Below are 57671 nucleotides of genomic sequence, written 5' to 3'. Positions count from 1 at the left end.
AACTGCTGAAAATCGATCGGGGCAGATTCGTTGGCATTGTCAGAAATGGTCCGGAATATTATAAAAGGTATTTTATTTTCATAACAGACCTGCGCTACAGCCGCTCCTTCCATTTCTACGCAAAGAACCGCCGGCAGGGTGTTGTTTAGGGTCGTTCTATCGGCTTCGGTCGAAATGAACTTATCTCCACTGGCTATAAATCCTGCATACAGCCTGGGTTGAGAGATATTGAATGCTGCCATATGCGTATTTCCAAGTAGCCTCTCCAGATAGGAAGCGTCCAATAAATTTTGAACGGCTGAGGTAGCTTGATCTATTTTTTCTTCTGGACTCTCGATATAAGAAATGTTCAATAAGGGCAATTCAAATTGTTTGATAAATGGGCGCGCATCCATATCGTGTTGAATAAAATGAGTGCCCAATACGATATCTCCTATATTAAGTTTGTTTTGTATAGCACCTGCTACCCCAGTAAAAATGAGTTCCGTGATCCCAAATTTTAGAAATAACGTAGTTGCTGTGGTCGCCGCCGCTACTTTTCCCCAGCGCGAAAAAACCATCACCATCTTAATACCGTTGATCTCCCCTTCGTAATAGGTTCTCATGCCTATTACTGTCTTCTTCTTATTTAGTATGAGCGACTCTAATCCTTCTAGTTCTTCTGGCATAGCACTCATTATGCCAATTATTTTATTTTGCATTTACTTAATTCTGTTGAGGAATGGTTTGCATATTATTGCGTATCGGGCAATAAAGGTAACTTTTTGTACAATGAAAATATAATGATTCGGACTATATCATGGAATAAGTACTGGTTTCCAAGGATGTGTTTCTAGTTTTATATAAGCTGTAATTAGTAAAATACATTATATCGCAAGTTACTTATATTTACTTATTTTATATGCGGAAGGAGGTTCTTTTTTGAGGGTTATTAGAGGTTGGAATCCGCTTATTCGAAAGAATCCTTTTAGAATGAATGGGTTATGAGTGGTTAGGCCGTCGTTTTATTTGAGAACTAGGCTCAAAAAAATAAGAGTAACCACCCGATTACTCTTATTCGTTATTATTCGATGCTAAAGATCAGAGCGTCGACTTTGGTTTTCGTCCTACCTTGGGTCTCTGCCGAATTTTTTCTGGTCTTGGTCGTATTTCTTTGTCTTGAAAATACAACTTTAGTGACTCAAGTATTATATCTTTTTGTGTGAGACCTTCCCAATACCCATAGTCCTTCATTTGCTCCATCAAAGCGTATTCGCATTCAAATGTGACTTTAGTGGGGGGACCGTCTACTGGTACGACAGGTTCATTGGTTTCGGACGCTTCTTCTTCCGCATCAACAATAAGGGGAAGTGGTGCAAAATCAAATTTCCTTTCTTTAGCCATAGTGTCAGTTGTTAATTCGTTCTAAAATCTCTTTCGTTAATTTATAATAATCCTCGGCTCCATTACTATTAGGGGCATAGTCGAAGATGGTTTGTCCACTGGCCTGCGCTTCCGACAAGGCGATATTATCGCGAATATAGGACTCCATAAAGACCTCACCGAGTTGTTCGCGGGTGGCAGCAATGAGTTCGTGGCTTATTTTCTTTCTTATTTTGGGGTTATATCTCGTGGCGAATACACCCCCAAGATTGGTGCCAGGGCTTATTTTCTTTATTTCTGCCGAATAGACCAGGAAATTTCTCAAACCCTCGTAGCTCAAAAATTCGGCTTGCAAGGGCACGTAATACTGGTGACACGAAACCAATGCCAATCGGGTATTGCCGTAGAGGGCGGGGGGGCAGTCGATCACCACAAAATCGTATTGATCCTTTACCTTTTCTAGGGCGATCTTTAAGTTAAATGGGAAGATAGGGGCTGACTTTATAGTGTCTTCCCTATGGATCATTTCGGCCGATCCTGGAAGTATATCTATACTGCCTACCCTTTGAACGATCTCATCGAACTCATGCTCCCCAGTTATAAATGAGCCGCTATCTTTTTTTAGTCCGGCATGCGTTATACCGAAACTTTTGGTCATACTAGCCTGGGCATCCAAGTCGATCACCAGTACCCTGGCGTTGGCGAATTTTGACAAACCAGCGGCAATACTTTGGGCAGAAGTGGTCTTGCCTACTCCTCCTTTGTTGTTAACAATACTCAGGATCTTCATTTAAAAGTATTATATGTATAAAATGGTCTATGATTACTACCTTAATAAAATGTAAATAAACATAAAATATTAATACAACTATTCTATTTAAATAAAAAGCCGTAAAAGTTTTAAACCGCCATAAAAGTAATAAACTTTTAATTAATAATAAAAGTATTGATGTCTATTTTTGGATTGTTCAGGTTATCTATCAGGTATTCAGCTTTTTATGGTTTAAGCCCTAGGGGGTGACACCTGACAGATCAACCTGCGGATTTTATCCTTGTTCTAAAAGGCCGTGTTTGAGCAGTCTTTTATGGATGATGTGCATCAGCCAAATAGTGGCCACTACCGCCACTACCACCACAATCCCTAGAGTTGGGTAATGTTCTATTTTACCCTCTGGGCTTTCCGAGACGATCATACCGGCTGCCAAGGAAGCAATTCCTCCCGATATTTGTTGGACCGACGAATTGATGCCCATAAACCCGCCCCGATCTTGGGCCGACGGTACGGCGGTCATCAGTGCCGATGCCGATATCATGCGCCCAGAAATACCCACAAAGAGTAAGACATTTAGAATGATAATGATCCAGAAGGGGGTTTCGGAAAGGTTGCAATAGATTAGGGTCATGATACTGGTAATAATGGAGCCAATGACAAACATCCTAAATTTCCCCGTTTTGTCGCTGAGTGTGCCAATCAACGGACTGAAAATGAGCATACAGACTCCCGTAATCATATACAATAGAGGGAGTTTGGTTAAAGGAATGCCAAGGTTATGAACACCATATGCACTCCCAAACGGCATCAGCATAAAGCCCCCGGTGGCCAGGAGCGTAGTGGCAGCGAAGCCTCTCAAATAAAAACCATTGGATAGTATTCCTTTAAGATGTTGCCAAGCATTTCCTTCTTTTGGATTTTTCAAATGCTCATCGATAGCCTTCAATTTCAGATAGATTATAAGTCCGACTACTACACTGATAGCCGCGATCATCTGAAAAGGGGTGTGCCAATTCCACTTAGTGGCTAGATATAACCCCACAGGGATACCCAATACTTGACTTAATGCGAAGGCCATTTGTACGAATCCCATCACCCTGCCTCGTTTTTCTAGTGGAAAAAGGTCGGTGACGATAGCGAAGCTGATGGAGCCAATGACGCCCCCAAAGAGTCCGGTGACGATGCGGGCGAAAAGTAGAAATGAATAATCAGGTGCTAACGCACAAAGTACAGTGCCTGCGACGAAACCCGTATAAAAGAATAATAATATTCGTTTCCGGTCAAATTTGTCGGCAAATCCCGCGGAGAGAAGGCCAGAAGCCCCGGCGCTGAAGGCATAAGCCGACACCACCAAGCCAAATTCGGCAGTAGAGATGGAGAGTTCGGACAATAAAATGGCCCCCAATGGCGAAAGTACCATGAAGTCGAGCACGATCGTAAATTGTAAAAATGCCAGTATTGCGATAACGAATATCTGGTATCGGCTAAAAGAATTGCTGCTGCTTGATTTCATAAATGGTTTTATGGATTATAATAAGTCTGGATTGCTGATGATAAAATCTTCCAGAATTCGTTTAGAATACCCCCTGTAGCCCCCTTGGTATTTAGGAGCTCTTAGATCGATATACTCCTGCATCCTTGCTGAGTTCAGTTCTTTTAGTAGCGCATCGTAGGGTCTACTGCTCTTAATAAAATAGCCAGAATAAAGGGTGCACTCGGGACGGTGATGCAAGATGAAATTAGGGCGGATATTGAGTGGTGCAAATATGATTTTTTTTCCAAAAGAGGTATTTAAAGCCTGTGAGCGCCCGAAAGCATACCAGGCTACCTTATTGGTTTTGCCATTGTCCCGGCTTATCAGGGTGCTACGGTTGTTGCAAAAGTAATTGTAAGTAAATGGGAGCTCACTTTTCAATTTCCATTCCGGTATTATCCGCTGTTTGCCTGACGGGTCGGCCTCATAGGGGAAAATGATGGATTCAGCTATAGGGTCTCGATCAGTTTTAAGCTGTGAGGCCTTGATGATAGGCCTAATGAGCCGTTTTTCTATGGCAATTCTTTGCCCCAGACCATTCTCTACCATAGCCAGATGACCCGCTATATCCAGGACCTTTACAATGTAAAGTTCATTTGAAAGGGTCGTAATCCCTGCCGAAATGGTACATATTTCTCCAAGGCGTATTCCCTTTGGGGCCGCTGGAAGGGGTGCCGAGTCGAGGCTCCATGGTTTTAATGGATCTAAGCTGGCGAAGTTGATCGATTTGGTCGCTATCTGAAAGGGGGTCTTGAGATATTCATAAGTAAAATTCCTTTGGGCCTGTCTTCCAAATGTGGTGATGGCCGTAAACACGTTGGCGTTCTTAAATAATTTGATAGATCCATAATCGGTAATTTTAGACAGGCATTTGGTCTGGACAAAATAATTGCGCAATTTTTTTCCCGAATCGTTCTTGAAATAAGCATTTGGGGTAATATAAGTACAAGTCCCCGATTCAGTAAGTAGGCGCATGGCTAACTCAAAGAAGGCTATATAAAGATCAGTGGATCCAGATTGGCATAAGGAAAAGCTCCGAATAGTCTTTTTTTGACTGGCCGATAGGTTTTGTACCCGAACATACGGCGGGTTTCCGATAATATAATCGAATCGAAGGCCTTTATCGGGAGCTTCTAATGCATCGCCAACGCTAAGATTCCAATCGACGGCTAGGTGATAAGGTTCAATTAATTTATCCAGATTCAGCCTGCAAGAGGCAATGGCATCCGGGTCAATATCCCAGCCATGAATACTTTGGAGCAGGAGGGGTATTGTTTTTGGGGGTGAGGTTAATAGTAAATTTTTAACAATAGGGATCAAGAAACGACCATCCCCACAGGCTGGGTCCAGGATAAGTTTATGGGAGTCGGCCCAAAAAACACCGCTGTCCGTCAAGATTTTGTCTACTATATGGTCGGGAGTATAAAATTGGCCTAATTTCTTACAAGTTGATTTTTGGGAAGTCATGTCAGCCCGAGGCCACAAGGCAAAAAGTAGTATAAAGCTATAAAGAAGCGCAATATAATAACAAATGGCCGAAATTTCGCTTTTCCTATGGTATGCCCTTAGAGGTGGGCGGCTGCTAAGTCAAGCCATATCAATTCAGGTAGGTGAGGAGCCTTCTAGAATTGACGGATATAGGTCTTTTTTCTTTGGAAATATAGGTTTAAATTGAACATTATTAAGAGAGGGCCAATGGTCTTAGAATTTGAAACGGTATAAAATAGACTTCAGAAAATGTTACAATTAGGATTTAATAGTGCCATACTTGCCGATTTTGGTTTAGAACACATACTCCAGTTTGCCAATAATCATGGGTTTTCTTGTGTTGAGGTAATGTGTTGGCCCGTCGACAATGCCGATCAGCGGCGCTATGCTGGCGTGTCGCACATAGATGTTACCGATTTGTCGAAAAAGAAGATGGCCGAGATTCGTTTCACTTTGGAGGAGACCAAAGTCTTTATTTCGGCCCTCGGTTACTATCCCAATCCCTTAGACCCCGACCCATTAAAGTCAGAATTTTATGTTGAACACCTCAAAACGGTCATACGGGCGGCTGCCAAGTTGAATATACCTACTGTAACAACCTTTATTGGAAGGGATCCGTCTCGGGGAATACAGGAAAATTTGCGGGTATTTGCCGATGTATGGCCTGGGGTGGTAAAGGTCGCTGAGGAGTGCAATGTAAAATTGGCCATTGAGAATTGTCCCATGTTTTTTACAGATGATGAATGGCCTGGAGGTAAAAATCTGGCTATTAGTCCTGCAGTATGGGACAGGATGTTCGAAATTATTCCCAGTCCGATCTTTGGGTTAAATTACGACCCATCGCATATGATTTGGCAAATGATGGACGAAGTCAAGCCTATCTATGCCTACAAGGAAAGGTTGCACCATATTCATTTAAAAGACGCCAAGGTGTATAAGGAAAAGCTCGACAGGGTAGGGATAATGGCTAATCCACTGGAGTACCATTCTCCTAAGCTACCTGGTTTGGGGGATGTGAATTGGCGTTCATTCTTTGCGGCCTTGACCGATGTCCGGTATCGCGGCCCTGTTGTGATAGAGGTTGAGGATAAGGCCTATGAGAGTAATTTGGAAGATGTAAGAACGGCGATTCTAACGAGTAGGAATTATGTGCGACAATTTTTAGGGGATTCGGATTGCTAGGTTCATCGCCTCCTTTAGGCGATGAGTTTGGACTTGCTGGCCAGTAGGGATGCACAGGAAGCTAGGATGGCAACGATTAGAAAAGACCAACTTAAGCTAGAGTACTGTGCGACTATTCCAATAAGGGGTGGGCCTATTAAGAAACCAACAAAGCTAATGGAGGATACGGCAGCGAGGGCCATACCGGCTGATAGACTTTTCGATCGGCCGGTAGCTCCGTATACTAGAGGAACTACAGAAGATACCCCTAGCCCTACGAGTAAAAACCCGAAGGTGGCCGTTTCGATATAAGGAAAAATGATGGCTATGATCAGTCCAGATCCCATTAGTAAACCGCTGATTTTAATGATCTTGGTTCTTCCTAGTCTATTAGCAAGCCAATCGCCAGCGAATCGTCCGCCCGTCATGGTGGCCATAAAGGCTACATAACCTAAGGTAGTAAGGTCGGTAGGGGCTTCCACCACCTCTTGGAAATACACCCCGCTCCAGTCGAACATAGCGCCTTCACATACCATGGCGCAAAAACCTATTAATCCAAGGATGAGGAGCTCCTTGTCGGGTTTCACCCATAAGGATGGTTGTTTTGCTCCACTCTTCTTGCTTCCTTGATCGGGGAAGCTATGCCGGTTGGCGATCAGGATAATTGCTATGGCCGCAATCGCAATAAATATAAAATGGACGGAGGGGGGGATTTGCCATGATATAAAGGCCGAACCGATACTGGCACTAATAAAGCCGGCCAGGCTCCATAGGCCATGGAAGGATGCCATAATTGACTTTCCAAGGGATTGCTCTACCTCCACGGCTTGGGTGTTAACGGCAATATTGGTCAAGTTGCCCCAAAGCCCAAAGATGAATAAGGTGACCACCAGCTGTAACGTTGACGATACAAGACCTATACAGGTCAAGGTAATAGCATAAAATAGGGCCCCAATAAAGACCATTCTTTGGCTACCGTAGCGGGTAACCATCCAGCCCGAAATCGGTAGGCTTGCCAGTAGGCCCAGAGGTAGGGCCAGCAAAACGGTTCCTAGACCACCTTCAGACAGGTGAAGCATATTTTTGATGTCGGGTATACGGCTCGCCCAAGCGGCAAAGCTTAACCCTTGAACAAAAAAGAAGGCTGCTACCGCCCATTTTAAAGAACGTTTGAAATGGGTGGTATTGTTTATTGAAATATTCATATATCCTTCTTGTACTTTATGAGTTCTATAATTGTATTTTATATATATTCTTCAACTGGGCCAAGTACCTGTTTTTATAATAGGTATTCTGTTTTCAGTCTTTTATTGCTGCAAATATAACTATAATTTGCAGTATTTAATTTCCAATGTTTGTACTTTATTAATATTGGGAATATTTTAAAAGAAATCTTGCATATTAATAAAGTTATTGTATTAAAGCGTGAATGGAGTGCCTCAGGTATCCCTACCAATTATTGAAATGTATCACTATAGTGGATAGGTAGCATGGGTAAGGGGCATATATAGTTTATTTCTTTGGGCAATAAAGCTTAACTTGTAGTTTGGGGAGAAACGTGTTGCTGGAATAATATTTATGTAGGATAGGGTGGGTTGTTCGTTTTGTTCTAGGATGGGGAGAACTGTCATCTAGATTAAATAATAGAAGTATATGCGAGTATTAATTAAAGCTTTTTTATTGCTTGGATTATTGGAAGTTCAAACTGTTGAAGGCTATGCGCAAGAAAGATTCTTTACCGTGCAGGTGGGTGGTAAAAACGTAGGGCAATTGACCGTCTTTCCGATGGACACCAACCTAAACCGAAGGTTTCAGCGTGTAGAATCGGAATTCAAATTTTTGTTTCAGGAAGGAAAGTATTCAAATAGGAGTGCCTATGCCAATGGTCTGTTGCTGCATTCTACCTCTATTCATAGTTTGAATGGGGAGATGAAGGAAAAAACGGTTACAAAGTATACCATTAATAAAACTTATGATATACTTTTTTTTAATGCGGATGGCTCCAAAAAGGATACCCGGCAAATCGTAAAGCCTATTTATAATACCATTACTAATTTGTACTACCAGGAGCCGGTAGGTTTAAAGCAGGTGTATTCTGAGCGTTTTGCCGAATTTTGTTCCATTGTTCCCTTAAGTAAACAGCAATACGCCGTTACTATGCCGGATGGTAAATTAAATATTTTCTCGTACCGCTCCGGGCAGTTTATTGAAATGGAAACTGAAATGATTGGCTTTCAGCTGAAGGTGGTGCCTTCCCAGGGCAAAAAGCAGATGTAACGCCAGCTATGCCCATAACCAAAAGAGGCTCCGAATCACCGGAGCCTCTTTTATTTGGTTGCAATTTCTACTTTAATCGACATTCGGATAGCTATGAGCCGCATCATTACTGTCGGCTATGCTGGTGTCATTCGATTTTTGATTAGAAATTTGAGTTTTATAATGCCCATCCGATTGCAAGGGATTGAGCAACAACTTGGTTGGTTCGTAGGATCTTAATACCACGAGAGCCTTTGGTTGAGGAGCATATTTTGGTGTCGAGGAGACTGCCGATTTATTGGCTCCGGCCTTTCCATAACGTTCTATGGTTTTAAAGGTGGCCACATTCACCGTGGTCGCCTGATTCACTTTAGCCTTAGCGGCTTTATTTGGATGTTTATAATTATGCGTGGAAATGCCTGAGTCTACTTGACTCTGAGCCATTGCAATGTTGGCTAATAATATACCAGTTCCAAGAACCAGGGCTGCTAAATACGTCTGTTTTTTCATTTCGTTTATTCGTTTGATTCGTTACTGATTAAATCAACTTGTACTGCAATAAACGAAAAAAAATAATGCCATTTGGGTCTGCTACACTTGACTAAAAAACTGCGATTTTAGGTGATTCAGGGTCGATTTTAAAGGTGTTTTTGCCTGAAAATTGAATTTTAAAGATTTATATGGTTACAAATAGGCCTGTATATGTTAAAAAAGCAAAAAAGTGACCAAAACAGCCTTTAGGGTACATCTGAAAAAATATTTAAAAAAAGTCTATTTAATGTCAATTTTTATCAATTCCTCGGCCGCTGCAAGGGTTCCTTTGCAGATTCTGTCGATGGGAAGGTCGTTGGAGTCCTCGCCAAAGGGGTCCTCTATTTCTTCGGCTATCACTTCTAAGCTGGCCAGAATATAAAAGATAAACATCACAAAAGGGATTATCCACCAATGAAGGCTAAAGACATATCCGATGGGAAGGGTGACACAATAGATAAAAATAAACTTTTTAATAAAAGAACTATAGGAAAGCGGGATAGGGGTATTCTTAATCCTTTCGCAGGCCCCACATATATTAGTAAACGATTCTAATTCGGTATTTAACAACAGGAGGTGTTCTGGTATCAGAATCCCTTTTTTTTGAAGGCTGTAAACCCGTTGGATCATGGCACTGGCAATCTGATTAGGGATATGATGCTGCTGTTGAAGGTCTTTTACAGTGAAATCGGGGGTGTCTTTAAATTCTTGAGGGTTAAACCGAGACCTTAAATGGTTTTTTAGCGCATGAGTATAATTAGGAATCATGGCCTTAAAAAACTGCCGATCGGCGATAGCGTCCTGGGGTAGAAGGGCGTTGAATTTTATGGCCAAATTCCTCGAAATATTCATCATACTACCCCATTGCTTCCGGCCTTCCCACCAGCGATCATAGGCTGTGTTGGTTCTGAAGACCAATAACATAGAAATTACAAACCCCAAAAGGCTGTGCATTAAAGATATGTTTTTTAGGTCGTTATTGTCTCCTAAGGCAAGGTATTCGAGAATAAAATAGGCAATGGCTGCCGAATACAGACCTATCGTTAGGATAAGTGGCGTTAGAATGCGGACGGTATCCGCTTTTTGGAAGTAGAAGATATACTTAAACCAGTCCTTTGGGTTATAATCAATCATTTAGTTTGAGGCGGTCGATAAGTTTGAAAAAGGCCTTGAAACAAAGTGCTGTAAGTTGCGCATCTTCTAGGGCATTATGTTGATCGCCCTCTCGTTCGAATCCAAAATAAGCAGCTACTGAGGCGAGACTCAGGGACCGAGGAACGGTCTGACCATTCTTTTGAAGGACCTGAAAAAACATGTAGGACACAGTATGGAGGTCTATCAGCTTGTTAGAGAAGGGCCAACGCATTTTTTCGTGGCTATAGGCATGGCGCAAAAAGTTGATGTCGTTAATTACACTTTGCCCACAAATGATGATACTCGACAAATTGGGTCGATTTCCATTATGTTTTTTGATCCAGTTTTCGAATTCCGGAATCACTTCATAGATCATCGGAGCCTCCTCAAGGTCCTCCATCGATAGGCCATGGATTTGCTCTGAACGGCTGGAAAATGATTCTTCGTTCTCGGGGTAGACATTTGTCAGGTAAGTACTTAACGAGTTCCATTGATCATCGAATAGTTCGGCTCCCAATTGAATGATTTCATTCCAGCCAGGTTCTGGACCCGTCATTTCTATGTCTAATACGAGAAAGGGCATAACGTTGGTATTTAAAAGGATTTATATATAAAGTGTAGACAATTGGCACGGTCTATGCTTATTTTTGTCGACAAAAATAGAAAACTATCTTTTTGGAAACATTTTTAATTTCGATTATCCAATATTTATATGTCCATAGATTATAAAAATATACCCTCTCCATGTTTTGTGCTCCAGGAGGAGCTATTAAGGAAGAATCTATCATTGATCGACAGTGTTCAAAAACAGGCGGGTTGCAAGATTATTCTGGCCTTAAAGGGCTTTTCGATGTACAAGGCTTTTCCGATTGTCAATGAATATTTGGATGGGGCCACTGCGAGCTCTTTGAATGAGATCAAGCTGATTAACGAATACATGCAACGCCCCGCGCATACGTACATGCCCGCTTATTTGGAGCAGGAGTTTGGGGAGGTCTTGTTAAGGAGCAGTCATATTACTTTCAATTCGTTGAGCCAGTACCAAATATTTGAAGGGGCTATCGCCACATTTAAAAAACATAATCCCGACCAGCCACTTTCTTTTGGCATCCGGATCAACCCACAATACTCGGAGGTATCCACGGATATGTACAATCCTTGCGTGCCAGGTTCTAGGCTAGGGGTTACCCGCGACAAGCTACCCGATACACTTCCTGAGGGTATCGAAGGGCTGCATTTCCATACTTTATGCGAGAATGGTGCCGATACCCTGGAAAGGACCTTAGTGGCTGTTGAAGAAAAATTTGGCGATTTGTTGCATCAGGCCAAATGGCTGAATATGGGAGGTGGGCATTTGATGACCCGTGAAGGATATGATACCCAGAAACTGATCGACTTGGTAAAAGGGATACGGGAAAAGTATAATCTAGAGGTGATCCTGGAACCTGGGTCGGCGATTGCTTGGCGTACGGGCGATTTGGTAACTACGGTTCTCGATACCATGGACAGCCAAGGGGTAGAAGTAGCCATCTTAGATACATCGTTTGCCGCTCATATGCCAGATACCCTCGAGATGCCCTATAAGCCAGTTATAAAGGGGGCTTATCAGGAGCCCGTTGCTGGCAAGCCTACCTATCGAATGGGTGGGATGACCTGCCTGGCTGGTGATTTTATTGGTGACTACTCCTTCGATAAACCGTTAGAACCGGGCCAGATCGTCGTCTTCGAGGATATGATGCATTATACCATGGTGAAAACCACCACCTTCAATGGGGTTAATTTGCCTTCGATCGGTGTAGTCAAATCCGATGGGGAATTTGAGGTGCTCAGAAGTTTTGGTTACGAGTCCTTCAAGGATCGTCTGTCATAATCGGTATTAGTCGGAGCTAAGCTGACTTGGGAAGTGGATTTCCGTTTCTCAAGTCAGCATTTCCATTCATTATAGGATGTGTCACAGCACCTCCTATCCCATACGAAGGGAGGGTTGCTGCGTATTGTTGTCGAGAACACCGACTTCTATCGTGCCAGAAGGTTCCGATGGGATTGATTTATTAAATGCATTAATTGCATATTATTAAGGTGATACCTGGGTGTCCAATTTTTGCTTAAGATTATCTAGTTTTTGACAATTACTGCTTTTTTGTCTGGTTATAGGCTATTAGTCTAACAGATAATTTTGCGCTTACGATTTCAGTTGAAACTATATTCTGTTTCGGTTAAAAATTTGTAAAGTTTGAGGTGGATACTGGACTTTTTTATTTTTTGAGCTAATCGGCAAGATTAGCAAGCTGTTAACTTTGGGGTTAAAATAATTGTTTGACAAGATTGAAATAGGCATGGATTAATCTGTAACTTTGTATCCCGTAATCATAGAAAAAAAGCAACGTCTCATGGCTTCCAAAGCATTAAAGACCGCTAAGTACATTTTCGTTACGGGCGGTGTTACATCTTCATTAGGTAAAGGTATCATTGCATCCTCTCTGGCAAAACTTCTTCAGGCTAGAGGCCTTTCAGTAACCATTCAAAAATTTGATCCCTACCTCAATATAGATCCGGGAACCATGAATCCATATGAGCACGGTGAGTGCTATGTGACAGACGATGGTGCCGAGACGGATCTGGACTTGGGTCATTATGAAAGATTTTTGAACGTAAGTACCTCCCAATCCAATAATGTTACTACCGGTAGAATCTACCATAATGTCATTACTGCCGAGCGCAGAGGTGATTTTTTAGGTAAAACAGTACAAGTTGTCCCACATATTACCGACGAGTTGAAGCGGAATATGCTGCTGTTAGGACAATCGGGTAAATACGACATCGTCATTACCGAAATAGGTGGCTGTGTAGGGGATATCGAATCTTTGCCTTTCCTGGAAGCGGTAAGGCAGATAAAGTTCGAAATGGAAGAGAAGGACACCTTGATCATCCATTTGACCCTGATACCTTACCTGAAGTCGGCAGGTGAGTTGAAAACAAAGCCTACCCAGCACTCGGTTCGGATGTTACAAGAGTCAGGTATTCAGCCCGATATACTCGTTTGTCGTTCCGAACACCCCATCCCTCTCGACATACGTCGCAAAATTGCCTTGTTCTGTAATGTCCAAGTCAACTCAGTGATAGAATCTATAGATGCCGATACCATATATGCCGTTCCGTTGTTGATGCTTTCCGAGCGTTTGGATCAGCGTGTATTATATATGATGAATATCTATAATGATAAGGATGTCGATTTGACCTCTTGGAAACAGTTTTTGAAGCGCCTGAAAAACCCTACAAGCACGATCAAAATTGGTTTGGTTGGTAAATATGTAGAGTTACACGACGCTTATAAGTCTATTATTGAATCTTTTATTCATGCCGGTGCGGCCAATGAATGTAAAGTGGAGCTCGAATGGATTCATTCGGAAAGCTTAACACCTGAAAATGCCATCGATAAATTGGTCGATTTAGACGGTGTATTGGTCGCTCCAGGTTTTGGCGAGCGTGGTACCGAAGGAAAAATCACGGCCATTCGGTTCGTTCGGGAAAACAATATTCCGTTCTTGGGGATTTGTTTGGGAATGCAAATGGCCGTTATCGAATATGCGCGAAACGTGTTGGGATGGACCGACGCTCATTCCATAGAAATGGATCGGAATACCGAATTCCCTGTCATCCATTTGATGGAAGATCAGAAGGACATATCCAATAAAGGAGGTACCATGCGCCTTGGAGCTTATCCTTGTAAGTTGAAAAAGGATAGTTTGGCGCATAAGATATATGGGAAAATTAACATTAGCGAGCGCCATCGCCATCGCTATGAATTCAATAACAAGTACATCAAAGACTTTGAAAGCAAAGGGTTATTGGCCTCAGGTATCAACCCGGAGAATCAATTGGTTGAAATTGTAGAATTGGTGTCGCATCCGTTCTATATGGGCGTTCAATTCCACCCAGAGTTGAAGAGTACCGTCATGAACCCGCATCCACTTTTTGTTAAATTTGTGAAGGCAGCTCTTGAGTTTTCTCTGAATAAGACCTTACAAAAGGCTTAAATGCCTTACCGATTATCATGTTTAAAAAGCCCTTTCGGGAAAAACTTACTACCTTTGGTATCCCAAAAAAGGGTTTTATTATTATAATTAAAGTTTAGAATGGATAAAAATTTTGTAATCGGTATGATGTTGATCATGCTGATGTTGCTGGGTTATCAAATGCTTGTGCCAGCTCCGGAAGAACCCGCTATCATCGAATCGGCCCAGGTAGATACCCCCTCTACAGCCTCCAAAGCGACACTTAAATTAGACAGTACGGCTCAGATGTCTATGAATAATGATACCAATGCGGTAGTCATTGAAGAAAAAGAAATTACTTTTGAGACCAAAACCTCCCATATTGTTTTAACTAACAAAGGCGGACAGTTAGCCGAGGTTAAGCTTAAGGATTTTGAAACTTATGATGGCAAGCCGCTATATCTAATAGCTAAAGACCATAATCAGTTTCGCTTAGACTTGCCTACCCCGACTGGTACGGTGGATATGTCTCAGCTGTTTTTTACTTCCGATGCCCAAGGTGGCACTGTAGCCGAAGGAGATTCGGTAGTGGTTCGGTACCGTGCCGATCTAGGTGGCAACCAATATGTAGAGCAGACCTACGTAATACATGGCGATGGATATCTGATCGATTATGGTATATCATCCAATGTAAGTGGGGTGGATAAGAAGAGCCTGAAGTTTAATTGGGAGAATGATCTGCTTCAGCTTGAAAACGATATGACCAAAAACAGGGAGGTGGTTACCCTAAACTATTATACCGACGACATCAACAGCCTAGCCACAAGTGCAACCTCCAACGAGGAGGGGCAGGCCGAAGAACCAGTTCAGTGGTTCACCATGAAGCACAAGTATTTCTTGTCGGGATTGATCTCCAAAGCAACCCCTTTACAAAATATGTCGATGCGGGCCGATGTCAATACCAACGATTCGATCGTGGTTAAGACCATGTCAGCCTCTGCCGATATCCCAATGAGCTCGGTGTTGGAGGGCAAAGCTTCTTATAAATTTTACTTGGGTCCCAACGATTATCAGATTGTAGGAAAGGTAGATGCTGTTAACTTCGACGAAAATGTATATTTGGGTTATGCTTTCTTAAAGCCCGTCAATAAATATTTTCTGGTACCATTATTTTTCTTCCTCGAAAAATTCATAGAAAACTATGGCCTGTTAATTATCTGTCTGGTATTGATTGTTAAGTTGTTACTTTCGCCGCTAACATACAAGTCATATATTAGCATGGCTAAAATGAAACTTTTAGCCCCAGAGTTAGAGGAAATCAGGGAGAAAACTGGAGATGACCCTGCGAAGCAACAACAAGAGCAAATGAAGCTTTACCAACAGGTAGGGGTGAGCCCACTGAGTGGATGCGTGCCTGTACTGGCTACCATGCCAATTTTGTTCTCGCTATTCTTTTTGTTTCCCAATCTTATAGAGCTGAGGCAAGAGTCGTTTTTATGGGCTACTGATTTATCGACCTACGATTCCTTTATCAAACTTCCCATGAAGTTGCCGTTTTATGGTGACCATGTCAGTTTGTTTACCATCATGATGACGCTGTCGAGTATCGGTTACGCATACTATAACAATCAGATGACGCCGACCCAGCCTGGTCCTGTCAATATGAAGGCCTTAGGATATGTGATGCCTGTCATGTTTATGTTTGTCTTGAATTCATTCCCAGCTGGTCTTACTTTTTATTACTTCGTGTCCAACGTAGTGACCATTATTCAGCAATTAATCATTAAGCGCTTTGTGAATGAAGAAAAGATCAAGGCTATTTTGGATGAGAATCGTATAAAAAATGCCAGTGGTCAAAGGAAACAAACCAAGTTTCAAAAATATCTAGAAAAATCGTTGCAGGCTGCGGATGAAGCTAAGAAGAAGCAAGCGGAACTAGAGAAACGATCGAAGAAAAAATAATATCTAGGTCGCTATAGTAGCAACATCCTCTGATTTGTTCTTACTGTTCAGACTAAGTTAGTTAGATTTGGGCAATGTTTCCATCCGAAACATTGCCCATTTATTTGTAAGCATATTTCGTTAATTTTGGCTTTGTTGGAGGGAGAATATCCTAGGCAAATTAGAAAATCGAGATGCTCCATTCGGGCTAAGCTCGTGGCCAGCGGATATGAAATTGTTTATATATTATTCAAACTATAGTTATCGCACATGAAATTTTTGTTATCCTTATTTTTCTACATCATTGGTAGTTATCAAGTATCGGCTCAGCTTTTCAAACAAAAGGATGATGTTTCTAAGGGATACACCGAAGCGGTTCGGGATATTAAGAATGGCAAATATCAGTCGGCCATGCAAAAGTTGGCCCCTTTGACATCGGCCAATCAGCCGACTATTTATTCGGAATATGCCCATTACCATTATGGGGTGGCGGCTTACAAAAACAAACAGTACCAAGCCAGTAAGCAAATGTTACTTCAGCTGCTCAACCGTTATCCTAACTGGAACAGGACTTCCGAGGTATATTACCTGATTGGTGCCAATAATTTGGGACTACGAAACTGGAAAGAGGGGAATTTGTATTTTGATAAAATAAAGGATTCGTCTTTCCAAGAAGACATCCAATCATTGAAACAACAGTATCTTCAACAGTACGTAGATTTTGATAGCCTAGTAGAAATGCAGAAACAATTCCCACAGGACAGGGAAATTGCCTTAGAGCTGGTTTCTAGAATCGATAAAAAATCGTCCCATACCAAATCGGAAGTTACTATGGCGACCCAGTTACAAAAGCGCTTTAATATTGAACTCAAACCGAAGGAAGACTCGCCAAAAAGCAAGACTACGGAGAGTGAAAGGCTATGGGGTAAGGGGTATTATGATGTAGCGGTATTGCTTCCGTTTCGTTTGGATGCCTTCACCGTTTCAAGACGCATGTCCAATCAATTTGCATACGACTATTACTTAGGATTATTGCAGGCCCAAAAAAAATTGGAGAGCGAAGGGATTTCTGTGGTATTGAGTGCCTATGATGTGAGCACCGACGAGCAACAAATGAAAGGGATCATTGAGAACCCAAGTTTTCAAAATTCAAATTTGGTGATTGGACCCTTATATACGAGTACCTTTGACGTCACCATGAAATATCTGGCAAAGTCTCCAATGCTACTCGTGAATCCATTATCTACCGATGCTAACCTATTGGGGTCGGCTAAAAACTTATTTTTGGCGCATCCTACCATTCAAACACAGGTTGAAAAGGGGGCCAGCTTTATGAAAAAAACTGCAAAAGGGGCTAAGGCCGTTATTTATTACGGAAATAGTAGCAAGGATTCTACGATGGCATTTGCTTATAGGGAAGAACTTAAAAAACTAGGAGGGCAGATTTTGGATATGCAGAAGTTGCCAGCCGAACGTGAGAGCATGGAAACTTTGATTCCAACGTTTGAGCAAGAGAGACCCGATCACGTGGCCGTCTTTGGAACGTCATCCAGATTTGGTCAACCTCTTCTAGCTACTTTGGATAACCGAAATTTAGGAAAGACTCCTATTTTGGCAACTGCTTCTAGTTTTAATATGCGTCAGGTTTCTCTGGCATCTGCTGGTAAGAGTCTTTACTTGTTGGAGTCCGACTATGTGGACAAGGACAAGGAGGAAATGAGAAAATTCCAAAAAGATTACTGGGAAGTGAACAGTACTTTCCCCTCGGTCTATTCCTATCAAGGCTACGACCATTTATTGTTTTTCGGAAGGATGATGGGAAAATATAATGCTAAGTTCGATCAAGGCCTTACACTTCGTCGGTATGAGTCGGATCAGGACGGGTATTTGCTGGGAGGCTTCGATTATCGGCATTCTCACGAAAACCAGGTTCCATTTATCTTAAAATACAATGGCACAAAATGGGTGACCATCCATTAAAGTCTGTTTGAAATTGAATACTGGAATTATTTCTCGGAAATTTTTCAGGCGGAGCCTAAGTGAATGTCGGTTGACCGTCATCAGAAATGTAAAATAACGGCCGACACGTGGTCGTAGTCCTAAAATAGTGTAAACAATCTATTGGTTAATTTTAAAACCGACTGTTTGTCTCAGTGAAAAATAAAATTTAATAATTGTTATAGTCATATCATGGATTTTTCTTCGAGTAAAAGTCTTTTCGCAAAGGCACAGCAATATATCCCAGGAGGGGTTAATTCTCCAGTAAGAGCCTTTAAGGCCGTGGGAGGTTCTCCTATATTTATAAAATCGGCAAAGGGGGCCTTGGTCTTCGATGAAGACGGGAACGAATATATAGAACTTATCAATTCATGGGGGCCCATGATATTGGGTCATGGCAATGAGCTGATCCTGAAGGCCGTATCGGACGCAATTCAGCATTCTTTCTCGTTTGGTGCTCCCACGAGGCGCGAAGTAGAAATGGCCGAACTCCTAGTAAATATGGTCCCTTCAGTAGAGAAGGTCCGGATGGTTAACTCAGGCACTGAGGCTACCATGTCGGCTATTCGAGTGGCCCGTGGATTTACGGGGCGCGATAAAATTATAAAATTTGAAGGGTGCTACCATGGGCATGGCGATAGCTTTTTGATTGCTGCGGGCAGTGGTGCCGTTACTTTTGGGACACCAGATAGCCCTGGAGTGACCAAAGGGGTGGCCAACGATACCCTCACTGCGCCCTATAATGACCTAGCGGCTGTTCAGAATTTGGTAGAAGCCAATAAAGGGCAGGTAGCCGCCCTGATATTGGAGCCGGTAGTAGGTAATATGGGGTGTGTCCTTCCTGCACCTGGATTTCTGGAAGGCCTACGCAAGCTATGTGACCAGGAAGGCATCGTATTTATTTTTGATGAAGTGATGACTGGCTTCCGACTTGCCAAGGGTGGGGCTCAAGAACGTTTCGGTGTAACTCCTGACCTGACCACAATGGGTAAAATTATTGGGGGTGGAATGCCCGTTGGTGCTTATGGGGGGAAGGCCGAGATTATGAACTGTGTATCCCCAGCAGGGCCGGTGTATCAGGCTGGCACCCTATCAGGAAATCCCATTGCTATGGCGGCAGGCCTGGCCATGCTGACCTACCTGAACGAAAACCCAGAAGTATACCAGCAGCTAGAAGCGACTGGTAACCAATTGGTTTCTGGATTCCAGGCTACGAATGCCAAGTTAGGGCTACCTTATACGATCAATCATGTGGGGTCTATGTACACGCAGTTTTTTACAGATCAGGTCGTAACAGACTTCCCTTCAGCGAAGTCCTCTAACTTAGCCATGTTCGGAAAATACTTTCATGCCATGCTTCAACGAGGGATCTATTTGGGGCCTTCGCAATTTGAAAGCATGTTTATTTCGACGGCCATAGACCAAACCATGGTCAACAGAATCATTGAGGCCAATGAAGATGCTTTAAAAGAAATACATGCCTAGTTCACTTGTTATGGCTGACAAACCCGTACCTGCTTACTCGATTATTATTCCCGTCTACAACCGGCCCGATGAATTAAGGGAATTGTTGACTTGCCTAACCGTGCAGACCTTTCACGATTTTGAAATAGTAGTCGTGGAAGATGGTTCTGCCATAAATGCAGACCAGGTGGTCGAGTCGTTTAGCGACAGGTTAAATATCTCCTATTATTACAAGGAGAACGGGGGGCAGGGTTTTGCCAGAAATCATGGTTTCGAGCGGGCCAAGGGCCATTTTTTTATTTTATTCGATTCCGATGCTCTGGTAGAGCCAACCTATATGGCCATAGTCGATCGACGTATTAAAAATGAAGGGATTGATATGTACGGAGGTCCCGATACAGATCACCCTTCATTTTCGGCCATTCAGAAGGCCATCAGTTATTCGATGACTTCCTTGTATACTACGGGAGGAATTCGTGGTAAAAAAAATAATATGGGCGGGGTCTTCCATCCCCGTAGTTTTAATATGGGGCTTTCGAGGGAAGTTTGGTTAAAAACCGGTGGATTTCAAACCAGCAGAATGGGGGAGGACATCATCTTTAGTATTAGGGCTTTGGCTATGGGCTTTAAGTCGACGCTCATTCCAGAAGCTTTTATATACCATAAACGCCGTACGCAATTCAAAGCTTTTTTTAGGCAGCTGCATTTTTTTGGTCGCGCGCGTATCAATATAGGTCGCTATTATCCTCAAGAGCTGAAGTTGGTACATACCTTTCCTATGATTTTCACCCTAGGATTGGGGAGTCTTCCATTTTTGTTATGGTTTTCCAGCTCTTTATTTCTCCTTGGGTTGGTCGGTTATGCTGCTTACTTTTTACTCGTTTTTACGGATGCGCTTCGTAGGAGCGGGTCATGGAAGGTCGCTAGGCTTGGTGTAGTGGCCGCCGTAGTACAGCTTACGGGATATGGCTTAGGGTTTATGTCGGAAGGCTGGACTCGGCTTTGGGAGAATAAGGCCCACCGCGAAACTGGAGCTACCGTAGAATATCCTTCTTAACTGTACGAAGAAGGATATTTAACGCTGTTATTTTTTTTGACAAAAGTAGACGATCTCCTCACCTGGTAAAGCAAAACGCTGAACTTCTTGTTTAGAAAGTTCTTTTTGAACAAAATGGTCTTCAGTGACGGCAAACCCTGCTTTTTGAAGTTCTTCTCCGTAATTTTGCCCAAACAGTCGTAAATGGTCATTCTGAAGGAAGACCCTTTCTCTTTCTTTAGGATCGGTGATGGTCGGGTCTTCGAAAGTAACGGTATATTTCATGTCCTGGGGAGATTGTATTAAGGCAAACCCGCCAGGCTTAAGCACCCGGTACAATTCACTCATAGCCCTATGATAGTCTTCTACGTGTTCCATGACATGATTACAAAATGCCACATCGAAACTATTGTCTGGAAAGGGAATATCATGGATGTCCATTTTAACCTTCGCTAATGGGGATTCAATATCAGCAGTGATATATTCCAAATTGGTCATCGTGTCGAAGCGATCGATAAAGCAATATTCTGGAGCTACATGCAACACCTTATGTGGAGCCGTGTAAAAGTTAGTTTTACGACGCAGGTAAAGGGCCATCAGACGATGCCGCTCTAGAGACAAGCAGTTGGGGCACAGGGCATTTTCGCGACTGGAGGTATTACGGCCGTAGGGCAAAAACTTTTTGTAAGTATGGTTGCATACGGGACATTCTACCTTGTTTCCTATGTAAAAAATGCTTAATATTCGTGCGGCCCAGTGGCCAACAAGCTGTAAATATGGTCTGGGTATATAACGTAAAACAAAACTAAATATAGCCTTCATGCAGCCAATTAATTAAATTATTTATTAAATTTAGTATACAAATTTTTTTACATGATTCCAGCAATAGATCCAAAACCACCAGGGAAAAAATTGATAAAGCGTATGTCCGCAAAAACCAAATCTATAATCCTGACCCCCATTGGCTTGTTCCTATTGAGTATAGGATTGGCGGTGCTGACTGAGGCGGCCAATCAGCGACGTATCGGGGTCGACTTTCAAGTTTGGTTCCTCCTTGGTATTTATAGCATGGCCCTGATCAACATAGGTCTTATCGGGTTAGGCATGGCACTACGCTTTCGCATTTTGTCGGATGTCCGTCGAGAAACCCGGAGAAGCATTCGTCAGTCAGAGTTAAAGCTGAATGCGAGAAAGCCACAGAATCCTCGAAAATCAAAGGGCGGACACAAAGCAAAAAGCCCTACCAAAACTGATTGACAGGGACTTCTTTCCGATAAAATATCGTGTTGCGATGGTTATTTTTTGTTTGCTTCGAATTGCGCCTTAATAGCTTCAACATCTACATTTCTAACCTCAGGTTTACGCAAAAGGTTTTTGATTGTTGCAGTACGATTATTTGCCACTGCTTTATTTCTACGTCCTTTACGTTTTAATTCCGTAACTGCCATTTTTATTAATTGTTTTGTGAAAGAGCCGCAAAATTAAGAAATTCTTCATAAATAAAGTAGTTGTAGGGTATAATTATTACCGAAGCAGCCCTAACTTTGCGGTTTGAGCCCATTTTGGGCCCTGTTTTTGTGTACCAATTTATGGCTGACAATGACACCGTTTTTTGTAAAGGTTTGTTTTATAGGTCTTTGTGATTAGAAACGATTTGATTGGCCAGAAATCAATTATTATAACAATGAGTAAACCATCTCTAGCAAGAGGTACCCGCGACTTTGGCCCAGAACAAATGGTCAGGCGTAATTTTATTTTTGACACCATCCGGCGTTCTTTTCAGCGTTATGGTTTTCTGCCCTTAGAGACGCCAGCGTTCGAAAACCTGTCGGTCCTCATGGGGAAATACGGAGAAGAGGGGGACCAGTTGCTCTTTAAAATACTTAATTCTGGTGACTTTAAATCCAAAACCAATGAGCAAGATTGGCTTGGGCCTTATAAGCCTTTAACTCAAAAGATCTCCGAAAAGGGGTTACGTTACGATCTGACGGTCCCTTTCGCCAGGTATGTGGTCATGAATAGGGGGACCTTGGTGATGCCCTTTAAGCGGTATCAGATTCAGCCCGTGTGGCGGGCCGATCGCCCCCAAAGAGGCCGATATAGAGAGTTCTATCAGTGCGATGCCGATGTGGTGGGTACCGACTCGCTTTTGTGCGAGGCTGAAATAGTAGGCCTATTACATGCTATTTTGCCAGAATTAGGGATTCAAGATTTTACTGTAAAAATCAATAACCGAAAGGTACTCACCGGGATAGCCACCATGATAGGTGCTAGTGGCCAGGAGGGGCCTTTATGTGTGGCTATCGATAAGTTAGATAAAATAGGCAAAGAAAAGGTGAAAGAGGAGCTTCTCCAGAAAGGCTTTCACCAAGATAGCCTGACGCTTCTTGAACCGATATTCGAACTGGCACATTCACAAAATCCGTTTGCCGATCTAAAATCCTGGTTAAGCTCCTCGGAGGTGGCCATGCAAGGAATAGCAGAACTGGAAGAGGTATGGAAATTGGTGAACATCGCCGGTATCCCTAATCCCAAAATACAGTTCGATGTAACGTTGGCGCGAGGGCTGTCCTACTATACCGGAGCTATTTTTGAAGTGAAAGCCAATGGAGTTCAAATCGGTAGTATTTCTGGCGGAGGGCGCTATGATAATCTGACGGGTACTTTCGGAGTCCCGGGAATCTCTGGAGTGGGTATTTCTTTGGGGGTTGATCGCATCTATGACGTGATGGAAGAGCTAGGCTTGTTTCCCGATAGTGCGCAGGCTACCACGCAGTTAATGCTGACCAATTTTGATCGTCAGGCATTTGAATATGGCGTAGGCCTACTCGCAAAATTGAGGAATGCTGGGATTAACACTGAAATCTATCCGGACTCGGTAAAGCTAAAAAAGCAGCTAGACTATGCAGATAGAAAACAAATTCCATATGTTGTTCTCATTGGATCGGAAGAAATCCAATCTGGCTTGTTAACTTTGAAGCATATGCAGACGGGCGATCAACAGAAGTTGGACATAGCGGGCATTATTGCCGCTTTGGCCCACTAGAATGGTCCCTTAAAACATGGTATTTTGCTGATATTATAATTCAAACTGCTTGTAATTTCTTAGGAAAACAGGCCCATTACAAATGATTGATACAATAAGAATTGCGATTCAGAAATCGGGTAGACTGAGCGAAGACTCCTTAAAGCTCATCAAAGAATGTGGTATCCGTTTTGATAACGGAGGCGGGAAGCTTAAGACGGCGGCCACCAATTTCCCTGCCGAAATATTATTCCTAAGAGACGACGATATCCCTGGATATGTGGAAGATGGTGTGGCGCATCTAGGTATTGTAGGTCAAAACGTTTCTGAAGAAACGAATAAAAATGTTAATACCGTTCATAAGCTCGGTTTTTCTAAATGCCGCTTATCTATAGGCATATTGCGGGAGCAGAACTATGAGGGCGTGCAGGATTTGGATGGCAAGAGTATCGCTACGACCTATCCACGGTTGTTAGGCGAATATTTGAAAGCCCACCAGGTCCAAGCCAATATTCACGAAATAAGTGGTTCGGTAGAGATCGCTCCGAGTATAGGGTTGGCCGATGCCGTTTGCGATATTGTAAGTTCAGGAAGCACGCTATTGAGCAACGGGCTGAAAGAGGTGGAAACCATCTTTAGGTCTGAGGCCGTTATGATTGCTAATAAAAACCTTCCTGCTCCGCAACAGGCTTTGCTCGATCAGCTGCTGTTTAGAATTCAATCGGTACAAGAAGCGAAAAACAACAAATATATCTTGCTGAATTGTCCTAACGAGTCCGTCGATAATATTATAAAATTCCTTCCTGGAATGCGGTCTCCAACGGTACTGCCCTTGGCGCAAGCCGGTTGGTCTTCCCTGCATTCAGTAATCAATGAAAATGACTTTTGGGAAAATATTGAAAAAATAAGACAAGCAGGAGCTGAAGGTATTTTGGTAATACCCATCGAGAAAATGATTTTATAGTTCGGTATCTGAAGACTACAAGATAGTAGTTCAAATCATATGAAGATAATAAAATACCCCAAAAGAGAAGACTGGCCGGGATTACTTACCCGACCCGTACTAAATTTTAAGGAAATTGAAGCGAGTGTAAGCCCAATCTTAGAGGAGGTACAGAAGCATGGTGATGAAGGGATAAGGCGATTGGCCGAGCGGTTCGATGGGGTTACTTTGGGCGATTTGGCGTTTTCGAACAAGGAAATCGACGATGCCGAAGGGCAATTGGACGAGGCCCTAAAAGAAGCCATAGGCCAGGCCTATCGGAATATTTATCTATTTCATCAACAGCAGCTTACAGCTCCCGAAAAGGTGGAAACCATGCCGGGGGTTACCTGTTGGCGACGCAGCGTGGGAATAGAGAAAGTAGGTATATACATTCCAGGAGGTACCGCTCCTTTATTTAGTACGGTTCTGATGCTGGGAATTCCAGCACAAATAGCGGGTAGTAAGGAAATCGTCTTGTGCACGCCATCTGCTCATCCTGCTATTTTATATGCTGCCAAATTGGTAGGCGTCACCCGTGCCTATCGCATAGGTGGGGCTCAAGCCATAGCCGCCATGGCCTACGGTACGGAGTCGGTGCCGCAGGTATATAAAATATTTGGCCCTGGCAACCAGTATGTGATGGCTGCCAAAATGCTTGTTAGCAAGGAAGGAATGGCCATAGACATGCCGGCTGGGCCGTCAGAAGTGGCAGTTTATGCCGACGAAACGGCCGTTCCCGATTTCGTAGCATCCGATTTGCTTTCACAAGCTGAACATGGAAAAGATAGTCAGGTACTCCTGGTTTCGACTAGCGTATCGTTCGTCGAAGCGGTGAATAGGTGCCTCATGGAGCAATTGGAAGCCCTACCCAGAAAAGACATGGCTTCTATTTCTATTGATAATAGTACAGCGGTTGTAGTTGCCCATGCCGACGAGGCTATAGCCATGTTGAATGAATACGCAGCAGAACATTTGATTCTGTGCGTTGAAAACGCGGAGGAGGTATCTGAGCGTATCGTCAATGCCGGATCTATTTTCCTGGGGAATTATACTCCCGAATCCTGTGGCGACTATGCCTCTGGGACCAATCATACCTTGCCTACCAATGGGTATGCTAGGGCGTATAGCGGAGTGTCGGTCGATAGCTTCGTTAAAAAAATTACGGTCCAGCATATTTCACAACAAGGCTTGTTGAACCTAGGCCCTTTGGTGGAAGTAATGGCCGAGGCTGAATCTTTGCAGGCACATAAACGTGCTGTTAGTGTACGGTTAAAGCAAATGAATGAGTACAATGAAAAATAATTTTGATTTAACCTCCCTTTTAAGGCCTCATATTTTGAAATTGGCCCCATACTCTTCGGCTCGAGACGAATATACAGGAAGCGAAGGAATATTTTTGGACGCGAACGAGAATCCTATCGGATCGGTTACGGATCAGAATTATAACCGCTATCCCGATCCGTACCAATCGGCCATTAAGTCGATCATTGGTCCTATGAAAGGGGTAACCAACGACCGTATCTTTTTGGGCAATGGCAGCGACGAGCCGATCGATTTACTGATAAGGGCTACTTGCCAACCTGGAAAAGATAGGGTGCTGATCATGCCCCCCACCTATGGGATGTATGAAGTAAGTGCGTCCATACACGACGTCAGTGTAGACAAGGCGCCCTTAACTGCCGATTTCCAAATGAACCTGGAAGCGGTATTCAGTGAAATACAAACGGAAACCAAAATTGTATGGGTTTGTACACCGAATAACCCAACAGGAAATTCTATTTCTACTCAGGCCATTGAAGGGCTATTAAATAGGTTTTCGGGGCTTGTCGTAGTTGATGAAGCTTACATCGACTTTTCTACCGAAGAGAGTTGGATCAGTCGTTTGGATGAATTCCCTAATTTAGTAGTTTTACAAACTTTCTCTAAGGCTTGGGGCCTAGCCGGCTTACGGGTGGGGATGTGTTATGCAAGTACCGAGCTGATCACGATCCTCAATAAAATTAAGCCCCCCTATAATATCAGTTTGCCAGCCCAGAAAGCCTTGCTCTCGGGACTTTCGACCATGGAACGCAAGGAGGCTATGGTTTTGGAAATTCTAAAAGAAAGGGAGGAATTGCGCAAGATGTTGGAAAAACTGTCGTTTGTTTTAGAAGTGTTTCCTTCCGATGCTAATTTTCTGTTGGTACGTTTTGAGGATGCCAAGGCGGTGATGACTTATTTGCTAGAAAACACCATCATCGTTCGCGATCGTTCTAAAGTATATCTTTGTGAAGGATGTTTGCGTATCTCGGTGGGTACGGCAGAAGAAAATGTAGCTTTGTTAAAAGCCCTTGAGTCATTTTCATAATATGGCGTATTGGAGAATTTGAATACACGAAAACTGAAAACTATATCACAACGAAAATCATGATGAAAAAAATCGTATGCTCATTACTCTTCGTATTGGGATTTACTGCCGCCTTTGCGCAGAATGATAACTGGGCTGTGGGCTTCAAAGCTGGAGAACCTACAGGTATTAATATCCGTAAATATTTTAATAACATCCATGCGATAGATGTTACTATAGGGACCTATGGTGGGGTTCTGTCCAAAAATAGGAAATACCGGGGCGATGATGGGATCTATCAAAACACCGGACTTTCTATTCAGGCACATTATCTGTGGAACACTCCCTTGTTTAATTCTGAAGCCGTACATATTTATTATGGCTTAGGTGGGCAGGTCAACAGCCGTCGCTCGTATCCGAAGCGCTTGAATGGGGAATACGAGAAAAATATAAGCTTGGGTGGTTCGGCCCTAGGAGGTGTAGAATATTTCATCCCTAATAATCGGATTTCGGTATTTTTAGAAGGGGGCACGTATCTGGAATTGCTGCCACGACCTTTTTACCTTAGCCCAAACATCTCAGCAGGGATACGATTTAATTTATAAATCATCATTTTTATTGAATGAGATACAGAAAATGCAGGCTCTGCCTGCATTTTCTGTATCTTCATGGCTCATTTATATTCCGTACCAAATACTCAAACGGTGTTAAAAGTATACAGTTCTTCGGCCGGATCGGGTAAGACTTATACCCTTACGAAGGAGTACCTCAAGCTGGCGCTCCATACGAATTCGGATACCTATTACAAACATATCCTGGCCATTACCTTTACCAATGCGGCGGCCAATGAAATGAAGGATAGAATCTTGAGCATGCTAAGGATCTTTTCCGAAACAGAGTTTCCCTTACAGGATCCTCATAGTATGCTTGTTGACGTAGTAACCGAGCTCTATCCTCAAACCTTAGAAGAAAAGAGCCTCTTTGAAGATGGCTGTAAGCTTATCTGCGCACGGGCACAAGCCGTTTTTTTTAAAATCCTACATCGTTATTCCGATTTTGCGGTAATGACCATCGATAAGTTTACCAAAAGTTTGGTAAGTAGCTTTACCGATGAACTGGGTCTTCCATTCGTTTTTGAAACCCAGTTGGATTCAGAAATGCTCAAGGAAGCGGTGGATCGGCTTTTGGCGCGTATCGGTGCTCCTGGTGAAGATGTGTTAACCGAAATAGTTGAGAATTATTACCGGGAAAGGGCCGAAGAGGGTGGAAGCTGGGGAGCCTTGCCCCAGACTATCCAGAGCACTGCGGGTACCTTACTTCAGGAAGAGGCCTATTTGAAGATGCAAAAAATTGCCAATCTCGAAATGGGAGATTGGGCGCACATCAGAAAATCGATTAGAGCCTTTGTAAAGAAACAAAATGAAGATATCGTCCTGTCGGCCGAGAAAGCCAAATCGGCAATGGAGCAGGCGGGGCTGGTGGACAAGGACTTTTTTCAGGGAAGCCGAGGAGTTAAGGGCTACTTCGACCAGCGGGCCGAAGGACTTAAACTGTGGGATGCACCCAACAGCTTTGTGATCAAAGCCATAGATGATGATATTTGGTATGGAGCAAAGACACCCCAACCCATCAAAGACCAGATCGATGGGCTTAAAGGTTTGTTTTTTGACTGCTATAATGCAATTGAGTCGATTCGGAACCAAGCGCAGCCCAAAGTACTCTTATACCAGGCATTAGACAAACACCTTTATGGCCTATCCTTATTGGGAGAAATTAGAAGGGAGTTCGATACCGTATTACGACAGAATAATCAGGTCCATATCTCTGATTTTAATCGGAGGATTGCCGAAATAGTCTCCAACGAACCAGTACCTTTTATTTTTGAACGGCTTGGAGAGCGTTATAACCATATTTTATTGGACGAATTTCAGGATACTTCTAAGCTGCAATTTGCAAACCTGATCCCTCTCATAGAAAATGCACTGGGGGGAGGACATTTCAACTTGGTAGTGGGAGACGCCAAGCAGTCCATTTATCGTTTTCGTGGTGGGGATATGGACCTGATATTGCATCTAGCACAAGACGAACTCTTGGCCTTGACCAATAAGCTAGGGAATAATCCCTTACTACAGCAGCGTTTGGAATCGCTCAGCGCCAACCTCCAGGTGGATCATCTCAGAACCAATCGCAGGAGTTTCCAAGAAATCACTTCGTTCAACAACTCCTTTTTCTCTTTCGTGGCGGGTCACCTAGGAACGAGCTATCCGATGGTTCTTTCAGTGTTCGACGATTTTTTTCAACAACAAATACCAGAAGGAGTCAAAACAGGAGGCCAGGTACAGTTCGATTTTATAGAAAATAGCCATGCCGATGCCGAATCTGAAGGGGAGGATGAGATGGTCCTAGCCACATTAGAAAGGGTTGGTGATCTTCGGGGTCAGGGATATTTTTGGAAGGATATGGCCATTTTATGTAGATCCAGAAGACATGCCGCTACCTTGGCAGGAGCCTTGCAACAGGAAGGGGTTCCGCTTATTTCCGATGATGCCCTTACTTTGGCCTACTCTCGAAATATCCAGTTCGTGATTTCGCTCATGAAGGTCATTCAAAAGGCCGACGATAATCTGGCACGGTACGAGGCGATGTACCTATTCCATCATCAGGTACGTGGGGTAAATCCAGGCCCAGCAGATTTTCAAAAGATGCGTGATTTGGCTGAGGAAATGGGGTTGGATAGTTTCCTCTCTTATTTTAAAGCTTGGGAAATCGACTTGGATGCATTTCGTCTGCGCCAGTCCACTATTTTTGAAATTGCAGAAATCATTATCCGGGTGTTTGGACTATTCGATGCAGGAACAGAAAATGCCTATTTATTCCGTTTTCTGGATGTTATTTTGGAATTTGGTTCTGGTAGAAGCAGTCATCTGGGCGATTTTCTAGCGTATTGGGATATAGCGAGGTACAAGGTATCTATTAATGTCCCCCAGGGTACCGACGCCCTGCGCATTACAACGATTCATAAATCAAAAGGACTAGAGTATCCAGTCGTGATTATTCCTTATGCCCAATGGAAGACTACACCAAGTTCCAAAGATACGATTTGGCTCGATTTGGAAGATGAAAGCCTTTCAGAATTGGAGTTAAATGAGTCGGGTTTAGGGAAAAAATTGTGGAGCTCCATGGTTTCGGTGAAAAAGGATTTGGGAGAATCCACTGTACAAAGTCAATATCTAGACCACGAAGTTAGAACAGTGGTAGAAAATCTTAATCTGTTATATGTCGCCTTTACCCGGCCTATACAGAGGTTGTACGTGTTGGCTCAGGCCCCCAAGGCCAGGCATGCCGGCAACACCATTAGTGGATTGCTCTATGATTATCTGAACAGAAAAGAGGCCGATCCGGCATGGGTAGAAGGGCAACTCAGCTATCGCTTACAATCGGGTGATGCGGCTGCGTTCCATTTAAAAGAGGATGAAAAAAAAGTCGAGCCCTATATACTCCATAAGGTGTTGAGCCACGACCCTGGAAATACCCTGAGACTAAGGCGACAGTCGGACCGACTGTTCGATCTGGAAACATTTGAGGTTAAAAATGACATTTACCAAAAGGCATGCTATGTTCTGACAAGATTGAGAAACCTAGAGGACCTGCCTCATATTATAGAAAAAGTGGTGGCCGAAGGGGTTGCTGGACCTAAGGATCAGGAAAGCCTGACCCATATGGTGGCCAGCATACTTCAACTGAATGGAATGAAGCGCTTATATGTGCCGGAAGCTAGGGTGATGATCAATAAGGAAATGTTGATTCCGGGAGGCAAACAAATCCATATCGACCGCATGGTGGAGATAGGCGACGGCCCCGTAGTGCTGATGCGATTCTTACCCCTGAATCGACCTAAAGAAACGATAAAAACAATGGGAAAACTCGTTGAAGCCTACAACGAAACGGGAAAAAATGCCGTAGGCTTAGTGATAACCATTGAGAATCAGGAGATGGTGTGGATAGAGCCCTAGCGGGGTTCTATCCCATCCGGTATCTGATCCTTATACTGGGGCAATTTGAATCGTAGCGTAAATTTCATTTCCTTGGCATTCGCATGACTAAAGGCTATATAACCCTCTATATTTTGTAACTCACCAGTTCCACTATTTTTAACGATTCTACGGGTGGAATGGAGCAATCCATTTTCATACTTGCCGGTATACTCCAGAACAAAACTGCCTGAAATTCCATGAACCGAACCGACAAATCGCTCGAGGCCATACACCGTCGCTTCGTCTTCGTTCCCATGGTTCTTGAGTTCCATAAGATGGCCTTCACCTTCTACATCGCCGCTATAGGCAATGGTGAATTTTCCGGTGGTTAGTTTATGTCCAAGCTCGTTTTTACTAAACGATTCTTCGTATCCGTCTGTGATTTGATATGCTACTTCTGCTTTTAGGGTCATAGGTGATGAGTATGTGCTTTGGTACGGTGGGGGATAAGGTTGCCAATTGGCCATGGATCCACCCAAGGGTTACAACTTACAGGATTCGCAAAACAACGACTTTTTTTTATTCGACAATGGATTGAAGGAAGAAATATGTCTTTTTCTGCTTTCCAACCTTTTCGCAACTATTTTCATCCTATTGGAGTAATGAATAGAGGAGGTTGTCGTTTAGACTACAATAGATTTACCATGAACAAAAAAATAGAAATGAAATTAACAAGGTTGGTTTTAGGATATATTGGATTAGCCCTTCTGGGATGTAGCAGTGCCAAGCAGATTCCATATCAAGCCAAATGGAATGCCCCCTTCAATTACGTGGATGGGCTCGCTCCCGATCAGCAAGATCAGCAATCTAGGTTGGCCTATGGGATTATTAATGATGATTCATTTCTGTATATCACCCTAAAGACCAAGGATCCCAATACCATTCAAAAGATTCTGAGCAGTGGATTGAAGATAACACTGAATCCAGAAGGTCAACGGAAAGGTCAGTTTTCCCTTCAGTTTCCGGTTGTTATGAAGGAGGACAGGAGGGCGTTACGGAATCTGGATATGGACATGCCCAACAGCTTGGGATTGAGTTTGCTTCTGGATTCTTATAATAAGGAAGCCCTTTGGAAGGATCAGCAGGGGCAGCATTTTATTAATCTTGTAGAGCCCGATGGGAGCATTAAATCGGTGATCAGCATGGGCCGTAATAATGAACTGACCGAACAAATTATTCTTCCTTTTTCCTTGATAAACATGGACTTGGCCCAGGTGCAAGATATTGGAATTGTTATAGAAATAGACGGCCAATCGTCTAGGTCTGGTATTTCTCCACGAATAGGGATCGGTCTAGGAGGAGGTATCGGCATGGGCTCTGGCATGGGGGTAGGAATAGGTACGGGTAGCGGGTATGGAAATAATAATAGCGATCGGGCTATCAAACTGAAGCTTGACGTTAAACTGGCCACAAATATCTAATTCCCTTCATGGCTTTAGCCCCAAAAAAAGCCCGTCATATATTTTATGATGGGCTTTTTTTGTAGCCTTTATGCTCGAATGAATCCTCACCCTAGGGATGTAGAATAAACTTATATTTTAAAGTAGCTTCATAGCCCAATTATTCATAATTCTAGGTAAATTCACGGGAATAAACAGGAATGCATGATCCTAGGGGGGACCAACGGTCAAATACCGCTTATACAAACTGAACCTTGTGGATATTCCTGCTCATCGTCGTTAGTTAATCGGTTGGAGTTTGGACCATAGAAAAATAATAGTTGGATTGTGAAGCAAAAGAGTGTCAAGAGATTCTACAGTTTCCTGAAATTTAGAAGGGACTTTACCAGGTATAGTCTAAAGAAGGCTCAAAGCTATGAAATTGTACTCTTTTGGTTGAAAAGCGTACTTAATCGAAATCAGTTTTTGATTCTTTCAGGTATATTGGTTGGTTTTAGTTGTGGATTGGCGGGGGTAATACTCAAGTCGCTCGTTCATTATATCCATTATATCATCACGCATAAGGTCCATTTTGAAGAGCAAATATTCTTCTTTGCCATATTCCCCTTTACCGGAATCGTACTAACCACTTTAGTGGTCATCTGGTTCTTTCAAGGAAAAGACAAGAAAGGGATTCCACTTATCCTCAATGAAATAGCCCGTAATTCGAGTGTGGTAGGTTCGGTGAAGATGTATTCTCAAATAATACAAAGTGCCATTACGGTAGGACTTGGTGGATCGGCCGGGCTAGAGAGTCCCATTGCCGTCACCGGGGCCGCTATAGGGTCTAACTATGCACTGACCTACAAGCTTAAGTACAAAGAAAGAACCCTATTGCTAGCTGCTGGGGCCTCTGCCGGGATAGCCTCCGCCTTCAATGCCCCTGTCGCGGGCGTCATGTTTGCCATGGAAATATTGCTGACGGGCGTGGTATTTTCTGATTTTATTCCGCTAGTGGTAGCCGCCGTATGCGGTAGTTTGGTCTCCAGCGTTTTATTGGACGAAGAGGTTCTTTTTCAGTTCCGAACTCGTAATGAATTTGATTATCATAACATCGCTTTTTACCTAGGATTAGGGGTGATATGCGGACTTTTTGCCCGGTATTTCGTCGTGATTAGTACGATGGTGGAGCACTTTTTCCATGAATTGAAGTATTCCCGGCTTCAGAAAGCCATGTTAGGTGGTGGAGTTTTGTCGGTTTTATGTGTGTTATACCCCCCTTTGTTTGGGGAAGGTTATGAGGCCGTGAAGTCCATGGCCACTGGGCATGTGGTGGACCTTGTCGAAAATAGCTTCTTTTCCATGGTCAAATATAGCGAATGGGTGGTGGTGATTTTCGTAGCTCTTATCTGTTTTTTGAAGGCCTTTGCCACTTCTATTACCATCAACGCCGGAGGAAATGGAGGTAATTTTGCACCCTCCTTGTTTTCAGGCGGGGCCATGGGTTATCTATTTGGAGGCATTTGTTCTTTGATAGGAATAGCCGATGTGCCGACTACTAACCTGGTAATTGTAGGAATGGCCGGAGTGATGAGTGGCGTATTATATGCCCCCCTAACGGCTATTTTCCTGATCGCCGAGTCTAGCTCGGGATACGACTTGTTGATTCCGCTAATGATCGTCAGTGTCATATCCTTCTTGATAGCCAAATGGTTTTCTCCTGTATCGCCTGACCTGGAACAATTGGCCAAAGCCGGAAAAATCTTTACACGGAAACACGATCATAATTTGCTGTCCATGTTGCATACCCTCGATCTTATCGACAAGGATATTCAGCGAATTAATATAAATGCAGGCTTCGAAGAGCTTGCCAACTTGGTCAGAACGGGTAAAAGGAATATTATTGCCGTTTTGAACGATAATTTGGAATTAGTAGGCATCATTACATTAGACGATTTAAGGCCACTTTTATTCGATAAAAATGCCTTTGATATGCTCACAATCAGGAAATTAATGCGCCAGCCCCAGGCCGTCATCAGTGAGTTTGATAGCGTTGTGGTTGTCGCAGAGAAATTCGATAAGACAGGAGCATGGAACCTGCCAATTGTCAGAGCCAATGGAGGGGAGTTCGTCGGCTTTATTTCTAAGTCAAGTGTGCTAAATAGTTATAGGCAGTTACTTCAAGAGTATTCAGACTAATGGGATATAGGCCTCATTAGTTCTTCTTACGTTATGGCCGGCATGGAGGATTCTCCTTCGTTCTATCAGCTGAATTCTGGTTATCGCTTTACGCCCAAAGATGCCCTTAATACTAGAGGCCATCACTTGGAAGTACCATGCGCCCTTAGGTATTCTTTATATCCTCATTAGCTACAACCCGAATGATGATGCTTGAGTAGCGGGGGAGAAGCTATCCCTATCTACTAGAGGGGGGGGGCATCGGAAGGCCACCCATCCTTTATGCGACTGGTCGACGTCAATCTGGCTCGGCTCATGGACTAATACCAGAAATCAAACCGGATTGGCAGAGCCAATAGCCAACATTATATTCCAATTCTCCACTTACCTGACTTCGATTTCACCAGGTATTGCCACTCCCAAGGGCATCACAATCATCTCTTTATCTGGCTTTTTAGCGCTATTTAAGCCCTTATTTGCCGCGCTGACAATTGCGTGTAGGATCTTGACCTGCAGGTCAGCCCAGGCATTAAATTCTTATCGCCCCTTTTCTCGCCCTTTAAGAGGCTATTTGGCCTTTAACCAACCCAGTATTTAAGGTGGTTTACATATGTTATTATAACACATGTATACTACAAATGTAAACAATCAATGATGGCCGAATTAGTTTAGAAAAGTACTTACCAGAAACGATACATTGTTAAATCACTAATTTATAACGATATGTAGAAATGTAAATAAACACTATTCGGCAGTCAAACCCAAGAATATTCTCTCCATGACTATCTATTTACAAAAGTAAATCTACTATATAAGTGATTCTTGATAGTTACTGGGTGCCTTAGATGATCATTGGGAGAAGGTTAATTGCTGGAGAAGGGGGATTATCCAGGTAGGTGTTTATGCGAGTAGGGGGGGCTAAAAGCCTAAATAAACCCTGTATTCCTGTATAAATCCAGCGGAGGTAGGCGCTATGCCATAGGAGCCATTCTAAGGGACCTAGCCTAGAAATGGTCCCTTAGAAGCATGCACCTTATAGAATAGTTTTACGTAGTTGAATACGTCGAACGCCCTTAGGGGATCGTATTTTCACCCCCTATTCTAAATAGTACTTTATTAAGTTCGGTTATTTTAGTCGAACGATAGGTTGCTAACAATTCAGCCGCACTAGACTGAGCCGATTGGATCGATTCGTTAAGGATTCTTTTGCCTGCCGGTGCCAGCTTTACATAGCTCACCCGCGCATCGCGGCTATGGGCCTCGCGCCGTACCAAGCCCAGTTTTTCTAGAGGGGAGAGGACGCGGGTGATTCCTGAGGCCGTTAAACCGACTTTTTCTGCCAGGTCTACTCTCCGCATTTTCTCTTCGTTGGCCAGGCTGAGTTGCAAGAAAATGGTGAAATCCGTCAGGGTTATTCCATGACTCGCCAGTGCGGCATCCATTTTTTTTTGTAATACCCCTTGGGCTGCATTGATATTCAGGATCAGTTTCAATGGGTCATTGATTGAGGTCATATACTATATAGATGGTTGATATATGTTTGATAACTACTTGAATAGTCAAGCATATTGCAAATATATAATTTTATAATCAATTGTGCTACAGGAGGATGGTAAAATTCTAAATTTAAGTTACTATTTAAGGATATAAATTTAATGTGGTCGATTTTTTTGTAAATTATGTTTTGTAAACCCGTGGTAATTGACATAAATGCACGGGTCGGGTGGCAGAAATGACTTGACAATTGTATCAGATGCGGATTCTATCACCCAGGAATGGTTGGCGTGGAGAATAGATGATCCATGTGATTTTTCTGTATTCAATTCTCGCTATCGGGTGGGACGCTTACCGTGATTCTTATTATGCGCGTGGCTGGGGTTTTACTTGGGATAGTATGGGCGAAGCAGACTTAGGGGAGAGAGTAGGTCTTTAAGAAAGTAAATGGGGCGGAGTAGTCATAGAAGGAGGCAAGCATCCAAAAGTACCAGTGTCGATACTTGATACTCCTGAATGCTGGTGCTTGGATTAGGCCTTTTTAAGAAAGGCTGTTTTTAGGACAATACTCATACCGTCTACGCGACAATCTACTTCTCCCGAATCGTCGGTGAGGCGGATATTTTTAACGAGTTTACCACGTTTAAGGGTAACCGACGAACCCTTCACCTTTAAATCTTTGATTAGGGTCACGGAATCCCCTTCCGCCAATAGTGTGCCGTTACTGTCTTTTACTTCCATTATAGTATTGTTTAAGATAAAGAAATTTCGCACAAAGGTACCCTTTCTTTCTTTATCACGCTGGTAGTGGGGGCGGAAGAGAGGGCGTGCGCAGTTTTCCAGGGTATAACGGGAGGCCTATAAGGCGAATATACAGGCCATAGGAATTCTAGATAATCACAGAAAAGCCATATTTATATATTTTGATTAGCATTGTAGTATTAACGTTAATATAGATAGTTAAACTTCTATGATTATTTATTTTGTATTCTACAGGAGTGGCGACTACTATAGTCTGTATTTCTACTGAAATTCGGAAAGTATGTATTTTGAGGGAAGCTTCTGGAGCTCGCTTCTTTTCTTATTTTCTAATATTTTTTTTTAAAGCAGGGGCTATATTTTAATTATTGTCAGAATTGACACTAGTTTTGGATTGGAATGGTCATTTTTCTGGCCTAAAAGACGATTTATAGGCACTTGACCTTATTTCGTTTCGCAGTAATTTTTATAACCTATTTTTTAACATAATTAGTGACTTATCTTTTTTTTGTTCGTAGTATTTATCTGTATTAATATTATTAAACCTAAAAGATTACTACATTGCAGCGATTTTGGTGCCACCGGTTTTTCTTTTAATGGATTGAATAAGTGGTCATCGGAGCCTTGCAACCCTCTTTATTTAGAAAAGTACCCTCCAAATTATCATAAAAAATGACCGTCTGATAGGTTTTGGACGGAGGTGTATTCAATAAATCTATAATATTTTGATTTTTTCTACAATGAAGAGATTTAAGCAATTTCTCTATTTAGGAAGCATGTTGCTTTTAATGGCAGCCAATTCCAGGGATCGGCTCGCGACTGCCCGTACTGCAGCTGCCCAATTAGAATGCGAAGGTATAGTTTGGACCCATGGTGAATACCTAGGAGATAACGGCGGTTACCCGGTTTATACTTTAATAAAGGACAACCGAATCTACATTAGTCGTAATGAAGGTAACGATCCTAATCATACGCAGGCTTTTCACACTTCGGCGATTTTGTATCATTTGTCTAATAATCGCTTTCCTATCTCTCAATACCAAAGCCAAATTGACAATTGTGTAAATGGTTCTGATCCTAGTACTTCTACGTCAGGATATTTGGGAGCTACCACCAACGAAGGGATCTATTGTAATGGTAAGTTGATTAGGGATGATCAGTATTTGGGCGATTATATTGGTGGGGATGGCGTGCATACCCTTCAATACACTCGGATAAAGGATGGCTTGCTTCGGGTCAATCTGTGGAGACAGCAGAATGGATCGGTAAGAGACCCTAATTCGTTTAATATGGCCTTGATAGAACCAGCACTTTCCGGAGAGAACGGTAGTTTTTTTAATTGGGGTACCCTCGGTTATTCACTCAATATTGAGGAGTTTAGAGGTTGCTTCTTTAGTGACACCCCCAAGTATGGTAACCCTGTAGGCGTTAGCAACGATTGTGCTAGTGGCCCTTCTCTAACTTCGGTCTATAACATTACCAACACCTCTTTGGCTTTTAATTTTACGGGTTCCGGAATTACCTCTTTAAATTGGAGCATCAAGAGTGATGGAAATGTGGTGAGTTCAGGCAATAATTTGGCGGTTACTGGTGGTTCAGCTGCTATTTCTTACGGTTCTCTGGTAAATGGGAACTATGTTTTGGAGATTGAAGGAGGGAATTGTAGTTCGGCGGTGAGTGCCATGGCTTTTACTATAAATGTGCCCGTGGGCAGTGTAGATTGTGGCCGTGGACCTACCATTACAGCTCTATCCAATATCAGCCAGACAGCCCTTACCTTTCAGTTCGATGGAGACGGAGTCCCGAATATCGATTGGAGAATTACTTCGAATGGAAACCTGGTACGTTCGGGGCGCACTCCCCAGCTGACCAGTAGCGTCAACAATATTTCTTTTGCCAGCCTCGATTATGGGACTTATACCTTCGAAATTGAAGGAGGAGATTGCAATTCTTCTGTTTCTTCTCAAGTTTTTGAAATTGTCAATCCATCGGGAAGCAATAATTGCAGCAGTGGGCCTACCATTGAAGATATATCGGCTATTACCGCTACTAGTCTCCAAGTGACTTTTACTGGAGCTGGGGTGACGAGCTTGGGTTGGAGAATTTTATCGTCTGGCTCCCAGGTTCGGTCTGGTACTAGCAATGTCTCTGGAAACACGGCTAGTATGAATTTTGCTTCATTAACCAATGGGAATTATACGCTTGAAATTGAAGGCTCAAATTGTTCGTCGAGCGTAAGCACCCGCGACTTTGTAATTAATGTTTTGGGCAGTACACCCCCTTGTGGTCGAGGTCCTAGCGTTACGAGCATCAATAATCCTGGCGCTACTTCTCTGCAGTTTCAATTCGATGGCGATGGGGTTCCTAACATCGATTGGAGCATTAAGTCGGCTGGTAGCGTAGTGGCTTCAGGTCGTACTCCTGACTTGACCAGCAACGTAGTCAATATCTCTTACTCGCACCTTAATGACGGAGAATATGCTCTAGAACTACAGGGAGGCGATTGCACTTCTAGCCCCAATTCGGCCGTCTTTACGATAGGTTCTGCCTTACCAATACATATCACCCGCTTCGAAGGCAAGGCCGTTGAGGCAGGCGTAGAACTGAGTTGGAACGTGGTTCAAGAGGAAAATGGACAAGGTTTTGAGGTGTTACGTCTGCATGCAGAGAGCAAAACCATGACTACCTTAGGCTTTGTAAGTTTATCGGACCAGGCCTTGGGCGATTATTCATTTATGGATAGCAACCCCAACCTAGGTCAAAACTACTACCAACTCAAGCAATTGGATCTGGATGGTAGCTTTATCATGAGCCGTGTGATTGCGGTAAATAATGAAAATATCGTTTCAGCCTCCCTTTCGCCCAATCCAGCGCGTCAATCCCTCCACCTCAAAGTCTATGCGCAAGAAGCAGGCACAGCGCAGATAGAAACTTTCAATCTGGCTGGAATTAAGTTAATTACGAAGGAAACGGTCTTTCAGAAAGGTATAAACACAATCTTACTCGATATTGCTTCATTGCAAGAAGGGCAGTACTTCATCCGTTTGTACCAAGACAATCAGGCCAGTACCTACCGCTTTCTAAAAATTAATTAATAGAAAAGCGAAGTTTTGCTATTGACCAAAGGGAGTACTTGATCGGATGTCAGGTACTCCCTTTCGTTTGTGGAGCTTAGAGGGACGCTATTGGGCGATGCGCCGAATCATGCCCCTGAAAATAAATCCATGAAAAGGCAGTACCGCATACCAATACAAGCGTCCAAGCAAGCCTAAGGGCCTGAATGTGGCCGTTTGAGTAAGGATGCGCTCGTTATCTATTTTGAATTCTAACCAGGCTTCTCCAGGGAGTTTCATCTCGGCGTACAGCAGCAGTCGGCCTTCATCCTTGTTGGCCACGAGCACCCTCCAGAAATCTAATGCCTCGCCTGCTGAAATCTCCCGTTCATTTTTCCTTCCCCTGCGCATACCTACTCCCCCCATGGCCTGGTCGATCAGGCCACGCAACTCCCATAGCCATGTTCCGTAATACCAGCCTGTTTTACCTCCTATGCGCCATATTTTTTGTAGAGATGCCTTCCTGTCCTCGACGGACAGCTGCCGTACATCCCTATAACATCCCAGTTGGGGAACCTGAATATATTGACTGATTCCTTTTTGCAACAAATTACTGGACTGGGCGTCTTTCCAACTCGACAACACCTGGTTTTGCTCAATCTTATCGAAGGCCATTCTTATAGAGCGATCATAATCGATTAGGCTGATGTTGAGGCGTTGGGCCAGGTGGTTGGGACGGCATATCACTTCTACTTTCATACTATGTACCAAATTGGTGGCTAGCGCATAGGAAGTGGAGGTTACGAAATAGAGCCAATACGACGAGATTCGGGGTGTCATGACCGGAACTATCCAGATAGTCCTTTTAAGGCCTCTTATATGAGCAAATCGGAGGAGCATTTGCTTGTAAGAGAGTATATCGGGTCCGCCGATATCATAGGTCTTGTCAAAAGTATCTGTCAGCCCCATCACCCCAACAAGAAAATCGAGCACATTTCGGATGGCTATTGGCTGGCATTTGGTCCTGAGCCATCGCGGCGTGATCATCACGGGTAGCTTTTCAACCAAATCCCGGATAATTTCGAAGGAGGCACTTCCAGACCCTACGATAATACCGGCCCGAAGTATGGTAATCGGAATAGGGGAGCTAGCTAATAGCTTTTCGACGTTTTTTCGAGAAGACAGGTGTTTGGATAGCTCGGCTTCATTGACGACCCCACTTAGGTAGATCATCTGACGAACTTGAGTATGTTGCAAACTCTTGAGGAAATTTTGTGCACAAATATCCTCCAGGCGATCGAAGTCCGATTCCTGTGCAGACATAGAATGAATTAAATAGAAAGCAATTTCCAGGTCCTGGGGGAGGCGACTCAAATGCTGAGGGTTCAAAAAATCTATCTCCAAAACGCTAAGCTGCTGAGAGGTGACCGGAGGATGAAAGCGGCTTTTGTCCCGGACACAACAGACTACCTCATGACCGTTTTCGAGGAGTACGGGCAGAAGTCTTTGAGCAATATATCCTGTGGCTCCAGTTAAGAGTATTTTCATAAGAGAAAGGATGGTTTTGAATGATACAGGATCTAAATTGGTCCTAAGTGGGCCATAATTTGCTTTAATTTACACGTTTAAGCCGCTAACTCATAATTATTCTTTTAATTGTACTGTTGTCTTGATCAAGACTTTTTCAGTATTATAATCGGCAGTCGTTTGTCGGATCCATCTTAAAATCTGCTTTAGGGCTAAATGGTGATTTCTTTGTCGCTAGTAAAGGCATCCCTACACCACCAGCCGTGGAAAGGTCATTTAGCCTCACACAAAAACACCCGTAGAGTTACATTCTACGGGTGTTTTTGTGATAGCGCATGTAGTTTAATCCAGTACTGGAACCACATTTTCAATTTGAATGGCCGTACCATCGGTTGGCAAGGTGATTAGTTTACCCCCTGGAGGCCAGGCATATTTGGTCGACTCTCCGCTGATATATCCATAAGCGAGGGTAATCCCACCTTTATAGGTACCCCAATAGTTGTTGTAGTGATCGTGACCGCAGAAGGTCGCCTCTATGTTCCCAACCTCCAGGAAAGTCTCATATACACTGCCGTCATCCTCTTCGTACCATACCTTCTCCTTCATATGGCCTTGTTTTTTCATGGAAGTATCGTTTTGTAAGAGCTGATACTGAATCAGAGGAATATGGAAAATAGAAATAGCCCTGGTTTTCTGTCCATACCGCTGCAGAGAGGCCTGGCTGGTTTGCTTATACCAGTCTAGCTGATCGGATTTAATGGATTTATAGCCTTTTTCGGATCCAGAATCGAATCCGTAGACCTGCCAAGCGGGCTTGTCGGAGCCTAATATTTTCAAGTCAACGAGATAGTCGTATTTCTCGTTCCATTCCGAATTGACTGGGTGCTTGCCTAAGATATGCCATTTGGACTCGGCAAACACTTCTGCAATAGCCTGGCGTCCAAATCCACCCTCTGGATCATGGTTTCCAAATACATAGAGCCAGGGCCTTTCGAGCCCGTCGAAAAACTGAACTACCGAAGAGGCCAATAGCGCACCGAAAGGCTTCTCACCAGTGAGCAAGTCGCCGGTGACGGCTAGTAAGTCAGGATTATAGGTTTCAATCAGTTTTCGAATACGCTTATAGGTAATGAGGTCTTTCTTCCATTTCCCCTCTCCAGTTCCTCCTATATGCATATCGGTAACTTGTAAGATGGTAATTCCTTGTGGGTTATTCTGACTTATTTCTATTTCAAAATGATCGGTGTCTACGCTTTTGATGGTGCTTTGGCTAAAGCAGGGGATTTGAATCCCGATACATACCAATAGGTCTAATAACACGTTTACTCTGTTGTTGCTCATAAATTTATTGTAGTTGATTATTGTATTATACTTATATAGGTCACAAAAAAAATCGGGTTTAATCTGAATTAAAATTGAACAATAGTAATTTTTGTTGCTGTATGGGTTTCCATGCTATTCAAAATTCGATCGATTAGAAGGCGGTTCAACTGGCCTACTTTAAAAGGTATGGGACCGGATGGTTACGCACTATACCCCATTTTTAGGCGATTGGCCTATTTTATACCCCAATTTTTAATTGTTTTACAACCAATCGGTCCGCCACATGGTCGGGAAAAGAGGGGGGGGGATAATGCCACATCCTATGAATAATGAATGACTTATAAATTGACTTTGCTGCTGGTTGGAAATGAAAAAAATAAAATGGAAGTTGCCTCATATTACGGATACCCTGTTGGGCCGGATCTTCTTAAAGAAAAGGCATCAGGTTGGAATTTGTTGCATTATAAAAGATGAAAACCAGTATTTGGAGGAATGGATGAGGTATCATTTACAAATAGGGGTCACACATTTTTTTATCTATGACAATGAGAGCACCGTTTCAGTAAGGGATACCCTCGCGCGTTTGGATCTACTGACCTATGCCACCGTAATTGACTTTCCTGGCAAGAGTCAACAGGTTCCTGCCTATGCGCATTGTCTAGAGCATTTTGGTTTTTGGTGTCGCTGGTTGGCTTTTATCGATTAGGATGAGTTCATTGTTCCCAAAGAAAGCAACTACCACCTTCCCACCTTTTTGGAGAATTATCGTCAATTTGGAGGGCTTGGGGTCAATTGGTTGGTCTTTGGGTCGAGTGGCCATTTGCATAAAGCAGAAGTGCCCCAACTTTATCGTTTTCTGATGCGATCGGACCTACATTTTTTACCCAATCGTCATATCAAGAGTATCGTACAGCCTAGACATGTGAAGGCCGCGTATCAACCCCATTATTTTAGGTATAAAAAAGGTCGATTTTGCATCAACGAAAATGGGAGTCCAATAGTAGGTTATGAGTCGGAGGTGTCGGTCGATAAGATTCAAATTAATCATTATTACTGCAGGTCCAAGGAAGAATACCGAGAAAAAATAAACCGAGGAAGGAGCGACATAGAGGAGAGTCGGTCTATGGATGCTTTCTATGCCCACGATAAGGACGCTAATGTAGTTGAGGATCGCACGATTCTGAAGGTCTTGTCTGGGTGGCAAGGGAAGGAAAACTAAATACGAATTCATTTTAAAAGTATAATTAATTTATATCTCTATAAATAGTATAAAGCATATCGAAAGTAATAAGAGATTGATACTTTATCAATAAAATTAAATGTTTAATATGTATTAAAAATTGTATAAGTAATAAAAGTATAGTAAATATAAAAAGAATAATACAGTAGTTAGTATAACTATATGATATTAAGTATGTTAATGAATTTGTGCCAGGTCTATCTTTCAGACTGCAAGGCATAAAAAAGAGGGACACTTAGGATGTCCCTCTTTTTTATGCCTGATTTTATTATTTGGATACCTTAAGTTTCCCTTGCATCATGGTATAATGACCGGGGAAAGTACAAACAAATTGGTAGTCGCCAGGCTTGGTGGGAGCCACGAAATAGATGGTTTCTGATTTTTCGGGTTCCACAATAAAGGAATGAAAGAGTACTTCTGGGGAATCGGGGACATAGCCTAATTCAGAACCCTTTAATCCCAAGTTCAGGCCTGCCTCTCCAACGGCATTGGCTTTCCCGGGCTTAGTGATTACGACGTTATGAAGCATGTCGTCATTATTATTAAAGACCAGCTTAATTTTGCTTCCTGCCTTCACTTGTATCTCCGACAGGTCGAATTTGAGGCCTGGGACGGTCCCAAGGGTGATTACCTGGTCGGGACCTTTGGTCCAATTGGAAGGTTGCGTATTGATCCGTTTGGGTTGGTTGCCTGCGGGCTTTGTGGTGGCTTCCGCCATATGTTGGCTATGGTCCATCGTCGAGGCGGTTACCTTGGTAGTAAAGTCGGATTCCTTAGCGAAAGGGGCCTGGCCTATTTCATTCAGGGTGTAGTAGCCTTTAGGGTGTAGCAGGCTCATTCCTTGGTTCGATAATAATCCTTCGGCTTTAATCTCGTGAATATAACCTTTTTTGAGGTCTTCGGGAGCCACAACAAGTCGTACATGAAGCCCATCCTTAGAGACAATAATGCCTTGGAGTGGGATGGAGGAGGTGTTTATGATGGGACTACCATAGGAATGGTGGTATTTATAGGTAAAACTATTGATTTGATAAGAGCTAGGGTCGGCTGCCTTTGCCGGATCCACTGGCAGGGTGTAAGTGATATCTAATCCATCGGGCATCGATTTGATCGAATGCATCTCGAAGGGTACTTTACCGGTCCATACCAGTCGTTGAATACCGTGATCGGCCTTACCGGTGGCGGCCCACCCACGGCTCGTTTGTCCTACAAACATAGAGCCATCCAGGCCCCAAACCATCCTTAATATTCCGGACATAAATCCCTCTTTAAAAGGGAACACGGCTCCTTGCCATACGCCATTTACTTTTTCCATGGCCACTCTAGTAATGATACTATGTCCTTGATCGCCAACGAAAACCTGGCCATTAAAGGGGCCAAACTGTCCTTCGGTGGTATCTTCCTTGAAGTCGGAAGTGGAGATTCCTACGATGGTATGTGGAAACCACACGGCGGGCGCCTTTAGTCCAGGGACTCTTTGGGCCACGTCGTAGAGGGGTTCACCGGTGTCGGGGATGTCTTCTGCCTTCAGTTTTACTGGTGAGTTTGGCTCGCTGCTCCAGCGAAGCCCCGCAGGATTGCCGGCGAAGTCGCCTTTCTCCAAATGGGTCATTCTACCCGATCCAACCCAGTCTCCCTGGTTCTCCGTATAGAATATATCCCCTTGGATGGAGCCAAATCCGGAAGGGGAACGTAAGCCGGTGGCCCAAGGAGTAAGCTTGCCGTCTTCGCCCAGTTTCAATAGCCAGCCCCTCCATTTGGATTGACTCGCTCCATGGCCAATCCAGTCGAGGTTGAGGGTGACGATCATTTCACCATTGGGCATTCGTACGGGGCCATAGGAATACTGGTGGTAGTTGCCCGATAGGGGCCATTTGGCGAAGGAATCGTAAACATCGGCTACCCCATCTCCGTCAGTATCGGCTAGTCGGGTGACTTCCCCCCGCTGACTGACCAAAAAGTCATTTTCGCGATAGAGAATCCCCAAGGGTTCGTGGAGGCCCGATGCGAAGCGCTTAAAGCTAGGGCGGCCGTCCCCTTTGAGGTATGGGTTGTTGATCATCCATACTTCACCTCTTCGTGTGGAGGCGGCTAGCCGTCCATCGGGCATGGCCGCAAGTCCCCCCACTTCTAGTTTAATATTCTCTGGAATGGGTAAGGTTATTATTCTGTAAAAATCATCCTCCTTTTGGAGCTTAGATTGAGCTTGAGCAGCGAAAATGGCGAAAGAAGCCATTGAAGCTAAAAGTATCTTTTTCATTTTTAAATATTTGCTTATATGAATGTTATGGACGAGCATCCTACCAGATGAGGGTATATTGTACCTGGCCGTTGAGTGGCAGAATTAGCTCCTGCTTGTCCACAGATTTGCGGATAATAGGTTTTAGTTTGCTATCGATCTGAATATAGTATTGTCCGTCTACTTGATAGAGGCCCTTGCCGATTGCGGTGATGGTATCGGCACGGGTCAATAAAACGCTAAGGGAATTGGCTTTAGGTGCGGTAATGGTTCGCTCGAGTCCGTTGGTGGTGCTGGTCAGCTTATCCGTGATGGGGTGGCCGTCTACGGTGAACCTGTATACAGGGTAGCCAGCGTTGTCGATATTATAACCCAGATAATCGATATTGGAAGAGTCGGGCCAGGCAGCTTGTTGATTTTCAAGACTGGCTACGGTGCTTTTCCCGGTCAAAAGTAGGTTTAGGCCGGCAGGTTCGAGTAATTGAGGCTCACCTCGCTGATACCACATTTCGGTGACGTCAGCAAAAGCTCCCCGCCATGCCTGTATGAGCGCGCCTTTCTCCAAGTCCATACTATAATTCCAGCCTTGGGGACTGCCTACCGAAATGCATTTGGTTCTTTTGGTCTTTTCGTATGGTAACTGTATGAATGAACGTACCATAGCAGGTTCCTCGTCGGCATCGACTTGGATATATGGCTTTGGCGGAGGTATGGGTAAGGAGGATAAGGCATGTAGGTGGTAGGCTCTTATGCCGGGTTTGCTGACCATCAATCCAAGTGACCCAGCCCTCCATGGGAACCGTGAGTAGATAATTTTTAGTGGATGGTTCCCTTTGGGGAGGGTAACCGACCCGGTAATACTATTTTGCGAATTACTACCTCCTCCATTGATTACCTCTTGACCATCAATCTCCAATATAAAGGTAGACCCATCGTATTGGCTAGAGAAAGTATACTCGCCCGCCTCTTTTACCTCGACGGTACCGGTGTAAAGCAGGATAAAATTTTTCATACCATCGGTAACTTCCTGTGTTAACAGCTCCGAGACCCCTTCCTTTACAGGATCTTTAAGATCCGACAGCGTGGCTTTTTCTCCATACACCTTATAAGAAAGTCCTGTTAGGCTTAGCGGCTGTTGGTTCTTAAGTAGCTGATAACCCAAGTTTTTGAAGGCCATAGTGCCTTGATTAACTTTCAGGCTTAGCGAACTTCCAGCGGTAGAAATGTCCTGAGTCTTGGGCAGGTATACGGCTTCCAGTACCGTCACACCATTCAATTTCAGGGTGTTGAGTCGAACGGACTTGGGGAGGTTGTCTACCTGCCCGTCATAGGCAAGCTCTAAGTGCTGCCAAAGGCCTGGCGCTTTTGCCGCATTCTGTGTAGGAAACAAGCCGCTATATCCACTGGTATGTCGGTCTAATTGTTGCTGCTTATAGCTGTCAGAAAGCACAACTTCGCCACCTCCTGGTAAGGTCAGGATGGCTGAGGCACCAGGGGTCACCATAAAGTCGAGACTCAATTTCAAATCTTTGGCCTTTACTTTGGTGTGAAGTTCGGTGCCTGGGGTACCTACGAGTATGCCTGCACCTTTCTGAAACTTAGGCTTGGCCTTTGGCATTGGCAGTACGGTCATGGATTCCTGGAGCATCCAGTTGGCAGCGGGCTGCTCAAAAGCCGATAGATCGGATAATGGAATGGGCTCATACGTTTCGGTCTGGGCCATGGCTAACACGGGGATAGCCATGAGGATACAGGTTAGTGGTCTAGCGATCAATTGCATTTTAAAATTAAGTGTATTGTTTACAGTTATAAACGAAGTAAGCTATTTTTTTAAGAATATAATACAATATTCTGTTCTTTTTTTGATGTTTATTTCTTTTATAGAGCTGATTGCCAATATTGTATCGAAATACTACAATTTTGGTCTAACCATGGGGAGGTGTATGTGAGTATGGGATAAATAAGGCTGAAGTACACTACGGCCTAGCCTTATAATACAGAAAGGAATGCCGGGACAGGTCCTGGCATTCCTTTCTCTGAAGCTCGGGATTAAACTTCGGAATCGATCAGTGCGCTTCCAGCCAATTATAGCCCAGGCCGATGCCAGTTTCCATTTTAACAGGAAGGGGTATCGCCTGGCACATCAGCTCATTAACTTTTTCTTTCAAGAGGTCGATTTCCGAAATGTGTGCTTCGAATACCAATTCATCATGTACTTGAAGAATCATTCTCGACTTCAAATTCTCCTTACGCAGGTAATCATGGATACGGATCATGGCGAGCTTGATCATATCGGCGGCAGAGCCTTGAATAGGGGCGTTAATCGCGTTTCTTTCTGCATAGCCTCTATTGGTGGCATTTCGTGAATTAATATCGGCCAGGTATCTTCTACGTCCCAGAATGGTTTCTACATATTGGTTCTCGCGGGCCTGGGCGACCACCCGATCCATATAGGCCTTTACGGCGGGGAACTCTTCGAAATAGGCAGTAATTATCTCGGCTGCTTCGCCCCTAGGAATTCCTAGTCGCTGGCTCAGGCCGAAGGCTGAGATGCCATAGATAATTCCAAAATTCACCATTTTGGCCTTTCTACGCATGTCCGAGCTTACTTCCTCCAGAGGTACCTTAAAGACCTTGCTAGCCGTGGTAGCGTGGATATCTCGCCCCTGGTTGAAGGCCTCGATCATGCTTTGGTCTTCGCTAAAGGCCGCCATGATCCTCAATTCAATTTGTGAGTAATCGGCCGATAGTATCCGATATTGGTCGTTGCTAGCGATAAAGGCTTTTCTTATTTCCTTACCACGTTCGGTTCGGATGGGAATGTTCTGTAGGTTGGGATTGGTAGAGCTAAGACGTCCTGTGGCCGCTACAGCTTGGTTATAGGACGTATGAATCCTCCCCGTTTGGGCATTGACCAGGGCGGGAAGAGCATCTACATAGGTAGACTTTAGTTTCTGTAATTCCCTATAATCTAGAATTTTTCTAGCAATTTCATGCTCATTTTCCAGATCCGACAAGATATCTTCCCCAGTAGCATACTGACCAGTTTTGGTCTTTTTAGGCTTTGCTACTAGTTTCATTTTGTCGAATAGTACTTCTCCAAGCTGCTTAGGAGAATTGATATTGAAACTGCTACCAGCCGCTTCGAAAATTTCGGACTCCGTATTTCTAAGGTCAATTTCTAGCGCCTTCGACATCTCGGCTAGTGCTTGGGTGTCAATTTTGACCCCTGCATTTTCCATTTCGGCCAACACCTGTAATAACGGCATCTCTACGGTCTCAAAGAGGGTCTGGGCATTGAATTTGGGCAATTCTTCCCTAAAGATATCGTAGAGCTGATAGGTTATATCGGCGTCCTCGCCGGCATATTCGGTAACCTCGGCAATGGATACATCGCGCATATTTCCTTGCTTAACCCCTTTTTTGCCTATCAATTCGGTGATCGATACGGGAGTATATCGGAGGTATGTTTCCGCTAGGATATCCATTCCATGTCTTTTATCGGGCTCTAATAGGTAGTGCGCGAGCATGGTATCGAATAAGGGGCCTTTTACTTCAATTTGATAATTTTTAAGGACGAGAATATCGTACTTAATGTTTTGTCCAATTTTACCGATGTTTTCATTCTCCCATACGGGTTTGAATACCTCAAGGATGCGTTTTGTTTGCTCAGGGTCGGCTGGGATGGGTACGTAAAACGCCTCAGTGGGGCGGTAAGAGAAGGCAATACCCACCAATTCAGCATCCAAGGTCTCTAGCGAAGTGGTTTCGGTATCGAAACAAAATTGGGACTGAAGGCTCAAGTAATGACATAAGCTTTCCATGGCCTCCAGCGTGTCGACGGTATGGTAGCGATGTAAAGTACTGTCTATCGAGCGTAGCTCCATATTTTGCGGCTCGACTATAGGCTCAACTGCCGTGGATGGAGCGGGGGCCGAGGGGGCAGCTTCTCCAAACAGATCCAATTGACCAGCCTTACTGGCTGCAGCTTGCTTACTACTGGGAGCGGGTAGGGTAGTTTGACCACCTAACACCCGGTTTTTAAGGGTTTTAAACTCCAGCTGGTCGAACAGGGCTATAATCTTTTCACTATTGGGCTCACAAACCGTCAAATCTTCCGCATCGAAGGGTACGGGTACTTTAGTATCAATGGTAGCCAGTTCTTTACTTAATAGGGCCTTATCCTTGTTATCCCTTATTTTCTCGCCTAGTTTACCCTTTATGTCCGCTGCATTTTCCAAAATAGCCTCCATCGATCCATATTGCTGGATTAGTTTTTGGGCTGTTTTTTCTCCTACACCCGGTATGCCAGGAATGTTGTCTACTGCGTCGCCCATGAGTCCGAGCATGTCTATCACTTGGTCTATGCGTTCGATCTTCCACTTGTCGAGTACTTCTTGTACCCCAAGCACTTCCGCTGGTTTACCCATAAAAGCGGGCTTATAGATATGGACGTACTCTTCTACAAGCTGGCCATAGTCCTTGTCGGGGGTCATCATATACACCTCAAAACCCTCCTTAGAGGCCTCTTTGGCGATGGTCCCTATGATATCGTCGGCTTCAAATCCGTCCAGTACTAGGATGGGAATACACATGGCCTCGAGCAGTTGCTTGACCAAGGGAATGGCTACCGTGATATCTTCGGGTTGAGCCTCTCGCTGCGCTTTATAGGCCTCATACTGCACATGTCTGAAAGTAGGGGCCGAAGTGTCGAAAGCGACTCCAATATGGGTCGGCTTTTCTTTTTGTAAAACCTCTAACAAGGTATTCGTAAAGCCAAATACCGCACTGGTATTAAGCCCTTTCGATGTAATACGAGGAGCCTTAATAAAGGCGAAGTGGGCACGGTATATGAGTGCCATGGCGTCAAGCAGAAAAAGCTTGTTTGCTGGTCTTTCCATTTATTTTTTTGTTTGAAGGTCAAATATAAGGCTTGTTTGGCGTTTGTTGGAGCCGTTAGACAACTAATTGCCATTTTAAACAGTAGCATCCAACTCGTGGAGACCGTACATAAAGTATCCCTGTATTATATGATAAAACCATACTAAAAGTATAGAAAGAATAATCTATTCTATACTTTTAGTATGCGTATACTTTTAAAATATTGAAATTCAATAAAATAGATTTCAAGTACTTTTAGTATGATTTAAATGAATAATATGTATGTTTAAGTTAATGTATAGAAATAATTAAATATACTAAAAGGTATAAAAGAATAAAAAGTATAGTACAAAATATAAGTAAGATAAATATTAATATGTATAAAAGTATGATACATTTAAACCTTTTAATATATAAAATAAGACCTCGTTCAGGGAATGATTAGAAAAGCCGTATCTAATCCATAGTTTTGCAGCTAAAATAAGCGAATAATTAGCAGTGAAAAACAATACACAATGGGCTGGTGCCGTGCCTCCAAAGGCATATATCCACGATTACGATACGGGCTATCACGGGCAGGCCCGAAACGACGAATATTATTGGATGTCGGATTTTTATACCGAGGGGCCCGAAAGCGAACGTGTTCTTGCTCATCTGGAGGCAGAGAATGACTATACTGACGTGATGATGGAAGATACGCGGGGCTTTCAGGAGCGGCTTTTCCTGGAAATGAAAGGGCGTATTAAAGAACGCGATGAGTCGGTTCCCGTTTACAATAATGGCTATTATTATTATATACGTAGTGAAGAAGGTAAGCAGTATTACAAATATTGCCGTAAAAAGGGCAGCCTAGAAGCGCCGGAGGAGGTGCTGTTGGATGTCGATGAGTTGGCTGTCGGACAGGCTTACTATTCGGTAACAGGCTTCAACGTGAGTCCCGACAATCGGCTACTGGCTTACGGTGTTGATACGGTTTCGAGACGGGAATATACCATCCATATCAAAGATTTGGGTACGGGGGAGCTTTTGGACGAGGTGTTGTTTCCTACCTCGGGCGATTCGGTATGGGCCAATGACAATCGGACGCTTTTTTATACTGAGAAAAACCAAAAAACACTTCTTAGCGAGAAAATAAAACGGCATAGGCTAGGGGAGGATCCACAGCAGGATGCTGTTGTATACCATGAGACCGACAGCAGTAATTATATAGGGGTCGGTAAGACCCGTTCCCGTCAATATATATTTATTGCCTCCACATCTACCGTATCATCGGAGTATCGCTACTTAAATGCCGATAATCCCGATGGCGATTTCATGGTCTTTCAATCACGTATGGCCGATGTACTTTACGAGGTCGATCATCATGAAGGGAGTTTTTTGGTGCTAACCAACTTAGATGCCCTTAATTTCAGGTTAATGAAATGTCCTGTGGATAGCACCGGGGTGGCAGCGTGGGAGGAGCTAATAGCCCATCGGCCAGATGTTCTGCTCGAAGAAATAGATGTCTTTAAAGATTATTGGGTCATCAGTGAGCGCTCCAATGGATTGGTACAGTTGAGGGTTCGGCAGATGACAGACCTTCCGGAGCATTATGTCGAATTTGGTGAGCCTGCCTATACCGTTTATCTGGGAACCAACCCAGAATATAACACCAACTCGTTTCGCTTGGTCTATACTTCCTTAACCACCCCGAGTAGTGTTTATGATTATGCTATTTCGGTTCGACAACTGGACCTTCTGAAACGTCAGGAGGTGATAGGGGGGTACGATCCAGACGACTACGTAACGGAACGTCTGTATGCCCCCTCGGAGGATGGGGTACAGGTGCCTATCTCTCTGGTATATCGAAAGGGATTCCAAAAAGATGGAAATGCCCCCGTGCTGCTATACGGCTATGGTTCTTATGGCCATAGTATCGATGCCGGATTTAGTGCCAACAGGTTATCCCTTCTCGACAGAGGGTTCGTGTTTGCTATTGCACATATTAGAGGTGGGCAGGAATTGGGAAGGCAGTGGTATGAGGATGGCAAACTTCTCAAGAAACTCAATACTTTCAAAGACTTTGAAGCTTGTGGCCGCTATTTGATAGGGGAACGTTATACGAGTCCGGAGCACCTTTATGCGGAAGGTGGGAGCGCGGGGGGATTGCTGATGGGGGCCATTGCCAACAGGACTCCAGAGCTATGGAATGGGATTTTGGCCGACGTCCCCTTTGTAGATGTAGTCACTACCATGCTCGACGAAAGCATACCCCTTACCACCAATGAATTTGATGAATGGGGAAATCCCAAACAGCGGGAGTATTACGATTATATGTTGCAATATTCGCCCTATGATAACGTAAGGGCCCAGGATTATCCTCATATGCTGGTCACAACGGGATTGCACGATAGTCAGGTCCAATATTTTGAGCCCGCCAAATGGGTCGCCCGCCTAAGGGCCCTTAAAACCAATAGTCATGTCGTGTTATTCAAGACCAATATGGAAGCTGGCCATGGAGGAGCCTCCGGCCGATTCGATTATCTTAAAGAGATAGCCTTGCAATATGCCTTTTTATTTAAATTAGAAAATATAACCCATTAAGTATGGTTGGTAAGTAAGATATGTCATAAGCGTATTAACTGTTTTATATGATCGTTACTTTCTTATAATTTAATACAAATAGAAAGTATTAAATGTATGTAAAGTATCTTATCATTTAAAAGTTAAACTAAAAATGGGCTGTAATAGGGGCTTTAAGCGCATTTTACAGCCCATTTTGGTCGAATATGGGGTATTTATTTTAAAAGTACCGTACATCTATAACATACTGTATATATTAAAAGTATAGTATGTCTTAACCGACTCAGGTCTCGAAAAATAGCCTTCTGAACATAAAAACTATTGCCATTCTAAAAGTAGAGACCTTTATTAAAGTTATATAAGTATATTACTTTTTAATCTTATTAAACAAAAGACCACCAATATAAACTGGTGGTCTTTATTAGTTAGTAAGGATGAATCGGCTACTAACGGCTTCGGTTAGGCCTTTGGAAAGGCCGATTCTAGGTCTGCGAGTATGTCGTCGATATGTTCGATACCTACCGACAGTCTCAATCCGGTGGGTTGTACCCCCGCCGCGATTTGCTCGGAGTCGGAGAGCTGGGAGTGGGTCGTCGATGCGGGATGGATGATCAAAGTTTTGGCATCCCCCACATTGGCTACGTTGCTAATCATCGTTAGTTTATTCACGAAGTTCTCAGCGGTTTGTTTATCCCCTTTCAACGTGAACGACAGTACGCCACCATAGCCTCTGGTGAGATATTTGGAAGCGACGCCGTGGTACTTGTTATCGGATAAGCCTGGGTAGTTCACACTTTCGACGGCATCCTGTGCCTGTAGCCATGTGGCCACTTTCATGGCATTTTCACAGGTCCTCTCCACACGGAGAGAAAGGGTTTCTAGTCCTTGTAGGAACATAAAGGAATTGAAGGGGGAGAGTGCGGCACCCCAGTCACGTAGTCCTTCTACCCGTGCGCGAATGATAAATTGTATATTACCGAAAGGACCGCCAATACCGAAGACGTCGTTAAATACCAGTCCGTGGTAGGAGGGAGATGGCTCCGTAAATTGAGGATACTTTCCGTTACCCCAGTTGAAGGTCCCGGCATCCACGATTACTCCACCGATAGAGGTACCATGGCCACCGATCCATTTTGTAGCCGATTCGACCACCACGTGGGCACCATGTTTGATAGGCTGGCAAATAGCCCCCCCTGCACCGAAGGTGTTATCGACTACCAACGGAAGGTCGTATTTTGCAGCAAGGGCAGCAAATGCTTCAAAATCTGGTACACTAAAGCCAGGATTGCCGATCGTCTCTAGGTAGATCAGCTTGGTCTTTTCATCGATTAACTTTTCGAAACTCGATACATCGTCTCCATTGGCAAACCGCGCCTCTACGCCTATATTCTTGAAGGAGTTCTTAAACTGATTGAAGCTCCCACCATATAAAAATGAAGTGGTGACGAAATTATCTCCAACTGTGGTAATATTGTTAATGGCAAGGAACTGTGCCGAGTGGCCCGAAGCAGTGGCTAAGGCTGCAACCCCTCCCTCTAGCGCCGCCACTCTTTTTTCGAAGACGTCGGTGGTAGGGTTCATAATCCGGGTATAGATATTACCGAATTCTTTTAGGGCAAATAAGTTCGCCGCATGCTCCGAATCGTTAAAAACGTAGGAGGTGGTTTGGTATAAGGGTACAGCCCTGGAATTGGTGGTAGGATCTACCTCTTGACCTGCATGCAGTTGTAGGCTTTCGAAATTCATGATTTTTTTGTTAAAACGTAAAATGGTAATAATAAAACTATAGATATAGTAGACTAAATAGACTTGTAAAAGTTCAAAAAAGTCTGAATATAAGCGGGTCCTAAATTATCAAAGGGATCGATCAATTGAAAGCTTTTTTGATAAAACCTTTCCACAAGGATTTTGGGAGCGTTGAGGCCGTGGTGGGATGAATGAGAATCGATAAAACCCTATCCTTATCTTATCAAATCCTTTGATGCTATTCTAATTAAGTGTGTTTTTACTTTTTATTATAGTAAGTGGCTTGAAATCTGTAAGTTATGTCAGTAATTGGTTCTTTATAATTGGAGTGAGCTTTTTTGAACTGTATAGGTATACGTCATAAGTTAGCCTGAATCCCCTTTATTAAGGTCCTAATTGTGCTCTTAAACGACGCCGGCTCCACAATTCTGGCATTGGGCCCCAGGGCGAGGAACCAACGGGCGAAGTAATCGGGGTTGGTGGTGAGAAATGTCAACTGGAGCTGACCATCTTTAATTACTTCTGATATATACCCAAAGTAATACTTACGCTCCGTCAGGTAGGTGGCTTCACTGAGAGGCACGCTGATGATAATCTGTTGAAACTTTCCATTGGTTTGGCTCTGATGCTTCAAGAAATCGGTCAATGGAGCATGTTGTAGCTCAAACTTCTGGTCGAGAATGGTGATTTGCTGCATTCTATCCGTACGGAAATTGCGGTACTCGTTCCTAAGATGACAGTAGGCTATTACATACCATTTATAATGTTCATGGTAAATGCCTACTGGTTCAATAATTCTATTGGTGAGCGTTTCAGTACTTAAAGCGAGGTATTGGATGGCCAAGGCTCTCCGCTCAGAGATGCTCTGAAGTAGGACATCGAGGTGGTTGGCGGTAGGGAAATTGGGGGCTAAGTCTCGGACCAGTATATGGTTTTCCAGGTCATTTACCATGTCTTTTTCACTCATTCGCAGCACCGCTTTAACCTTGGAAATAGCCGATTGATAGTTTTCTGCCAAGCCATGGTCCGTATATCTCTGAACGAGCTTTTCGGCCGCAATAAAGCTTCGTGCTTCATCTGTGGTAAAATGTATAGGAGGAAGGCGGTAGCCTTCTACCAAAGAATAGCCCCTTCCGGCTTCGGCTACCAAGGGTACGCCCGCCTCCGAAAGGGAGTTCATATCGCGATACACGGTTCGTAGGCTGATTTCGAATCGGTCGGCCAGTTCTTGTGCTTTTACTACTTTTTTAGACTGTAGTTGTAAAAGTATGGCCGTAATTCTATCAAAACGATTCATTTTTGTTGGATCTGGCTTTTAAAGCCACCAATATACGATTTATCGTAAAAAATTTCGGTCTTAAATTAGTTATTACGCTTCCAATAGGAGGAGCGTCCCAGAAGAGGAATGCCTACGTAACCCCTTATTTGTAACAGCTGGTCATTCAATTTAAGCAGACAGCTATATGTCCTGCCGCTATGGGGGTCGTATAATTTTCCATTCTCCCACTGTCCATCATGAAACTCCAGGCGGTAGAGTACATCTATCTTATATACCGACCGTTTGCGGAGTTCTGGATCGGGGTTTTGAGAATCACGCCTCAAGGCCTTTTCCTTTCTAGAAAGTAAACTTTTGTCCCAAATCAATTTGCCGGCGTAGGTCTCTCCATTTTTATATATTTCAATGATCTCATTTTTCTCCTCATTGATCCATTCACCTATCACCTTGTCTGCCTCCGACTTTTGAGCCCTTAAAGGGGAACCAGCGCCTAGTAAAAATAATAAAAATACAAATTTAATAAAGGAAGTGTACAGGCCCATTGACTTATTTAAATATTTGATAAATGCTATTTTAGTTAATATACAAAAATAGTATATTAAATCATTAAGAATTGAAAAATGAGGTTAAATTTAAAGTTTTACCTATTTTCCTTCGTTTCTAGTTTTTTTTATGGGTACAAAATGAATGGATTCGCCTAGTGCTACTTCGAGTTTGAAGTGTTTCGTATAGAAATAGTTAAAAATGACTATTTCGAAATATGCAATAGTTTTTGTGAAGGACTTTGGAGAATAATAATATAAAATTTCAAAAGAATCTATGCTATACCAGCCTTGGTTTTGGCCGATCAGACCTTCAGACCGTGTTCGAGGTACAATTTGAACCGAATGCTAAAAAAGGACCATAGTTTTATTTGTTTATTATACCTGCTAATTCCCTCATCAGTAGCCGTCCAGCCGTCTTCGACTATTT

Annotated in this window: 44 protein-coding genes (2 of these 44 running past the window's edge); 21 read left to right on the top strand and 23 right to left on the bottom strand. The window is 43.4% G+C overall.

Annotation, left to right across the window (positions count from 1 at the left end; translation table 11 throughout):
- From CLV98_RS08815 to CLV98_RS08795, 5 genes are all read right to left on the bottom strand, one after another.
- Positions 1–701, bottom strand: the 5' portion of a protein-coding gene (locus CLV98_RS08815; protein WP_109673932.1) for a 5'-methylthioadenosine/adenosylhomocysteine nucleosidase. Its footprint begins 91 nt before the window's first position; 701 of the gene's 792 nt are visible here — the first part of the coding sequence; the start codon lies at positions 699–701; its stop codon lies off the left edge, out of view.
- Positions 702–1080: 379 nt separating this feature from the next.
- Positions 1081–1383 carry a hypothetical protein gene (locus CLV98_RS08810; RefSeq protein ID WP_109673931.1) on the bottom strand — a complete coding sequence of 101 codons (303 nt, stop codon included), beginning with the start codon at positions 1381–1383 and terminating at the stop codon, positions 1081–1083.
- A gap of 4 nt (positions 1384–1387) precedes the next feature.
- A complete protein-coding gene (locus CLV98_RS08805; RefSeq protein WP_109673930.1) occupies positions 1388–2152 on the bottom strand; it encodes a ParA family protein in 765 nt (254 codons plus the stop codon).
- 256 nt (positions 2153–2408) lie between these two features.
- Entirely contained in the window at positions 2409–3647 is a 1239-nt protein-coding gene (locus tag CLV98_RS08800) for an MFS transporter (protein ID WP_109673929.1), read from the bottom strand.
- Between the two features lie 15 nt (positions 3648–3662).
- On the bottom strand, positions 3663–5135 hold the full coding sequence (locus tag CLV98_RS08795; protein ID WP_109673928.1) for an HsdM family class I SAM-dependent methyltransferase: 1473 nt from the start codon (positions 5133–5135) through the stop codon (positions 3663–3665).
- A 270-nt stretch (positions 5136–5405) separates the two neighbouring features.
- Between CLV98_RS08795 and CLV98_RS08790 the strand changes: the two genes are divergently transcribed.
- The gene (locus CLV98_RS08790; RefSeq protein WP_109673927.1) at positions 5406–6338 is read left to right on the top strand and encodes a sugar phosphate isomerase/epimerase family protein; all 933 of its coding nucleotides are present in this window, start codon (positions 5406–5408) and stop codon (positions 6336–6338) included.
- A gap of 14 nt (positions 6339–6352) precedes the next feature.
- Here the strand turns inward: CLV98_RS08790 and CLV98_RS08785 are convergent, their stop codons facing one another.
- Complete coding sequence (locus tag CLV98_RS08785; protein WP_109673926.1) at positions 6353–7522, bottom strand: MFS transporter; 1170 nt, start codon at positions 7520–7522, stop codon at positions 6353–6355.
- 448 nt (positions 7523–7970) lie between these two features.
- On the opposite strand from CLV98_RS08785, the gene CLV98_RS08780 reads away from it, so the two are divergent.
- Positions 7971–8594 (top strand): DUF6134 family protein, encoded by a 624-nt coding sequence (locus CLV98_RS08780; protein ID WP_109673925.1) that lies wholly within the window; start codon positions 7971–7973, stop codon positions 8592–8594.
- A gap of 72 nt (positions 8595–8666) precedes the next feature.
- Here CLV98_RS08780 and CLV98_RS08775 read toward each other — a convergent pair whose 3' ends face one another.
- The 3 genes from CLV98_RS08775 to CLV98_RS08765 all read right to left on the bottom strand — a co-directional run bounded on the left by CLV98_RS08775 (position 8667) and on the right by CLV98_RS08765 (position 10821).
- Positions 8667–9083, bottom strand: a complete 417-nt coding sequence (locus CLV98_RS08775) for a hypothetical protein (RefSeq protein WP_109673924.1) — start codon at positions 9081–9083, stop codon at positions 8667–8669.
- Positions 9084–9344: 261 nt separating this feature from the next.
- Entirely contained in the window at positions 9345–10238 is an 894-nt protein-coding gene (locus CLV98_RS08770) for a bestrophin family protein (RefSeq protein WP_109673923.1), read from the bottom strand.
- Entirely contained in the window at positions 10231–10821 is a 591-nt protein-coding gene (locus CLV98_RS08765) for a 3'-5' exonuclease (protein WP_109673922.1), read from the bottom strand. The genes CLV98_RS08770 and CLV98_RS08765 overlap by 8 nt, the downstream gene beginning before the upstream one ends.
- Before the next feature lie 129 nt (positions 10822–10950).
- On the opposite strand from CLV98_RS08765, the gene nspC reads away from it, so the two are divergent.
- From nspC to CLV98_RS08735, 6 genes are all read left to right on the top strand, one after another.
- Positions 10951–12108 (top strand): carboxynorspermidine decarboxylase, encoded by a 1158-nt coding sequence (gene nspC / locus CLV98_RS08760; protein ID WP_109673921.1) that lies wholly within the window; start codon positions 10951–10953, stop codon positions 12106–12108.
- Between the two features lie 520 nt (positions 12109–12628).
- Positions 12629–14275 (top strand): CTP synthase, encoded by a 1647-nt coding sequence (gene pyrG, locus CLV98_RS08755; RefSeq protein WP_109673920.1) that lies wholly within the window; start codon positions 12629–12631, stop codon positions 14273–14275.
- Between the two features lie 99 nt (positions 14276–14374).
- A complete protein-coding gene (gene yidC, locus CLV98_RS08750) occupies positions 14375–16195 on the top strand; it encodes a membrane protein insertase YidC (protein ID WP_109673919.1) in 1821 nt (606 codons plus the stop codon).
- A gap of 249 nt (positions 16196–16444) precedes the next feature.
- Positions 16445–18154 (top strand): ABC transporter substrate-binding protein, encoded by a 1710-nt coding sequence (locus CLV98_RS08745; protein ID WP_109673918.1) that lies wholly within the window; start codon positions 16445–16447, stop codon positions 18152–18154.
- A gap of 210 nt (positions 18155–18364) precedes the next feature.
- Positions 18365–19657 (top strand): glutamate-1-semialdehyde 2,1-aminomutase, encoded by a 1293-nt coding sequence (hemL, locus tag CLV98_RS08740; protein ID WP_109673917.1) that lies wholly within the window; start codon positions 18365–18367, stop codon positions 19655–19657.
- Positions 19650–20693 carry a glycosyltransferase family 2 protein gene (locus CLV98_RS08735; protein WP_229203275.1) on the top strand — a complete coding sequence of 348 codons (1044 nt, stop codon included), beginning with the start codon at positions 19650–19652 and terminating at the stop codon, positions 20691–20693. Before hemL ends, CLV98_RS08735 begins: the two co-directional genes overlap by 8 nt.
- Before the next feature lie 27 nt (positions 20694–20720).
- Here CLV98_RS08735 and CLV98_RS08730 read toward each other — a convergent pair whose 3' ends face one another.
- A complete protein-coding gene (locus tag CLV98_RS08730; protein WP_109673916.1) occupies positions 20721–21494 on the bottom strand; it encodes a class I SAM-dependent methyltransferase in 774 nt (257 codons plus the stop codon).
- A 102-nt stretch (positions 21495–21596) separates the two neighbouring features.
- Here CLV98_RS08730 and CLV98_RS08725 point away from each other — a divergent pair, with 102 nt between their 5' ends.
- Complete coding sequence (locus tag CLV98_RS08725) at positions 21597–21929, top strand: Asp23/Gls24 family envelope stress response protein (protein ID WP_229203274.1); 333 nt, start codon at positions 21597–21599, stop codon at positions 21927–21929.
- A 38-nt stretch (positions 21930–21967) separates the two neighbouring features.
- Here the strand turns inward: CLV98_RS08725 and CLV98_RS23680 are convergent, their stop codons facing one another.
- The gene (locus CLV98_RS23680) at positions 21968–22120 is read right to left on the bottom strand and encodes a hypothetical protein (protein WP_170120671.1); all 153 of its coding nucleotides are present in this window, start codon (positions 22118–22120) and stop codon (positions 21968–21970) included.
- A gap of 236 nt (positions 22121–22356) precedes the next feature.
- Here CLV98_RS23680 and hisS point away from each other — a divergent pair, with 236 nt between their 5' ends.
- The 6 genes from hisS (at position 22357) to CLV98_RS08695 (ending at position 31021) form a co-directional block, all read left to right on the top strand.
- Positions 22357–23718, top strand: a complete 1362-nt coding sequence (gene hisS, locus CLV98_RS08720) for a histidine--tRNA ligase (protein WP_109673914.1) — start codon at positions 22357–22359, stop codon at positions 23716–23718.
- A gap of 82 nt (positions 23719–23800) precedes the next feature.
- Positions 23801–24661, top strand: coding sequence for an ATP phosphoribosyltransferase (hisG, locus tag CLV98_RS08715; RefSeq protein WP_109673913.1), 861 nt, complete (start codon positions 23801–23803; stop codon positions 24659–24661).
- A 39-nt stretch (positions 24662–24700) separates the two neighbouring features.
- A complete protein-coding gene (gene hisD, locus CLV98_RS08710) occupies positions 24701–25984 on the top strand; it encodes a histidinol dehydrogenase (RefSeq protein WP_109673912.1) in 1284 nt (427 codons plus the stop codon).
- Positions 25974–27029 carry a histidinol-phosphate transaminase gene (gene hisC / locus CLV98_RS08705; RefSeq protein ID WP_109673911.1) on the top strand — a complete coding sequence of 352 codons (1056 nt, stop codon included), beginning with the start codon at positions 25974–25976 and terminating at the stop codon, positions 27027–27029. The genes hisD and hisC overlap by 11 nt, the downstream gene beginning before the upstream one ends.
- 59 nt (positions 27030–27088) lie before the next feature.
- A complete protein-coding gene (locus CLV98_RS08700) occupies positions 27089–27613 on the top strand; it encodes a hypothetical protein (RefSeq protein ID WP_310588708.1) in 525 nt (174 codons plus the stop codon).
- Positions 27614–27676: 63 nt separating this feature from the next.
- Positions 27677–31021, top strand: coding sequence for a UvrD-helicase domain-containing protein (locus CLV98_RS08695; RefSeq protein ID WP_229203273.1), 3345 nt, complete (start codon positions 27677–27679; stop codon positions 31019–31021).
- Here the strand turns inward: CLV98_RS08695 and CLV98_RS08690 are convergent.
- Positions 31018–31455 carry a DUF3224 domain-containing protein gene (locus CLV98_RS08690; protein WP_158281222.1) on the bottom strand — a complete coding sequence of 146 codons (438 nt, stop codon included), beginning with the start codon at positions 31453–31455 and terminating at the stop codon, positions 31018–31020. The genes CLV98_RS08695 and CLV98_RS08690 overlap by 4 nt on opposite strands.
- Positions 31456–31704: 249 nt before the next feature.
- On the opposite strand from CLV98_RS08690, the gene CLV98_RS08685 reads away from it, so the two are divergent.
- On the top strand, positions 31705–32463 hold the full coding sequence (locus CLV98_RS08685; protein ID WP_109674032.1) for a hypothetical protein: 759 nt from the start codon (positions 31705–31707) through the stop codon (positions 32461–32463).
- Between the two features lie 444 nt (positions 32464–32907).
- A complete protein-coding gene (locus CLV98_RS08680) occupies positions 32908–34620 on the top strand; it encodes a chloride channel protein (protein WP_229203271.1) in 1713 nt (570 codons plus the stop codon).
- 1052 nt (positions 34621–35672) lie between these two features.
- On the opposite strand, the gene CLV98_RS08675 is transcribed toward CLV98_RS08680, so the two are convergent.
- Both CLV98_RS08675 and CLV98_RS08670 read right to left on the bottom strand, forming a co-directional pair.
- Positions 35673–36113, bottom strand: coding sequence for a MarR family winged helix-turn-helix transcriptional regulator (locus tag CLV98_RS08675; RefSeq protein WP_109673908.1), 441 nt, complete (start codon positions 36111–36113; stop codon positions 35673–35675).
- A 511-nt stretch (positions 36114–36624) separates the two neighbouring features.
- The gene (locus tag CLV98_RS08670) at positions 36625–36834 is read right to left on the bottom strand and encodes a zinc ribbon domain-containing protein YjdM (protein ID WP_109673907.1); all 210 of its coding nucleotides are present in this window, start codon (positions 36832–36834) and stop codon (positions 36625–36627) included.
- Positions 36835–37592: 758 nt separating this feature from the next.
- Here CLV98_RS08670 and CLV98_RS08665 point away from each other — a divergent pair.
- Positions 37593–39947 carry a T9SS type A sorting domain-containing protein gene (locus tag CLV98_RS08665; protein ID WP_109673906.1) on the top strand — a complete coding sequence of 785 codons (2355 nt, stop codon included), beginning with the start codon at positions 37593–37595 and terminating at the stop codon, positions 39945–39947.
- Positions 39948–40034: 87 nt separating this feature from the next.
- Here the strand turns inward: CLV98_RS08665 and CLV98_RS08660 are convergent, their stop codons facing one another.
- Together CLV98_RS08660 and CLV98_RS08655 are read right to left on the bottom strand one after the other, a co-directional pair.
- On the bottom strand, positions 40035–41453 hold the full coding sequence (locus tag CLV98_RS08660) for an SDR family oxidoreductase (protein WP_109673905.1): 1419 nt from the start codon (positions 41451–41453) through the stop codon (positions 40035–40037).
- Positions 41454–41774: 321 nt separating this feature from the next.
- Positions 41775–42773, bottom strand: coding sequence for a metallophosphoesterase (locus CLV98_RS08655; protein WP_109673904.1), 999 nt, complete (start codon positions 42771–42773; stop codon positions 41775–41777).
- Between the two features lie 349 nt (positions 42774–43122).
- Between CLV98_RS08655 and CLV98_RS08650 the strand changes: the two genes are divergently transcribed.
- Positions 43123–43461: a glycosyltransferase family 2 protein gene (locus CLV98_RS08650; protein ID WP_109673903.1), complete on the top strand. Its 339-nt coding sequence runs from the start codon at positions 43123–43125 to the stop codon at positions 43459–43461.
- A gap of 48 nt (positions 43462–43509) precedes the next feature.
- The gene (locus CLV98_RS08645; RefSeq protein WP_109673902.1) at positions 43510–43974 is read left to right on the top strand and encodes a hypothetical protein; all 465 of its coding nucleotides are present in this window, start codon (positions 43510–43512) and stop codon (positions 43972–43974) included.
- 289 nt (positions 43975–44263) lie between these two features.
- On the opposite strand, the gene CLV98_RS08640 is transcribed toward CLV98_RS08645, so the two are convergent.
- The 3 genes from CLV98_RS08640 to polA form a co-directional block, all read right to left on the bottom strand.
- On the bottom strand, positions 44264–46255 hold the full coding sequence (locus tag CLV98_RS08640) for a plastocyanin/azurin family copper-binding protein (RefSeq protein ID WP_109674031.1): 1992 nt from the start codon (positions 46253–46255) through the stop codon (positions 44264–44266).
- Positions 46256–46295: 40 nt separating this feature from the next.
- Entirely contained in the window at positions 46296–47978 is a 1683-nt protein-coding gene (locus CLV98_RS08635) for a PA14 domain-containing protein (RefSeq protein ID WP_229203270.1), read from the bottom strand.
- A 322-nt stretch (positions 47979–48300) separates the two neighbouring features.
- Positions 48301–51135, bottom strand: coding sequence for a DNA polymerase I (polA, locus tag CLV98_RS08630; protein WP_109673900.1), 2835 nt, complete (start codon positions 51133–51135; stop codon positions 48301–48303).
- 478 nt (positions 51136–51613) lie between these two features.
- Here polA and CLV98_RS08625 point away from each other — a divergent pair, with 478 nt between their 5' ends.
- Positions 51614–53698 carry a S9 family peptidase gene (locus CLV98_RS08625; protein WP_109673899.1) on the top strand — a complete coding sequence of 695 codons (2085 nt, stop codon included), beginning with the start codon at positions 51614–51616 and terminating at the stop codon, positions 53696–53698.
- Between the two features lie 438 nt (positions 53699–54136).
- On the opposite strand, the gene CLV98_RS08620 is transcribed toward CLV98_RS08625, so the two are convergent.
- The 4 genes from CLV98_RS08620 to CLV98_RS08605 all read right to left on the bottom strand — a co-directional run.
- Positions 54137–55423, bottom strand: coding sequence for an O-acetylhomoserine aminocarboxypropyltransferase/cysteine synthase family protein (locus CLV98_RS08620; RefSeq protein ID WP_109673898.1), 1287 nt, complete (start codon positions 55421–55423; stop codon positions 54137–54139).
- A 358-nt stretch (positions 55424–55781) separates the two neighbouring features.
- On the bottom strand, positions 55782–56720 hold the full coding sequence (locus CLV98_RS08615) for a helix-turn-helix transcriptional regulator (protein WP_109673897.1): 939 nt from the start codon (positions 56718–56720) through the stop codon (positions 55782–55784).
- 65 nt (positions 56721–56785) lie between these two features.
- Positions 56786–57241 (bottom strand): DUF2147 domain-containing protein, encoded by a 456-nt coding sequence (locus CLV98_RS08610; protein WP_109673896.1) that lies wholly within the window; start codon positions 57239–57241, stop codon positions 56786–56788.
- A gap of 305 nt (positions 57242–57546) precedes the next feature.
- Positions 57547–57671: the final stretch of an SRPBCC family protein gene (locus CLV98_RS08605; protein WP_109673895.1), read on the bottom strand. It continues 289 nt past the right edge of the window; 125 of the gene's 414 nt are visible here — the last part of the coding sequence; its start codon lies beyond the right edge, outside the window; the stop codon is at positions 57547–57549.

Source organism: Dyadobacter jejuensis, assembly GCF_003149085.1.
Classification (GTDB): Bacteria; Bacteroidota; Bacteroidia; order Cytophagales; family Spirosomataceae; genus Dyadobacter; species Dyadobacter jejuensis.
The sequence above is the reverse complement of the archived record's forward strand: the minus strand, read 5'-3'. Positions and strand labels throughout refer to the sequence as shown.

Excerpts from the sequence above, each read along its gene's own strand:
- CLV98_RS08810 (WP_109673931.1), bottom strand. The coding sequence starts at position 1,383 with ATGGCTAAAGAAAGGAAATTTGATTTTGCACCACTTCCCCTTATTGTT.
- CLV98_RS08805 (WP_109673930.1), bottom strand. The coding sequence starts at position 2,152 with ATGAAGATCCTGAGTATTGTTAACAACAAAGGAGGAGTAGGCAAGACC.
- CLV98_RS08800 (WP_109673929.1), bottom strand. The coding sequence starts at position 3,647 with ATGAAATCAAGCAGCAGCAATTCTTTTAGCCGATACCAGATATTCGTT.
- CLV98_RS08795 (WP_109673928.1), bottom strand. The coding sequence starts at position 5,135 with ATGACTTCCCAAAAATCAACTTGTAAGAAATTAGGCCAATTTTATACT.
- CLV98_RS08790 (WP_109673927.1), top strand. The coding sequence starts at position 5,406 with ATGTTACAATTAGGATTTAATAGTGCCATACTTGCCGATTTTGGTTTA.
- CLV98_RS08785 (WP_109673926.1), bottom strand. The coding sequence starts at position 7,522 with ATGAATATTTCAATAAACAATACCACCCATTTCAAACGTTCTTTAAAA.
- CLV98_RS08780 (WP_109673925.1), top strand. The coding sequence starts at position 7,971 with ATGCGAGTATTAATTAAAGCTTTTTTATTGCTTGGATTATTGGAAGTT.
- CLV98_RS08775 (WP_109673924.1), bottom strand. The coding sequence starts at position 9,083 with ATGAAAAAACAGACGTATTTAGCAGCCCTGGTTCTTGGAACTGGTATA.
- CLV98_RS08770 (WP_109673923.1), bottom strand. The coding sequence starts at position 10,238 with ATGATTGATTATAACCCAAAGGACTGGTTTAAGTATATCTTCTACTTC.
- CLV98_RS08765 (WP_109673922.1), bottom strand. The coding sequence starts at position 10,821 with ATGCCCTTTCTCGTATTAGACATAGAAATGACGGGTCCAGAACCTGGC.
- nspC (WP_109673921.1), top strand. The coding sequence starts at position 10,951 with ATGTCCATAGATTATAAAAATATACCCTCTCCATGTTTTGTGCTCCAG.
- pyrG (WP_109673920.1), top strand. The coding sequence starts at position 12,629 with ATGGCTTCCAAAGCATTAAAGACCGCTAAGTACATTTTCGTTACGGGC.
- yidC (WP_109673919.1), top strand. The coding sequence starts at position 14,375 with ATGGATAAAAATTTTGTAATCGGTATGATGTTGATCATGCTGATGTTG.
- CLV98_RS08745 (WP_109673918.1), top strand. The coding sequence starts at position 16,445 with ATGAAATTTTTGTTATCCTTATTTTTCTACATCATTGGTAGTTATCAA.
- hemL (WP_109673917.1), top strand. The coding sequence starts at position 18,365 with ATGGATTTTTCTTCGAGTAAAAGTCTTTTCGCAAAGGCACAGCAATAT.
- CLV98_RS08735 (WP_229203275.1), top strand. The coding sequence starts at position 19,650 with ATGCCTAGTTCACTTGTTATGGCTGACAAACCCGTACCTGCTTACTCG.
- CLV98_RS08730 (WP_109673916.1), bottom strand. The coding sequence starts at position 21,494 with ATGAAGGCTATATTTAGTTTTGTTTTACGTTATATACCCAGACCATAT.
- CLV98_RS08725 (WP_229203274.1), top strand. The coding sequence starts at position 21,597 with ATGTCCGCAAAAACCAAATCTATAATCCTGACCCCCATTGGCTTGTTC.
- CLV98_RS23680 (WP_170120671.1), bottom strand. The coding sequence starts at position 22,120 with ATGGCAGTTACGGAATTAAAACGTAAAGGACGTAGAAATAAAGCAGTG.
- hisS (WP_109673914.1), top strand. The coding sequence starts at position 22,357 with ATGAGTAAACCATCTCTAGCAAGAGGTACCCGCGACTTTGGCCCAGAA.
- hisG (WP_109673913.1), top strand. The coding sequence starts at position 23,801 with ATGATTGATACAATAAGAATTGCGATTCAGAAATCGGGTAGACTGAGC.
- hisD (WP_109673912.1), top strand. The coding sequence starts at position 24,701 with ATGAAGATAATAAAATACCCCAAAAGAGAAGACTGGCCGGGATTACTT.
- hisC (WP_109673911.1), top strand. The coding sequence starts at position 25,974 with ATGAAAAATAATTTTGATTTAACCTCCCTTTTAAGGCCTCATATTTTG.
- CLV98_RS08700 (WP_310588708.1), top strand. The coding sequence starts at position 27,089 with ATGATGAAAAAAATCGTATGCTCATTACTCTTCGTATTGGGATTTACT.
- CLV98_RS08695 (WP_229203273.1), top strand. The coding sequence starts at position 27,677 with ATGGCTCATTTATATTCCGTACCAAATACTCAAACGGTGTTAAAAGTA.
- CLV98_RS08690 (WP_158281222.1), bottom strand. The coding sequence starts at position 31,455 with ATGACCCTAAAAGCAGAAGTAGCATATCAAATCACAGACGGATACGAA.
- CLV98_RS08685 (WP_109674032.1), top strand. The coding sequence starts at position 31,705 with ATGAAATTAACAAGGTTGGTTTTAGGATATATTGGATTAGCCCTTCTG.
- CLV98_RS08675 (WP_109673908.1), bottom strand. The coding sequence starts at position 36,113 with ATGACCTCAATCAATGACCCATTGAAACTGATCCTGAATATCAATGCA.
- CLV98_RS08670 (WP_109673907.1), bottom strand. The coding sequence starts at position 36,834 with ATGGAAGTAAAAGACAGTAACGGCACACTATTGGCGGAAGGGGATTCC.
- CLV98_RS08665 (WP_109673906.1), top strand. The coding sequence starts at position 37,593 with ATGAAGAGATTTAAGCAATTTCTCTATTTAGGAAGCATGTTGCTTTTA.
- CLV98_RS08660 (WP_109673905.1), bottom strand. The coding sequence starts at position 41,453 with ATGAAAATACTCTTAACTGGAGCCACAGGATATATTGCTCAAAGACTT.
- CLV98_RS08655 (WP_109673904.1), bottom strand. The coding sequence starts at position 42,773 with ATGAGCAACAACAGAGTAAACGTGTTATTAGACCTATTGGTATGTATC.
- CLV98_RS08650 (WP_109673903.1), top strand. The coding sequence starts at position 43,123 with ATGAAAAAAATAAAATGGAAGTTGCCTCATATTACGGATACCCTGTTG.
- CLV98_RS08640 (WP_109674031.1), bottom strand. The coding sequence starts at position 46,255 with ATGAAAAAGATACTTTTAGCTTCAATGGCTTCTTTCGCCATTTTCGCT.
- CLV98_RS08635 (WP_229203270.1), bottom strand. The coding sequence starts at position 47,978 with ATGGCTATCCCCGTGTTAGCCATGGCCCAGACCGAAACGTATGAGCCC.
- polA (WP_109673900.1), bottom strand. The coding sequence starts at position 51,135 with ATGGAAAGACCAGCAAACAAGCTTTTTCTGCTTGACGCCATGGCACTC.
- CLV98_RS08620 (WP_109673898.1), bottom strand. The coding sequence starts at position 55,423 with ATGAATTTCGAAAGCCTACAACTGCATGCAGGTCAAGAGGTAGATCCT.
- CLV98_RS08615 (WP_109673897.1), bottom strand. The coding sequence starts at position 56,720 with ATGAATCGTTTTGATAGAATTACGGCCATACTTTTACAACTACAGTCT.
- CLV98_RS08610 (WP_109673896.1), bottom strand. The coding sequence starts at position 57,241 with ATGGGCCTGTACACTTCCTTTATTAAATTTGTATTTTTATTATTTTTA.